Origin of the sequence: Sphingobium sp. LB126, from assembly GCF_002795205.1 — a bacterium.
Taxonomy (GTDB): Bacteria; Pseudomonadota; Alphaproteobacteria; order Sphingomonadales; family Sphingomonadaceae; genus Sphingobium; species Sphingobium chungbukense.
This window is the reverse complement of sequence record NZ_NETV01000005.1, coordinates 55,391-109,558: the sequence shown is the minus strand read 5'-3', so window position 1 is coordinate 109,558 and position 54,168 is coordinate 55,391. Positions and strand designations below refer to the sequence as shown.

Below are 54,168 nucleotides of genomic sequence, written 5' to 3'. Positions count from 1 at the left end.
TCTTCCCGGATTTCGTGGACGTCGAAAAGGCCTATTTCGCCAAAACCGGCATTTTCCCGATCATGCACGTCGTGGCGATCCGGCGCGACGTCTACGAAAAGAATCGGTGGATCGCCCAGGCATTGTACAAGGCGTTCACGGAGGCCCAGCGGTTGAGCTATGAGCATCTGCTGGTCTCGGCCTCGCTGAAAACCATGCTGCCCTGGCAGATCGCCGCCGTGGAAGATACGATCGCCACGATGGGCAAGGCATGGTGGCCCTATGGGATCGACAAGAACCGCCACGTTATCGAGACTTTCACGCGCTACCACCACGAGCAGGGGCTATCGCCCCGCCAACTTACGGTAGAAGAGATGTTTGCACCCGAGACTTTCGCTGAATTTCGGATCTAGGCCGCGGTTGGCGATGCGTCGCTGACGATTGCCCCCGGGAAACGGTCGCCGTCCCCGGGGGCAAAATATGAAAATATGAATGCGGAGTGTCGGTATCCGTGGCGGCAAGCGCAGTTTTGTGGTGCGTTGAAATGGCCCATGTGCGAGTGATGACGGATTGAACCCATCAGGAGTGAACGGATGTCGCAGCAAGCCCCCAAACTCGATCCGGAACAGAGTTTGGGATATCAGGTTCGACGCTGCCATCGGCGGTTTGATCGCCTGTTGAGCGCTTATTTGGCCAGGCACGATCTCAAGACCGGTTTTTGGTATTATCTCCGCGTCCTGTGGCTGAAGGACGGTGTTACCCAGAAATATCTGAGTGACATGACCAGCGTGACGGAGAATACGACGGTCGCGATGATCAGCAGCATGCTCAAGCACGGCCTGGTCCAACGGGCCAAGGACCAGGATGATCGTCGTAAGGTCCGGATCACGCTTACGGAACATGGCCGCGCACTCGAGAAGGGACTGATGTCGTACGCGATCGATATCAATCGGGTCGCGGTCGCCGGCATCGAACCGCGAGAGATCGAGATCTGCCGGTCCGTACTCGAACGCATATCGGCAAATCTCGCTGCCGAATTCGACAGCTTGCCGGACAAGCCGGCTATTGAACAGTAATCTGATCACTTACCGGCTGACGCCGGTAGGATCATGGCAAGGGGCTGAAGCCGTTTTTGTGGGTATGCCGGTCGAGATATCGCATGATGATTTCATCGGTGACGTTGCCGGATGTGGTTGTGGTCTTAGAGCCTGACTCGGAAGTTCACCAAACATAGCAATACCTTGCCGTTCTGCGGGTGAGCATGCGGATGGAGGCGATTGTTGCCCATGTGGTGGACGAGGCAATGGTTGTTTCCAGTCCTTAGCAAGACGGCGGCATCGGCCGAGCCATGCAAAGGTTCGCTCGACTACCCAGCGGCGCGGGAGGACCTTGAAGCCGTTGGCCTTATCCGACCGTTTGATGATTTCGATCGTCCATTGCCCCGATCCAGCGATGGCATCGCGGAGTTTGTCGCCCGCATAGCCGCCATCGGCAAAAACATGGCGCAACCAGGGGAAGCGCTGCCGCACAGCCTTGAGGACATCGGCCGCGCCATCGCGGTCCTGAATATCGGCGGTATGCACGAGAATGAAGATGAGGAAGCCGCAGGTGTCGGTCAGGATGTGCCGCTTGCGGCCTTTGATCTTCTTGCCCGCGTCGTAGCCGCAAGGGCCGCCGCTTTCGGTGGTTTTGACCGACTGGTTGTCGACCACACCGGCACTTGGGCTTGCCTCGCGTCCTTCAATCTCGCGCAGGTTCATGACCAGCACCGTGTTCATCGCCTCGAGCAGACCAGCGTTGCGCCAGGCGTAGAAATAGCGCTGGACCGTCGAGACTGGCGGGAAGCATTTGGGCAGAAGCCGCCAGGCACAACCGCTCGCCGCGATGTAGAGCAAGGCGTTCAGGACTTCGCGCATGTCCGTTGCCCGGCGCCGACCTCCCCGCTTGGCCCCAGGGATGAACGGCGCTGCCAACGTCCACTCCCGATCCGTCATATCGGCCCCGTGACCGCGAAGCTGTGCAAAATGGCCATTTGGCTTCGCGCGTCCGGTGATCCGGGTTAGCATGCCGCTGCGGCGTGGATCAGGGGGCGTGCATGAAGCGACTGTGGTCGGTGGACGAGTTGGGTGAACGCTGGACGCTGTCGCCCGACGATGTTGCGTTCATCGCTGGCAATGCTGATGCCGGTAAGCTGGGGCTCGCCTGTCAGCTGGCGTTCTGGCGGTCGCAGGGCCGTTTTCCAGATGAGGAAGCGGACCTCGCCCCGGCCGTGATCGCGCATCTCGCCGGCCAGATCGGCGTCGAGGCAGACGTCGAGAGCTACGCGTTCACCGGTCGCTCGGGACGCCGGCACCGCCAGCTTGTTCTCGATCATCTGGCGGTCGGCACCTTTGACCATGCGGCCGAGGCAGCGTTTCGGTCGTGGCTGCTGTCGGACATGCTCCCCCGCGAGCCGACACTGTCCGCGCTTGAGGACGAGATCACCGGATGGTTCGCCGCGCGGCGGGTTGTCAGGCCCGGATCGTACCGCCTCGACCGACTGGTCCGCTCGCTTCGCGCCGGCCACGATGATGCGATGCTCGCCGCCGTCGGTGATCGCCTTGACGATGGAGCCCGCTCGCGCCTGAACGCACTGCTCGCCGACGATGGTGAGGGCGCGGCCTATACGCGGCTGTCCGCTGATCCCGGAAAGCCCGGGCTCGACAGCCTGCTGGCCGAGATCGCCAAGCTCGAGTTGGTTCGTGGACTTGAACTATCGGCAGAGTTGCTCGGCGGCGTGCATCCCGACCTTGTGAAGCGATTCCGCAGGCGGGCCGCGGTCGAGAGCGCCTGGGAGCTTCGCCGCCACCCGGATCGTATCAGGCTGCCGCTGCTCGCCTTCTATTGCGTCCCGCGCGAGGCCGAGATCGTCGACGGGCTGGTCGACCTGCTCATCCAGATCACGCACCGCATCACGGTCAAGGCCGAGCGGCGCGTCGTGACCGAGCTCTTGGAGGAAGCAAGGGCGGTCAGGGGCAAGACCGGCATCTTGTTCAAGGTGGCTTCCGCCGTCACCGGCGCGCCCGACGGCTCCGTGCGCGAGGTGATCTTTCCCGTGGTCGACGAGCGCACTTTCCAGGCGTTGGTCAAGGAGGCGCTCGCCACCGGCTCGGCGCCGGCGCGCCGCGTCCACAAAGCGGTCCGCGCCTCCTACGGCGCCTATTACCGGCGCATGATGCCGAAGCTCCTCGCCGCGCTCGACTTCCGCTCGAACAACAGCGCACACAAGCCGCTCACCGACGCGCTGGCGAAGATCCGCGCGGCCGAGAATGACGGACGGCAGTATTTCAGCACGGCGGAGGTCGCGATCGAGGGCGTCGTGCGGCCCAAGTGGCGCGATATCGTGATCGAGGAAGCGCCGGACGGCTCGGAGCGGGTCAACAGGATCAACTACGAGATCTGCGTGCTCCAGACCCTGCGCGAGAAGCTTCGGTGCAAGGAGGTGTGGGTCACGGGCGCCGGCCGGTTCCGCAACCCCGACGACGATCTGCCTGCTGACTTCGCCGAACGACGGGCGGAGTGCTATGAGCGGCTCGGCCTTACCACCGACGCGCGCGCCTTCACCTGTGCCGTAAAGGCGGAGATGGAGCAGGCATTGGCGGTGCTCGATCCCGGTATGCCGAGCAACACCAAGGTCAAACTCAATCCGCGCCGGCGTCACCCGATCGTCGTGACCCCGCTCGATCCCCTTCCGGCACCCCCCACCCTCGAGGCGCTCGGCGGCGAACTCGGCCGCCGCTGGCCGATGACGGGTTTGCTCGACATCCTGAAGGAGGCGGACCTCCGCATAGGCTTCACCCAGGCATTCTCGACGGCGGCATCGCGCGAGGCGACGGACCCCGACGAGGTCCGGCGGCGTCTGCTGCTCTGCCTGTACGGCCTTGGCACCAACGCCGGGCTGAAGCGCCTCGTCGTCGGCGACCACGGCTTCACCTATAAGGAGCTGCTCCACACCCGCCGCCGCTATATCGACGCCGAGTCCTTGCGGGATGCGACCAGGCGCGTGGTGAACGCGACGCTCGCCGCGCGCGATCCGGCGGTCTGGGGCGAGGGCACGACCGCGTGCGCATCGGACAGCAAGCACTTCGCCGCCTTCGACCAGAACCTGATGACCGAGTGGCACGTGCGCTACGGCGGGCGGGGCGTGATGATCTACTGGCACGTCGAGCGCCAGTCGGTGTGCATCCATTCGCGCCTGAAGCGCTGCTCGTCGTCCGAGGTCGCCTCGATGATCGAGGGCGTTCTCGCGCATGACACCGAGATGGAGGTCGATCGCCAGTACGTCGACAGCCACGGGCAGAGCGAGGTGGCGTTCGCGTTCTGCAAGCTGCTTGGGTTCCAGCTGCTACCGCGCCTCAAGGCGATCGCGGGCCAGAAGCTCTATCTGCCCGGGACCGGCACGGCGGACGATTACCCCAACCTCGGCTGCATCCTGACGCGCCCGATCGACTGGGCGCTGATCGAGCGGCAGTATGACGAGATGGTCCGCTACGCGACCGCGATGGCCGAGCGCACCGCCGATCCGGAGGCGATCCTCCGGCGGTTCACGAGGAACAACGTCCAGCACCCGACCTACAAGGCGCTTGCCGAGCTCGGCAAGGCGATGAAGACCGCGTTTCTCTGCCGCTACCTGCACGACGAGGCCCTGCGTCGCGAGATCAACGAAGGGCTGAACGTCGTCGAGACCTGGAACTCAGCCAACGGTTTCATCTTCTTTGGCCGAGGCGGCGAGGTCGCATCAAATCGGCTCGACGACCAGCAGGCGTCGGTCGCGGCGCTGCACCTCCTCCAGTCCTGCCTCGTGTACGTCAACACGCTGATGCTCCAGCGCGTACTCGCCGAGGAACGCTGGCGAGGGCGCATGACCGCGGCGGACGAGCGTGGGCTGACTCCCCTCATCTGGGCGCATGTCAGCCCGTATGGCGCGTTCGACCTGAACATGGAGCGCCGGCTCGACATTGAGGCAAGAATAGCCGCGTAAACCTCGACCGGCCTATTCACTCTTTACAAAAGGCGTATTTCGTCAAGAGTAGCTCCGACAGTAAGGCGATGCGCCAAGGAGAACGCAGCATGGCTGAGAAGGTGATCAGCCGGCGAAATGTAAAGAGTGGCGCCGATGCGGCCGCTGATGCTCACGAACGCCGCAAGGATTTCCTCACCGCAGCCGAAATCGACCGCCTGCTCGATGCCGCCAAGGCTGGCCGTCATGGACCGCGCGACCACCTGCTCCTGCTCATGATGTATCGTCATGGGCTCCGTGTAAGTGAGGCGACCGCGCTGCGGCGCGACGAGGTCGACGTTGCCGTATCGCGCCTGTGGGTGCGTCGCCTCAAAAACGGTTTGTCAGTCGAACAGCCGATCGCAGGCGACGAACTGCGCGCGATCAGGCGTTACCTCAGCGGAGGGTTCTCGTGACGGCGGTGCAAAAAGTGCCGCTAAGCAAGTTATTGAATTATCTAAATAAAAGCCAATTATGAGTTGTAACCCATTGATATTTAAGGCGAGTGAGGTTTTTCGACCTTTCGTCTTCGGCGTGTAGGCTCGTCTTGGGAGGGTCGAGTCGTGGATGTGCCGCTTCGACAATATCTTGGTTGGGAACGCTTTCCGGCAAATTTGACCGAAGCTGAAGTCGCTTCCTTCTTCTCACTTTCCGGGGATCAACGGCGAGCCGTTTGCCGCCGCCGCCGCCCGTTGAACCGGTTGGGCCTGGCGCTGCAGATCGGCTTTCTTCGACTAACGGGGGCGTCGCTTAATTCCGTGGAGATGATCCCGCCGCAAGTCCTGGCTCATATCGGCGCGGAGCTCGGGATTGCACCACCCCGCCTTGCCTCAATCCGCGCGCTTTACCGCCGCCGCCGCACGTTGTTCGAGCACCACGACGCAGCGAAACAGGCGCTGGGTGTACGCGATCTCACCGAGCATGGGGAACGTGCGCTAAATGGCTTTCTGCGGCGTGAGGCCGGCGACAAATTTCTGGTCGACGAGTTGGAACAAGCCGCGCGCGCATGGCTCCATGATCACCACTATCTCCAATTGCCCGGGCGGCGGCTGCGGGGGTCGGCGGCAGCAGCCCGCCGCCAGCACGATGGCGGACTGTTGGTGAGCGCAGTGGCCGCTGTGGGGACAGAACAAGCGAAAGCCTGGCCGCTCATGCTGTCGGAGACGATGACGAACGGCAAGACGCGATTGGAATGGCTTCGAGACAGTCCTGCGTCCCGTAAAACCAAAGGGCTCGCCGACCACATCGCGAAGATCGATTTTCTGAAGAAGCTTGGAGCCGAGAAGCTCGACCTCGGCTTGGCGACCGGAATGCTAAAGGCCCAGGCGCGATCAATGCTCTACCGCAAGCCTGCGACACTCAAGCGGATGCGCGGCGAGCGCAAGATCCTCGAGATAGCCTGCTTTTTACGCCTGCAATTGCTGCGTCTCACAGACGATGGTCTGGGAATGATCGATTATCGGATCGCCGATCTCTGGCGCCAGGCCCGGACCCGCGCCGAGGCGGCGGTTGAGGTCGAACTGCACCAGCATCAGGCGTTGGTCATGGACTTGGCATGCCTTGTCGATGACGAGAACAGCTCCGATTCCACCGTGCGCGACCAGATGCGCAGAAGACTGGCGCCGTTCCTGCCGGCCGGCGCGCACGGTCCGTCCACGAAGGTTGACCGGGTCCGGCGGGAACTGGCGACAGCAGCCAGAGGTGCCAGTGAGTTGCTGGGCGCCGCTTCGTCGATCAGTCTGGATGTCCCATCGACGCACCCGCTTGCGCAGGCCCTCGCGACACTGGGCCGGCTGGAGGTTTCGGGAGGACGACAACTGCCGGAGGGCACAGACAATCCATTCGGCCGGACATGGTCGTTCCTCATCGATCAACCGGACCGCGAGGCCGCCCTTGGCGGCTATAGGGCGGCGACGCTCGTGCTGCTGAAACGCTCAGTGCGCAATGGCCAGGCCAGCGTCGTCCACAGCCTGGAACATCGTGCCCCTGAGGACCGTCTGATTCCAAAAGCGCAATGGCAAAAGGAACGAGCACGGTACGCGCGAAACCTCGCGGTGTCAGCCAAGCCGGAGGTGACCATCCGCTGGATCAAGGATGAACTCGCGACGGCCTTGAAAGCGATCGATGCTGCGGTGTCCAAGGGCGATATCCGGATCGAAAACGACCGCTTGGTCGTCCCAAAACTCAAGGCGGCGCCGGAAGATGAAAAGCTCAAGGCCATTCGGCGCGAGCTATTCGCCGGCGTCGGAAAGATCCAGCTACCGGACCTGCTGATATCCATTGATGCCACTACGCATTTTTCCTGGGTCCTGTTGGGCAGGGCGCCGCGAAGCGAGCATGAACTCATACTCCTTTACGCGGCCCTGATAGCCCTGGGCTCCGATCTGACCGCCGCCGACATGGCGCGCATGACGCTCAATATTGAGGCCGACGCTGTCGGTGAGATGATGCGCCGCATCGAGGCGAATGGTCGATTGCCGGCAGCCAACCGTGTGGTACTTGATCATTTCAGGACGCTCCCGGTCACGAGATTGTGGGGAGGCGGACTTCAGGCATCAGCCGACATGATGAGCCTTGATGCAACCCGTCGTCTTTGGACAGCCCGCTATGATCCGCGCCGCCGCACGCCGGCGGTCGGAACCTACACCCATGTGCTCGACCAATGGGTGATCCTACACGACCAGGCGGTCGTGCTGAACCGTCGGCAAGCGGGGGCCGCTATCGAAGGGGCTCTTCGCCACGAATCCGTCGACCTCCACCGTGTCGCGGTGGATACCCATGGCCACACACATTTCGGCATGGCGCTGGCCAATCTGGTGGGGTTTGATCTCGCCCCGAGGCTGGCCGGGATGAACAAACGCAAGCTGTATCTCCCACGTGGCCTGAATATACCTGCCACCCTTCGACCGATTGTGAGCGAGACCGTCTCACTCAGTGCCATCACCCAGGGCTGGGACCCGCTCCTGCGGATTGCGGCATCGACCAAGAGTGGCTGGTGTTCGGCGACCTACGTTCTGGACCGCTTTGGCAGCGCCGCACGAGGCGATGAAGCATTTCAGGCAGGAGATGCCTTCGGCAAGCTCTTGCTTACCCGCTTTCTGGGCGCTTATCTTGGCGATCCGGCGTTCAGAGGGATGAATGACGCCCTGCTTAGCCAAGGTGAGTCGGTCCACACCCTGCAGCGCGCGATCTATTCCGGCCCGATCGGCGCACGGCATGGCCGGACGCCAGAGCAGATGGCCGCGATATCGTCAGGCCTGACATTGCTTACCAACGTCATCATGACGTGGAACGCGACCCGGATCGGTGAGGTTCGAGCGCGAATGCCGGACATCTTTCCGGATCACCACATCAAGCACATCGCCCCCAACGCGCACGAGCATATCAACACCAAGGGCGTCATCACGATTGACGTCTCGCTACACCGGGACCGGCTCTTGGGCGCGGGACCGCCAGCGGCCGGGATTAGAAATGTAATATGAAAAACCTCCCCAGTGAGGAATATCAATCACTTACAAGAAACAATGCGTCGTTATTTAAGCAATTTCAACGGGTTGCTTAGCGGCACTTTTTGCATGGCCGTCACGAGAACCCCATCGGGCATTGCGGCGTATCACCGGACGCAGCAGGCGAAAGCCTCTGCGCACCCCGAACAGATGCGCCACCACCACCATGATCAGCGCCAGATGGCCGCAAGTTGCAAGAAAGCCCGCCACAATGCTCCAACTGGTGCCGAACACCGGCTCACCCGGCAAAATGCCCGCCAGGTATAGCAGCGCCACTCCAAAGATCATCGCTGACAGGCCAAGCGCCGCCATTCCCGGCACCGCAAACACCCAGGTTGGGCTCAGCATAAAAAGATAGCGCAGATGACGCCAGCCATCGCGCCATGGACGCAGGTGTGGGGCACGGTCGCGCAGATCGACCGAAAGCGTAGCGGGCACTTCGGTCATGCGCAGTTTGAGCAGCGCAGCCTTGACTACCATTTCACTGGCAAATTCCATGCCGCTGCTCGATAGGCCAAGCCGTTGAAACGCATCCTTGCGGATCGCGCGCAGCCCGCAATGCGCGTCGCGAATGCCGGTGCGGAAAAACAGGTTGAGCACGCCGGTCAGACCGGGGTTGCCGATATGGCGATTTTTCCACGGCATAGCCCCCGGAGCAATCCCGCCCCGGAAACGATTGCCCATGCACAGCTCATATCCCTCGTCGAGCTTGGCGACCATCGCCACGCCTTCGACGAAATTGTAGCTGCCATCGCAGTCGCCCATCACGATATAGCGACCCGCTGCCGCCCGGCAGCCACCGATCAGCGCCGCGCCATAGCCACGCTCTGCCACTGGCACGACCCGTGCGCCCAGTTCGGTGGCGAGCGCCTGGCTGCCATCGGTTGATCCATTGTCAGCAATCATAATCTCGCCGCTCATGCCCAGCTTGGTGCGTAGCAGCGCGAGCGCGTCCAGTGCATTGGCGATGCAATTTGGCAGGCTCTGGATTTCGTTGAGGCATGGCATGATGATGGTGACATCGGGTGTTGCCGCCTCGCCGTGCTCGCGCAGCCGGGCTACGCCTTCTACAAATGCGCTGTGATTTCTCCCGGCGGATTTCATGTACACCCCTGTGAAAGCTTGCCTATAATTCCTTTCACAAAAATGGTTAAAAAGTTCCTTGGGTTCTTTCACACCGCCCTGCGTCACGGCGGTCCGGTGCTGGATTTGCCGGATCGCTTGAAACCAATGGTCCAAACCTATCACTCGTAGGAAATTTGGTGAATTTGGGTAGCTACCAGGTATCTACCATGCAGCACAAGGAACACGCCAGCGCCCTTCCCTTCGGGCGCAGGTCATCATAAGTCAGCGTCAACCGTGCCACACCGCTAGTAGGATGGGATGGCGGTAGAAGGGGCGAAGATGTTAAAATTTACCAGCGCTCAGCACAACGACCAAGCATGATGGCTCGGGGTTCATAGAAGGTACCTGAACTGCAGATTCGTGCTTTCGAGTAGAAATTGCCAAAGCGGCATAATGGGCAAGGGAACGATCATAATGGGCACCCCTCAGGGCGAACTGTTCAAGCTCGACAGCCCTCTTGTTGGCGAGATCCGCGGCGAGCGGTCGCTGATGGCTTTCCCCTTCTTTGCGCTCAGCAAAAACGCCTGGATGAAGCCCCTCGCCTACGCGACCCCCACCGTGTCGATCGAGGTGCGGCCGAGCGCGCGCGGCGTGGCGACCATCTACGACAAGGAAATCGTCCTCTACATCGCCAGCCTCATGGCCTCGAAGATCGACGAAGGCATGGCGGTTTCGCAGGATTTCACCTTCACCGCCCATGACCTGTTCAGCGTCACCGGCTCCAATCACAGCGCCCGTTCCTACTCACGTTTGGCCGATGCTCTGGAGCGGCTGCAGGGCACGCAGATCAAGACGAATATCGAGGCTGGGGGTGAAGGCGAGGACGGTTTCTTCTCCTGGTTGTCTGAAGCGCGGCTGCAATATGCACGTTCGGGCAAGGGCGAAAAGCGGCTGAAAGCGGTCAAGGTTCGGCTGTGTGACTGGCTGTTCCGTGCCATCCTGCGCGACCGCCAAGTGCTTGATTATGCTTCGACTTATTTCCAGCTGGGCCCCATTGAGCGCCGCATTTACGAGGTGGCGCGCTCGACCTGTGTCGATGGTGAGCCGCTGGAAATGGACCTCCAGACACTGAAACTCCAGATCGGTTTTCAAAACCCCCTCTCCAACTTCCGCATTGCCATGCGGCAGATCGCGGCGGCGAATGCCATTCCTGACTATGACATCAGCCTGATCGAGGACGCTCCCGCAGAGGACGGCCCCCGCAAAGTAGGACGCAGGCCCGCCAAGGCGCGTGTCATCCTCTCCCGCAGGCCGCAGCCGGGTCCTGAACTGATGATCGAGGATCAGGTCAAAGAGGCCTGAAAGCCCCCTTTCCTACCGCCGACCTGCAAAGGGCTTTGCCAAGCCCTTCCTGATTCGCGCCTGCACGGTTTTGGTGGGCTAATTTCTACTCGAAAGCACGAATTGGCCCGGTCTAATTCTACTCGAAAGCACGAATCGAGGGGCAATTCCTACTCGAAAGCACGAATCAAACCGGACGAATTTTCGCTTTCCTACTCGAAAGCACGAACCGTAAAGCCTTCCACCGCGCGGATATTGCTGCGAATATGTTGCAGCTGGCCATGGGGGCTGAGCTGAGATGACTGAAGGGGTGGCTGTGACCACATAATAGAAAGCCCGGCACGAAGGCCGGGCATCCATTTGGGTAGTGGAGCGACGTCGCCAAACGTCGTCCGGGTCACAAACAGTCCCTTCTCCCTACGCCAGATCGAACACCGTTTCAAGGATGCGCGCTTCGCGCCACGGTATCTTTTTGTCTGGTGACGGCCTTCCGCATGGAGGGACGAATGGGAACGCTTGGCTTTGGCGAGGCGATGGTGTCCGCGCTTGGCGCTGTGAAGACGCCGCGCCAAACAGGGTACGCACGGGCGCGATCCGGTGCGCCGCACCCGACAGGCGCGCCGGTGCTGCGCGACAGTGTGGAAGCAGGGACCTTCGAACATGTCTTCTTCGTCGCCCCTGCCAAGGGCGAGACCGACCGTTTGCTGCGCGCCGCCCGCCGCATCCTGGACGCGGGCCGCCAGCTGCGCAGCGAAGCTCGACGCGACGGCCGTGAACTGACTCCGGCAGAACGGCTGCTGACGTCACTTACCGCCGCCAGCGTGCGGGTTTTCGAAGAGATCCTGACCCTTGCCCGCCTCAACAAGGGCCGTGTCTTCCCGAGCTATGATCATCTCACGCAGGCAACCAGCCTGGGCCGCGCCACCGTCGCGCGGGCCCTCCGAATTCTGGAGGGGATCGGCTTCCTCGTCCGCCAGCGCCGTTTCAAGCGCGTGGAGGGCGACGGCCCCGGCCCCCGCTATGAGCAGACCTCCAACGCCTATCGCGCATTCCTGCCTAAGATCGTCCAGGCCTATCTGCCCCGCTGGATGCGCCCGGCCCCTATCCCTGACGACGAGTTGCAGCGCGAAGCCGACCGGATCGAGGAACTCGAGCATATGCACGCCCGACTGCCAGCCCATGAGCAGGCCAAGGCCGGGCTTAAAGGGCCCCTAGCCAAGGTCCTTGCCCGGCTCGACGCCGCGCTAGAGCGCAAGGAGCGTGAGTCTCAAAAAGAACCTCAACCGCTACTAAATTCATTTATAAAAGAGATCAGCGGAGTTGGCCTTGCCGGCCAACAACGTAATTCCATATGAAAACCTAGCTTCACCCTCCTGCCATCTTCAAACAACAACCAAATCCGGCAAGGGCAGAACGCACCGCTACGCGGCGCGAATGCTCCCCAGCGGGAGCAAGCGGTTATGGTGTATGCAAAACCCACCGAGGTACTGGAGGACAGCTTTTGATGAGGAAGCGCAGATTCGATGGTCAGTAACCAGCGCTACCGATGGGCGCACCCGCGATCCGGAAAGCATGCGCGCCACCATATCCGGTCGAAACAGGGGACAGAATTCCTTCCTCGCGGGCGTAAGGCGAAATAGCTAGCCTTAGGCTTCCATCATGGTATCGGATAGCTATCTTATGGATAGCCTTGGCTTGGCATTCAACGCCTGCCCGTTTAAGCCGCTGTCTTTGCAAGATCGAAGCTGTCGGCCCGCGCCAGGCTCCAGCTTGACCGATAGAATTCATTGTCTTCTCCGCCCGAGATCAAATCTCCTGACAGCAGAAACTATGAAGCTGCGCAAAGAGGCGGACCTCGGTTGGACTGACGCGATGAACAAGATGATGGGGGCCGATCTCGCTTGGATGCTGGAGGCTGGGTCGCGGTGCCCATTCATCAGACGACCTCCTATCAGTTCCGCGATGCCGACAATGCAGCGTCGCTCTTCGCGTTGCAGGAAATGGGGACATCTATACCCGGATCATGAAGCCGACGGCCGATGTCTTGGAAAAGCGCATCGCTGCGCTGGAGGGCGGTGGCGTTGGGGCAGGCGGCCTCGGCCTATGCGATCCAGGATCTGGCGCGCGCTGGCGACCATATCGTCAGTTCGACGGCTCTTTACGGCGGCACCTACAATCTGTTCGCGAACACGCTCAAGGATCAGGGCATAGACGTGCGCTTCGTCGACCCGTCCGATCCTGAGAATTTTCGCCGCGCAACCGATGCGCGCACCCGCGCCTATTATGCGGAGACCCTGCCCAATCCCAAGTTGGAGGTGTTTCCGATCGCCGATGGCGGCGACATCGGGCAGGAACAGGGGATCCCGCTCATCATGGACAATACGGCAGCGCCGCTGCTGTGCCGCCCGCGGCCATGGCGCGGCGGTGGTGGTCTGTTCCGCGACCAAATATCTGGGCGGTCATGGCACGTCGATTGGCGGCCTGATTGTCGATGGGGGCAATTTTGACTGGCCGGCCTTCCCGGACCGGCAGCCGCTGCTCACCACGCCCAATCCCTCTTATCATGGCGCGATCTGGGCGGAGGCGGCAAAGCCGCTTGGCCCCATCGCCTATATTCTGCGGGCAAGGGTCATCCTGTTGCGGGACCTTGGCGCGGCGCTGTCGCCCTTCAACGCCTTCCAGCTGATCCCGGGCATCGAGACCGTTGCCCTGCGCATGGAGCGGCATTGCGCCAATGCGGTGAGCGTGGCCGAAAATCTGGCGCGGCATCCCGCTGTCGTTCGGGTGATCCATCCCTCACAGCAGGAAGGACGGGCGCGGGAGTGGGCGGACCGTTATCTGACAGGCGGGCAGGGCGGTCTTGCCGGCTTCGAACTGGCTGCTGGCCGACGCTTTATCGATGCCTTGCGGCTTTTCTATCATGTCGCGAATACCGGTGACGCGCGAAGCCTAGCGATCCATCCCGGCTCCACGACCCACTCCCAACTGAACGAGACCGAGCAGCTCGCCTTCGGGGTGTCACCGGGTTGTGTCCGTGTCTCCATAGGGATCGAGCATATCAGCGATATTCTGGCTGACATCGACCAAGCCCTGTCCGCCGCCGCATGAGCCTGGGAGGAGCAATGCCCTGATGGCGTCTCCTCCTGACTATGTGCAGTCCATCTGAATAGCTACCGGATATCCATCAGATATCCGGTAGCTATTCGATATTCACGTGCCGCCTTTCTGCTTCTCGGCCAAGGCCGCGAGAGCTTGCTCCAGCACCGCACCCAGCGGAAGACCCATGTCATCTGCAATGCTGTAAAGCGCCATGATCGTCTCCTCAGTCGCCTTGATGTTGATCTGGCGATTACGCCCAGTGGTGTGACGCCGGGGCTGACGCACTGGGGCAGGGGAGGGCGCACCCTGAGCCTTCCGGCTCGGAAACCCGCTCGCCTGCGCGAGCTGGTCGATCGCTTCCGCCGCGACAGGGCGGGAAGGGCTTTCGGCGGCGAAATCGTCGAGATCGCCAAAGGGATTGGCCCTGCTCATCATGCCATCTCCGTCTTGGTTGCAGTCGCGTTCCGGCCTTGTCGCAGCCGCTCGATTACCTCGACCGCGAACTGTTCGGCATTGACGATCGCCTTGTCGAGATTGGGCACATCCTTCTCATCCAGATCTTCCAGCGTCTTCTGGAAGGAGAAGATGGCGCGGAAGGCTTCTCGCTCGTGCAGCTGCGTGGCGAACACCGGCACGCCGGCATCGCTGAGGCCGGTCTGGATGTGCCCCATGGTCCGCGTGCGGATGATTGGGCTGGTGCGGGTGAGCAGGACGCCGAAGGGCACCGCGCGGCCCGTCATTTTCTCATGCTGCTTGAGCACCTTAATTGCGCGGCCCGCCTGCTCGGCATCCAGCTGCGATCCCTGCATAGGGATGACGACTAGATCGGCTTGGCTTACCGCAAGCAGCACGATCTTGGCGGCGGTGCCTTCCAGGTCGACAATGACAAAGGGCGTCTGCGCCGCGGCTTCCTCAATCTGTTCAAGGATATTGTCCTCATCGACATCAGCGACGATCGAGAGGTTTTCAGGGAGGCCGGCTCCCTGGCCCCAAGCATGGATCGGATGGTTAGGGTCTGCGTCAATGACCGTCACCTTTGTGCCCCGTGCGAGTTCCGACGCAAGGAGAAGTGCGCCCGTAGTTTTACCTACGCCTCCCTTGGGACTGATGAATGCGATCGTCGGCATGGCGTCTCCCTTCAGGATACCATTCTGCTATCTGGTAGCTATCAAGTCAATGGGTACTAAGATAGTATCGTTTGTTGTTTTAGACCTTCGATAAGCAGGCTTTTGCTTTGTTCCTTTCGCTCAATCCGCTATCGCCGCCGCCCATGCAATCGCGACGGGCAAATCCATATCCTAGAAAGACCGCCGGCTTATGGCTGCTTCTGGTCATTCATTTTGATGCTTTCCGCGCTAATCCCCGCGCTTATCTCACTGCATTCTGGTGGCGCTTACGTCGGAAGAGAGTTCGCTCACGTAGCCAATTCGCTCGGTTGCTCGTCCACTCTCCTAGAGCATATAACCTGTGGATATTGTGGGAAGAGAATGTGGCAGGAGGCGATGATCGCGAGTTTGCAGGACCGCCGATCTTAGCTCTGATAGACGTGAGGGGACAGCAGGGGGAGCTGGATGAAACGCTACGGAATTTGTCAGCTGAAGCGATATCGGCATTTCCGATCGGAACGCCGGGTACACCGACGCTGGCTGAAGCCGCCCACCAAATTGATTGGGATCGAAATCCTTGGCTGATGCCGATGGTCGCCGGGGACAAGGTCGCACAGGGAACGGCTAAGGCCTACCGCGAGGCGATAGCAGAGTCGCGGGCGCAAATTGTGTATGCGGATGACGATCTGCTGAGCAAACTGGGACGGCGCCAAACCCCGCATTTCAAGCCGGACTGGAACAGTGAACTGTTCCGACATTTTGATTATCTTTCGGGATCCTGCATCTTGCGCTCGTCAAAAGAAGAAATGGAGCGGCTTGCCCATGATGCAGATTGGGTGCAGCGGCTCACCACCAATAGGTTAGGAGAGGGAACTCCCTTACATGTTCGAAAAGTGCTACATCACCGTCGTACGCGCTTTCGACCACATCCGCCTGTAGATCGCTTCGGTTCGTCAGCCGAATTGCCGCCTCTTACAGTCATTGTTCCGACTCGTAACCGCGTAGATCTTTTACGAACCTGCTTGTCCGGCCTCGCCGCCACAGACTATCCCAATCTTGAGGTGATAGTCGTCGACAACGATAGCGATGATCCACAAACTCTAGATTTTCTCGCCAGTTTAGACGGGCCTGGCTATTGTGTGGTGCGGCATCAAGGGGCGTTCAACTACTCTGCGATCAACAACCGAGCAGTGCAAATGGCGCAAGGGCGTTTATTATGCTTGCTTAACAATGACATTGAAGTGATCGAACCGCATTGGCTTGCCACAATGGCTGTCCAGGCGTTGCGCGACGATGTCGGTGCAGTGGGAGCTCAATTACTGTATCCCGATGGACGTATTCAGCACGCAGGGGTTGTTATCGGTGTGGGGAACGCCGCAGGGCATGCACATCGATTTCTCCAACCCAAAGAAGAGGGGTACTTTCGCCGCCATTCACTGCCGCAGTTCACTTCCGCCGTCACAGCTGCTTGCTTAGTTGTAATGCGGCAACGTTTCGAAGCTGTTGGTGGTTTTGATGAGACCAACTTCGCTGTGGCTTTCAATGATGTCGACCTGTGTATGCGGTTGAACCAAAAGGGGTGGCAATCACTTTACGAGCCGCGCGCTACGCTAATCCACCATGAATCCGTTTCGCGAGGGTTTGATCGAGATCCCATTGGCGCAGAAAGATTAGCCAGTGAAATAGCGGCTCTCAAACGCTTGTGGTATACAGATAAGGTGGTTGATCCTTTTCATCACCCTGCACTTAGTCGCGCGAGTGAGCGCTTTGTGATTGGCTTGTAGGACAGCATATGGCCACCCCACCCGGAAAAGAAGCTTTGAATAGAATATTTCTGCCGCAAGTGACGCTCTGCGCAGCAACATCGGTGAATATCAAAGCCACACTGCGTGCATTACAGGCTAGCATGGAAAAAATAGTTTTTTCTAGCTGCAAACTTTTCACCGATGTAGATATCACCTTAGATCATCCTGATATTTCGATATTACCTATTAGAAAAATTGGTTCTTCAGAAGAATACTCTAAGTTCATGCTCTCGGATATGGCTAATTATGTTGAAACATCCCATTGTCTTGTCGTCCAGTGGGATGGGCACGTACTAAACGCGGAAAGGTGGCGTTCCGATTTTCTATCCTACGATTATATCGGAGCGACGTGGCCACAGTTTAAGGACGGGTATGACGTTGGAAACGGAGGCTTCTCGTTACGTAGCCGGCGGCTCATGGAAGCCTGCAGAGATGCAGAGTTCCAATTATCACATCCAGAAGACGTAGCAATAGGGAGAGAAAATCGTAAATGGTTGGAAAGAATTGGAATGCACTTTGCACCATCAGCGATTGCGGATCTGTTTGCAACTGAACGGACTGGTGACCTGAAAACAAGCTTTGGATATCATGGGGTATGGAATATGCCCAAGGCTATTGGGATCGAGAGTTTCTGGCAAGTTTACCAAGAGCTTGATGACCTCGGTACGGTGCGACATGATTTCACTAGAATTCTAAAAGATGTTGGTGATGGACCTGCCGGCTATTCACGTATGATGCGGATGATATTGGACTATACAAAACATCACCTAGGCGCTCGTAAATGAAACCCCTATGGCATTCCTCAAAAACGCCGGGCGGAAAAGCTGGTGAATGTGATCAAGCCTTTTCGCCGCTACACCGCTGATCGGGTTACGTTCACGACGGAAGTCTTAGATCATTGCAATATTTGGCAAAGATAACTGAAGGAATTGTATGTATGGATATCCAAAAATTCATCAATATAGATGAGTTGATCAAGGGACTTCAGAGGTACGGAAGTGAAGGGCCGATTGACCATACTGTAATCGATAACTTCTTTACAGCGGAGATCGCTGAAAAATTAGAGCAAGAATTTCCGAGCTTTGATAGCCACGTATGGCATAAGTACGAAAATGCGTTGGAACTGAAAAAAACATGTAATAACTGGAACGCATTCCCCGCGCTCACATATTCTGTATTTAGCTATCTCAACTCCCGTGATTTTCTTTCGCAACTAGAGGGGGTTATTAAGGTTGATGGTGGCCTATACTCGGACAACGGTTTAAATGGTGGTGGCTGGCACATACACTGTCAGGGTGGGAAACTGAATACGCATTTAGATTACTCCATTCATCCTAAGTTGATGCTTCAAAGGAAGCTAAATATCATTATATATCTTAATTCTAGTTGGCGGGATGATTGGGGTGGAGCCTTAGGTATTTGGGGAAATGAGAGCAGTGAATATCCAGGAGAGCTGAAAAAAGAAATCGCGCCATGTTTTAATCGTGCAGTCTTGTTTGACACTACGCAAAATAGTTGGCACGGCTTGCCAAAGCCGCTCACGTGTCCTGAAGATCAATTTCGTAAAAGTTTAGCTGCTTATTTTCTTTGCAAGCCACCTGTGCAGGTTGATCAACGAGGAAAGGCACTATTTGCTCCCACTGAAGACCAGCGCGATCAGGATGAGGTTCTAGAGCTCATTAAACGACGAGCAAGTGTAGACACGGCGGTCGAGGTGTACCGATCTTAGTTATCGTTGAGTTTGATGATCTGTGGAGGTTTCAGTAAAAGAGCTTCCACTGACATCTGCGTGGTCCTGCAATAAAGGGCGTTGTGATCCACGATTTGCAACAGTTGCGACTTAGGTCCGGTATCTTTGTTGCGCGTGAGTGCGCTTATATATTTCAGCGGATAATCCCGCCGACGTCTAAGACAAGGGCTGAGTGCGAGCGTGGTCCCTGCTCAGGATAGCGACCCATTGAGCGGTTCATATCGAACGCAGCTGTTGAAGCTCTCGAATAGCCATTCTGCATCGACTCTGCATGTGCTTCAGTTCGGCCCAGCTCTGCGCTACGTCAATCCGCTAGCCGCTGCCTCACTCGAGGCCAGCACCCTGATCAAGCAACGGTACGAGATCGATGGGATTGCTCCTGACGCTCTGGTCGCGAACTGTGACCATCAGTTTTTGGACATGATCTTGTGATTGGGCGGGCCAGCGCTCAGACGATCGGATGGAGGCCTCTGATCTGCGCCGTTTGAGCCGTCGTCCCTAGAGCATAATCCGACCTAACTGAATCTGGACGATTCCTTTTCGTTGGGAAATCTGATTCAAGATGTCAGCTGGACAAGGAGGTCAGCCTGGCATGACGAAGTCTATCTCAGAGGATTTACGTTCGCGGGTGATTGCGGCGGTTGACGGGGGCCTGTCACGGCGCGCAGCAGCTGAGCGTTTTGGAGTTGCGGCGGCGAGCGCGATCCGTTGGGTTCGCGAATGGCGGGAGACTGGATCGACGCGGGCGAAGCGGCAAGGCGGCGACATGCGGTCGCGCCGGATTGAAGCCCATCGCGACATTATTCTCGGTGCGGTCGAGGAGCAGGTGGACATCACGCTTGTTGAACTTGCCGAGATGCTTCGAGCGCAGCATGGGGCCGTATCTGCGCCGAGCACGATCTGGCGTTTTCTTGATCGTCACTCAATGACCGTGAAAAAAAACAGCGCACGCCAGCGAGCAGGAGCGGCCCGACGTTCTCGCGCGGCGACGCGCATGGTTTAAGGCCCAACCTGATCTCGACCCGGAACGGTTAGTGTTCATCGATGAGACCGGCGCATCGACGAAAATGGCGCGTCTGCGTGGACGGGCCCAGCGCGGCATGCGCTGTCGCTCCCCAATTCCGCACGGTCATTGGAAAACCACCACCTTCACCGGCGCGCTGCGCCTAACGGGCATGACCGCACCCATGGTCCTGGACGGTCCCATGACTGGCGAATGGTTCGCTGCCTATGCAGCGCAGGTTCTGGCGCCAACGCTGCGTCCCGGCGACATCGTCATCCTCGACAATCTGCCAGCTCATAAAACGATGGCGGCCCGTGAAGCCATCGAAGCAGTCGGGGCGCGAATGCTGTTCCTGCCGCCATACAGCCCCGACTTCAATCCAATCGAGAACGCCTTCTCGAAGCTCAAGGCAATCCTGCGAAAAGCCGCCGCCCGAACCGTCCCCGACCTATGGGATGCAATTCGCGAGGCACTGCCCCGCTTCACTCCCGAAGAATGCGCAAATTACTTTACTGCCACCGGGTATGAGCCAGAGTGATCGGATTCTGCTCTAGCCTCTCAAGTTCGGAGGACCCGCCCACGCCACTGCGATCCAAGGGTGTTGCATAGGGCCCGCGGCGTGCCTGCTTCATCGAAACGGTAACAAGGTACCGCCGATCGTCCATTGGGCGGACAACAGATAGACGGAGCCCCTTCTTGTGCAGCCGGTGACCCCCGAGCCATCAGCATGTCGACTTATCGGCGGCGAAACGACGATCTTGATGATCACCGAATCCTGTGTGTGCTATTGCCGAGAGCGCATCCGCTAGCGACGGGAGGCACTGGACCAGAACTCATCAGCGACGATCACCCTCCGTGCAAGAAATCTGCCACATCATACCCGCGACGCTCGCCACAAGCCGTTGCCGCTGACGATCATGCTAGGCTTGCTCCGCTCCAAAGGGCCAATCATCCGTGGCAGAAATACATGCTGGAAACGGTATATCCGACACCGGCCCCCACCTTCCCGGTGCGTCAAACTGCCGAGTTTCCATTGCATTCAGCAGTACGTTGCCATAGGCACGCCGCAAACTGAATTTTGAGAATAACTCCTATGCAGCCTCCGGTGCCGATTACATTAGTAACGCCATGCTATAAAACTCCAATGTATTTTCTTGAGAGACTTATGATAGGAATCTCTCGAGCAAAGCACGATGTCGAATGGATTTTAGTGGATGACTCCCCAAATTCCGACGAGGTTAAAGAGTTTTCTCGCCGCGCGGGCCAAGTCTTACCTAATTTTCAGCTTATTTCCCATGCAGAAAATAGCGGAATACGGGAATCCTACATAAGCGGATTTAAGAACGCGCGAGGTACTTTTGTAGGAATTCTCGATCATGATGACGAGATCGAGGCTGAGAAACTCATAAGTATTATAAAGCTCACCAATTATAACGAATACGATATTTTATATACAAACGAAGCTAAATTTAACCACTTAATCAAAGAAGAATATATTAAGCCTTCTTTTGATATATTGAGCGCGCTTTACTATTTTTATCCGCATCATATCACATTTTTTAAGTCTGATTTGACAAGGGATATAATTCGCTCCTCAAGTTTATTAAGGAAATCGTCCACAGCTTTTGACATCGCTCTTTGGTACGAATATCTCGGGGCTATTGTTAAGAATGGTGCGCGGTCGTTACATCTGCCCTACACAACCTATGGGTGGCGTGTTCATGAAGATAGTACAGCGAGTTCAATTGATCAGAAGCCGACCAATCTAATTGAACGACGCGCCCTCGCTGAAGAATTCTTGAATAGATATGAAGACAACACGTTAGCTATTTTCAATAGAACTGACGTTCCATTCGTAATATCTGGCCAATTTGGACTGGATTATGAAAACGTATATGAATATGCGGACCAGTATTTTGATGTGCAATGGTGCACCGTTAAGAATAACTGTGTCACAATCACGAAGGTTTCTGAAGTATATTCGTCATTGAGATCCATCGTTCGTCAAATTCCTTTGGGATATCTCTCAAACACTGATCTCGCGGATGAAATTTATATTTCTGGGCACAGCCATGTTGGTTATGAAAGCGGCCATATCTGTAATGTTCCATTCTTACGCTCGGTTAAGACATTGCCTGATGGTCCATATCTTCGGTTTCGATCTAAAAGGATGACATCGTTGCCCTCGGGTGGGGTGCGGCGTTTCGAAATCCTAGTAGCCGGAGAGCGCTAATGATGACGAAGGGTAAGGTCTCAGTTATTCTCCCGGTCTATAATGGAGAGAGCTATCTACTCGAAACGCTTGAAAGCATTCGAGCGCAAACATATCGTCCGATTGAACTAATCATCGTTAATGATGGCTCAGTGGATAGTAGCCGCGATATTTGTCTAGAATGGATTAACAAAGTAGCGCTAGAAATCGAAGTAAGATTTTTTGACAATTTTCTAAATCTTGGCGTGTGCAATGCACTAAGAAAGTCATGCGAGGCTGCGACTGGCGAGTTTATTGCTCAAATCGGCCATGATGATGTCTGGAAACCCAATCATCTGTTGGATTTGGTTGATTCACTGAATTCCTCGCCGAACGCCGTGGCTTCATTTAGTAATGTCGAGTATATAAATGGACATGGAGAAGAAATAAAGATCAAAATATTTGATCACAAACTTATAAACTCTTTAACTCAGTATAAACTATTTGCAAGATTGCTATCTGGAAACGTTCTTTGTGCTCCCGGCTCGTTATTTCGAGCAAGAAATTATCGATCAGAATTTTGGGGGCTGCAGAATGAAAGGCTTCAGGATCATCGATTGTGGATGCATCTTCTGCTCGAAGGAGAGTTCATTCTGAGTGACACAGTATCTGTGTCATATAGGGTCCATCAGAATAATCTGAGTTCGGCCCATGTGATGCAGCTTCAAGGTCAATTGGAATTCTTTGAATTGCATCAAAAAATAATGTTTTCTGACAAACTGTTCCAGATATTTGATGATCTTTATATAGACTATATAATGTTCGAGGAATTTATTACGGCGATATACGATAGTGTTTTACAAGTAGAGGAATACTTTCCGCCGCTCCGTTATAATTTGATGGTTTGGTTGGAAAAAGTGCAAGAGCGCTATCCTCTCTCTTCCTGCGTGACTAGGTTGAGATCCAGCCTTCTGTGCTCTCTAGGAGCAATTCGGAAAAGCTTGCTGATTTCGAAGTCTGATGTGTCAATTGCGGCTTGTGCGAAGCGCAATTCTCCCTTTTTGGTTCCAGTTGATTCAAAACTCGATCACAAGCTTTTTCAGTTTCTCGTAGAGACGGGATGGTTCCGAGATGGTCGCGGCATCGATCCAGTCGGTAGCTCTAGAGACGACTTCTTTGTGATCGCCTCAAAAGAAGAGTTTGACGGTCTGCGCAAGGATGAAAACATCAGTACTCTTGCTAGTCGAAGACGCATGATATTGGCTTCGGATCGGGACGATGTTTTGGTGGGGGACCAATGCATAATTCCTATCAAGAAGGAGAAAATTGGCCACAATCAACTCGATCAAATCTTTCGATTCATCGAAGGCGCTAGGATGGTATATTAGTCATGGGTAAGCTTCGCGTCTTGGTCACATCGGCCGGAACCTCTACTGCCATCGGGTTTATCAAGTCGCTGCATCAATCCGGCTACATCGAGATTTTTACAGCTGATATAAACGATTTCACCATGTTGCCGCTAGGTGCGTTTGAGATAGCGCAACATTGCATCGTTCCTCTTGCAACTGATGTCGATAATTATATCGCTGCGATAAGGGCGGCAGTAGATCTTTACAGTATAGACTTTATATTTCCCATTCATGACGAAGAGATTAGGGTCATATCTCAGGCCAAATTCAATGGAAGCCTCGTTGTTGGCGCTCCGAACCTGTCGAGTGAGATGGTCTTAGCGTGTACAGATAAGTTGAATATGGGGCGTCGCTGCCTAGAGAATGGTATTGAATCTCCGAGTACATTGAATTCGCGGGAGTTCTTTGCGGCGCCATTCTACCCGGTGTTCGTGAAGCCACGTTATGGGGTCGGTAGTCAGGGTGCGAGAGTGGTTGAGCATAAGGAGCAGGTGGCACAGTTGGATAGCGGAATTGATCTCGTGTTTCAGGAAGTTTGTGAGAAACCCGAGGTAACTGTTGATGTCCTATCGACGAAATATGGTCATATAGCCGTATCACGCGAGCGTTTGGAGGTTAAAGCTGGTGTGTCAACTAAAGCGCGTGTTTGGTACAGCCCTGAGTTAGCCGAAATTGCTGGAAAAATTGCTAACGGGTTTCGCCTTGATGGTCTTTTTTGCTTTCAGGCAATGAAGAGAGATGGTCGATGGTTTGTCACGGACATCAATCCGCGCAGCGGTGGAGCGACAGCGATGACAGTTGCTGCAGGGATCAATTTGTACGACGCATATTTCTCTCTGGTTTCCGGGCGGAGGGATCTAGCGTGGTTCTTAGCGCTTCGCACAAAGGCGCTTAATATGCCTGCTACGCTTGTTACGCGCTATTTTGAAGAACATGCGTCCGTGGTTGAGTCATGATTGTCGGCATCGATTTTGATGGCACTATCGTTTCATGTAGAGATAAGCAGATCGCTTGTCTGCGAGACGGCGTGGGCGCTCTTAGGTCTAATATAAATTGGTCGGCCGTATGGCGTCGTAAGCGAAATGGGCTGAATAATCCATCTGCATTGTCGACCTACAAATTTAATGAATCTGAGATCAGTCAAATAAATGATTATTGGCGTCGTAATATCGAAAGTAGGGCTTATGCAAGGTACGACAAATTGCTACCGAACGTTCGTTCCGTTCTTGAATCTATTCGGATAAATAATAAGATATTTCTAATATCTGCGCGCAAAAACTCCCATATTCTTCACTGGCAGCTTAAAGAGCTATCGCTGCTTCAGCATTTTAGCGATGTGGTCGTTGTGGAGCCCGCCCGCGCATCGGAAGCTAAAGCGCAAGCTTTTGTCCGTCTGGGTCTTGACTGCTATGTTGGTGATACAGAGACGGATTTTGCTGCCTCATTGGCCGCAGGTATACCAGGCTATATTGTTAGCACCGGGCAGCGCTCTGAGGGTTTTTTAAAGCGGTCGGGTGTACGAAATATTTTTGGTGGGATCTCTGCTATCCAGAAGGTGCTGAATGCATAATAGCGTAAATGATTGTCGCTTCGTAGATCTTCCTATGTTTCCCGATCATCGCGGTAAGCTGTCTTTCATCCAGAACGATCAAAGCTTGGTCGATTTCGATTTCGCTCGCCTATACTTCCTCTATGACGTTCCCTTTGGCGGACAGCGTGCAGGGCATGCACATCGGGCGCTAAGGCAATTATTCTTTGCATTCAGCGGTGCGTACGACCTGCACTTAGATGATGGATTTGAGAAGCGGACAGTCCGCATCGAGCAACCCAATCGCCCTTTTATGGTGCGTCCAAATATTTGGCGTATCGTCGATGGATTTACCTCTGGAGCGGTATGCGCCGTACTGGCAAGCGATTTGTATGACGAGGAAGACTACATAAGGGATTATGAGACGTTTTTTGAATATGCACGGGGGCTGAAGTGAAACAGCTAGAATTTCTCGACTTGCGTCGTTTAAACGAACCATATCTGTCAGATTTCGAAAATGCTACCTGTACTAACTTTAGATCTGGTCACTATATAGGTGGCCCTTCTGTTGCTAAATTTGAGCAAGAATTTGCGCGGTATTGTGGCGTCAGACAATGCGTTTCTGTTGGGAATGGGCTTGATGCGCTAGTGATCGCCTTGCGAGCTTTGGGTGTCGGTGTCGGCGACGAGGTGATCGTTCCCGGCCAGACATTCGTTGCCACTTGGTTGGCCGTCTCCGCTGTAGGAGCCAAAATTGTCCCCGTGGATGTTAGCAGCTCCACTGCAAACATCGATACTGTGCTGATCGAGGGGGCTATAACCCCTCACACTAAAGCGATTATCCCCGTGCATCTCTATGGTGCTTGCGCAGATATGGCGCGGATCATGGAAATCGCTAGAAGCCATTCATTGTTTGTCATCGAGGACGCGGCGCAGGCTCACGGTGCCATCTGTGGAGGTAAGCGGGCCGGAGCCCATGGCCATGTGGGCTGCTTCAGCTTTTATCCAAGCAAGAACTTAGGTGCGCTCGGTGACGCCGGCGGGCTTGTGACGAATGATGATGTGGTGGCAGAACGTGCGCGTTTGCTAGGTAACTATGGGTCTATTCAGAAATATGTTCATTCTGAAATCGGAATGAACTCCCGGTTAGACCCGATCCAAGCTTCTCTTCTATCCGTCAAGCTCAACAATATTGATAATATAATAGAGAAACGGAAGAAATGCGCTGCCGCTTATTCTGAAGCTATATCATCTAGAAGCTCCACTAAATTGTCGCGCCTTCTTAAAGATGATATTGATTGCGTTTGGCATAACTTCGTTGTCTTGGCCGACGATCGTCAGCAATTTATCGATCACATGAAAAGCCATGGGGTTCATACTGCAATTCATTATCCTATTATACCGTCACGGCAGGAATGTTATCTTGAAGAGTTTGGGTCGATAAATCTTCCCATATCTGAAAGACTCGCTGCTCACTCTGTAAGCTTGCCCATAGGTGAATATCTTAACGAATGTGAGATCAATCAAGTAGTGCAAGCTATTTCCACATATTTATAAGTTCAACGGTGAATGCTGAAAGTGGGTTATGACATTTCACAAATCTTCGAATTCTAAAGAGGGATGTGACCGCCTTATAGAAGAGCTGAGTAGTCGGGCGAATTCTTTATTGCGGGCTCTTCAGCGTGCAGAAGAGAACATTAACTCTTTAAAGAAGCAAGTTAATTCCAGGCACCATCTGCTCACAAGAATGAGCGGTATAGATGATGATCACCTTCGGAACATCATTAACACGGCTGCTCGTGCAGCACGGGCTGCGTATCTGAGCCAATTTGAGAATAAGCAAAAAAAGACGTTGATACGTCACTTACGTTCAAAATTTGGAAGGAAAAAGGATCTAAATAAAAGAGACGAGAAGATAATTCTCGAATCCGGTCTTTTTGACGAGTTATGGTATGCACAGGCACACCCGGATGTAGCCGAGTCGAATACAAGTGCAATATCTCACTATGTTAAACATGGATTTGCTGAAGGGCGGTGGCCTAACTCATTATTTGATACCCAGTTTTACCTGACTAATAATATGGATGTATTATATTCTGGGACGAATCCATTTGTACATTATTTGTCTACTGGTTGGAAAGAAGGAAGGAATCCAAATCCTTTTTTTGATGTCGAGTTTTACTTATCGACTAATTCTGATGTGGCAAAAGCGGGCGTCGAGCCTCTCAGTCATTACTTAAAATTTGGCTTTGCTGAAGGGCGCGAAACGTCTCCTTATCTTTCTGTTAAAGAGTACATGTCTTCTTATAAGCATTTAAGTTCTGCGGGCGAAAATGCTTTGGCACATTTCCTACATACGTAAATTAGAGTGTACTCGGCCAGTGTTGCGGTTCCTGATTGGTGGCGGCCATGCGTTACGGATGTCGGCTGATATGACCGCCGGATTTCCTCCAAGCTGGAGACCCGCAAAAACCAGTGGCGTTTCGGCGGCGGTGGTGATTCATTGATCGGGAGCGATCATGGAGAACCGTTGTGGATCCCAAGTCCCTGTTCAGTTTGAGCGATCATCTCGATGCCCTGAGCAAGGACGGAGATCCGCTCGAGATTTTGCAACAGACGGTAGACTTCGAGTATTTCCGCGATTGGCTGGTCGAGGGGCTGGGCTACGGCGACGGCGGCAAGGGCGGACGGCCGCCATTCGACCCGGTGATGATGTTCAAGGCGCTGATCCTGCAGGCGCAGCACAACCTCTCGGATGCACGGATGGAATTCATGATCCGGGATCGCCTGAGTTGGCTACGCTTCCTTGGGCTGTCGCTCGGAGACCGCACTCCGGACGAGAACACGATCCGGCATTTCCGCAACCGGCTAACCGAGACCGGAACGCTTAAGCGGGTGATGAAGGCCTTCGACTGGCAACTCCAGAAGAAGGGATACATCCCGATGTCCGGGCAGATTGTCGATGCCTCGCTGGTGTCCGCGCCGAAGCAACGCAATACCGAGGGCGAACGCGAGGCGATCAAGTCGGGCAAGAGCGCGAAGGAGATTTGGCCAGACGAGCCGAACAAGGCCGCGCAGAAGGACACAGATGCGCGCTGGACGCTCAAGATCGGCGGCAAGGTGCGTCATCGCGAGGACGGCACGCCGTTGCCCATGATTGCCCTGCCAGTCTTCGGCTACAAATCGCATATCAGCATCGACCGGCGTTATGGCTTCATCCGGGAGATGGTGGTCACTTCTGCATCGGCCGCGGATGGGCGTTTCCTTCGCCACGTCGTGAGCACCGATAACACCAGCTCCGAGGTCTGGGCTGATAGCGCCTATCGCTCGAAGCGTAACGAGAGGTGGTTGTCTGATCGGATGCTCACATCCCGAATTCACCGGCAAACCCAAGGGCAAGCCCATGCCGAGAGCGATCGCCAGGGCCAACGCCGCAAAGTCGTCGATCCGGGCCCATGTCGAACATGTCTTCGCGCATCAGAAGAACCGGTTCGGGCTGTTCATCCGCACCATCGGTTTGGCCCGTGCCGAAGCGAAGCTCACCCTTTGCAACCTGGCCTATAACTTCAACCGGCTGATCTTCCACGAACGCCGCGAAAGCATGGGATGACTCTGCCTGAAACCCGGAGGATCCAGGGCAAACCGCTCAAAATGACGCCGGAAAAGACGTAGGCATCCGGTGAAGACCGCAGACTACCGGTGATCGCGTCTATGCTCGCCGAGCAGGTCGCGGAGGCACTCTATACCATCTTCGGACAAGGCCAGCACGGCATGCTCTTGGGTGCCGTAAACCCAGATAACTCCGTCTTCGGTGTCCATCTGCTCAGTGAGCTCGTGGAGCAGGTCCTCGCTTTCGTCCCATTCTTGGGCGACTTTCGCGAGGGTTGTCACTGCGTAGACCTTGTTCCGCTGCATTAGGCAGCCAACTCCTCTACCGGAGCCGTTTGGTGATTGGCTTTCCAGTGCCAGGGGAGGAGGCCGTGGAGCTGGTTCTGGGGGATGTCGGCGATCCGCGCGAGAACGTCGGCAAGCCAGGCCTGCGGATCGATGTCGTTGAGCTTCGCCGTGCCGATGAGGCTCAGCATGAAGGCGGTGCGCTGACCCCCGCGGTCTGAACCAGCGAAGAGCCACGATTTTCTGCCCAGGGCTATACCTCTCAATGCCCGTTCCGCCGCGTTGTTCGAGAGGCAGATACGACCGTCATCGAGGAAGGCGGTAAAGGCCGGCCATGCCTTGAGCATGTAATCCATGGCCTCGGCCACATCGCTGTTCTTCGATAGCTTCGCCCGGTTGTCGCGCATCCATTCTTCCAGATCGGCGACCAGCGGTGCGCTGAGCTCCTGCCGAAGGGCGAGGCGCTCCTGTGCCGGTCTGCCGTTGATGGCGCGCTCGATATCGAAGATCGCGTCAATACGACGGACCGCCTCGACTGCCAGCGGAGAGATGACGGCCTTTTTGCGGCGCTTCTTGAGCTGCGCGGCGACATCAGCCAGCTCGAAAAAATAGCGGCGTGCGTGGCTCCAGCATAGGGCGCGGGTCAGCGGCGCCGGCAGTCTGTCGGCGTGGAACAACGCATTATACCCGGCATAGGCATCGGCCTGGAGAATGCCTCTCCAGTCGCGCAGATGGCCCAAAGGATGTTCGCCCCGGCGGTCACGGGAATAACGGAAGATCGCTGCCGGCGGCGCGGGCCCGCCGAATGGTCGATCGTCCCGGACATAGGCCCAGATCCTGCCCGTATCGGTCTTGGTCTTGGCCAGCACCGGCACTGTCGTGTCGTCGCCATGTAGTCGCTCGGCTGCAAGGACATGCGCCTCGATCAGCAGGTAGAGCGGCATCAGCGCGGCGGTGCAGGCGCCAACCTGGTCGGCCAGGGTGGAAAGGCTCAAGTCCACCCCTTCCCGGGCATAGCGATCACGCTGGCGGTTGAGGGGCTGATGCGCGCCGAACTTCTCGAACAGCAGCATGGCGAGGAAACTGGGGCCAAAGAGTCCGCGGGGCGTGACATGAAATGGTGCTGGCGGCGGGACTGTCAGGAATTTCGTGTGCGGCGAGGCATAATGGGCAACAAGGAGACCCAATATGTCACGACGGAAAGAACCCTCGATACCGAACGACATTCTCGACCAGCTGCTGGCCGGCACTGACGCGGCGGCGGCGCTCGGCCAGGGCGGCCTGCTCGATACCCTGAAGAAGGCATTCGCCGAACGGGCACTCAACGCGGAGATGGATCACCATCTTGGCCAGGAGGAGCAAGGGAACAACAGCCGGAACGGCTATGGCCGCAAGACGGTGACGACCGACGGGGGACGGATCGAGATCGAGGTGCCGCGCGATCGAGCGGGTAGTTTTGATCCGCAGCTGATCGCCAAGTACCAGCGTCGCTTCCCCGGCTTCGATGACAAGATCATCTCAATGTATGCGCGCGGCATGAGCACGCGGGAGATCACCGGGCATCTGCGCGACCTGTATGGGATCGACGCCTCGCCCGATCTGATCAGCACGATCACGGACGCGGTGCTGGAGGAAGTCGCAGCCTGGCAGCAACGTCCCTTGGACCCAGCTTATCCGATGGTTTTCTTCGATGCGATCCGGGTCAAGATCCGCGACGAGGGGATGGTCCGCAACAAGGCGATCCATATTGCCCTGGGCGTCATGGCCGACGGCACCAAGGTCGTCCTTGGGTTATGGCTGGAACAGAATGAAGGGGCCAAATTCTGGCTGCGCGTCATGAACGAACTGCGCAACCGCGGCGTCGAGGATATCATGCTGGCCGTCGTCGATGGACTGAAGGGCTTCCCAGACGCCATCACCGCCGTCTTCCCCGAAGCGATGGTCCAAACCTGTATTGTCCATCTGCTGCGCAACTCGATGGATTTCGTGGCGTGGAAAGATCGCAAGGCGCTCGGAACGGCCTTGAAGGCCATCTATCGGGCCGTTGATGCTGCGGCCGCCGAAGAAGCCCTGACAGCGTTCGAAGCCAGCTTCTGGGGACAGCGTTATCCCGCCATCGGCCAGAGCTGGCGCCGGGCATGGCCCGAGGTCATCCCATTTTTCGCCTTTCCCGACGAGGTCAGACGGATCGTCTATACGACAAATTCGATAGAGGCCCTCAATTCCAAGCTCCGCCGCGCTGTTCGTGCCCGGGGGCATTTCCCCAATGATGAGGCCGCCACCAAGCTCCTCTATCTGATCTTGAACCGATCGGAAAAAGAGTGGAAAATGCCGCCGCGTGAGTGGAACATGGCGAAGGCGCAATTTGCCGTGCTCTTCGGCGAACGTTTCATCAGGGCCATGACGGCCTGATGGTCAACCGCCTCGCCGCACACGAAATTCCTGACAGTCCCCTGGCGGCTGCGTGATCTTCTCGCAGGCTCGGCAGGAAAACTTCTCCCGCACGGTCTGGATCACCTTCCACTGGCGCGGCACGACCTCGAGCGTCTCGGTGATATCCTCGCCCAGCTTGCACAGCCGATCCGAGCCGCAGCAGGGGCATGCCTCGGGCACCGCGATGACGACGCGTTCGCGCGGCAGATGCTCGGGCAAGGGCTTGCGGGCGGGCCGCTTGCGTTCGAAGGGCGCGACGTTGGTCTTCGCCGCTGCCAGGGCAGCCAAAAGCTCATCTTCGCTGGCAGCCGCCTCGCACTCCTCGAAGGCCAGCTCCATCTGGTCAAGCAGGTGGCGCGTGCGTTCCGATCGCTGGCCATAAAGGGTGCGACGCATCTTCTCGTTCTGGAGTTCGAGAAGGGCGTTGCGGGCTTCCAGGTCGGCGTTGATCGCTTTGATGCGGGCGACTTCAGCGGCAACAGCCTCAGCAGCGGCAAGCCGCTCGCGAAGGCTGTCGATCTGTGCTTGCGCGTCGTCCCCCATGCCCGACCGTATAGCAGAAAAGCGCCGGAATCCCTAGCTTTTTAGGTTGTCGCCCACCTTTATCCGGCCAATGTCGGGCGCCATGTGGCCTGCGGATTACGCCAGTCGATCGCCTCCAACATGCAAGCCATCTGCGAGGGAGAAATGGCAATCACGCCGTCCACCGCGGAGGGCCAGATATACTTCCCGCGCTCGAGACGCTTGGCATAAAGCGACATGCCTACGCCATCGTGCCAGATGATCTTGCAGAGGTCGCCGCGACGCCCCCGGAAAATATAGAGGTCGCCGACGAAGGGATCGCGTCCGAAACTCTGCTGCACTTGAAGGGCCAGGCTGCGCATGCCACGCCGCATGTCCGTGTGCCCCGTCGCGATCCATATCCGAACGCCGGAGGGGACTGGGATCACGGCTTGACCGACCGCAGCACTGCCGACACCAGCCCAGGCGATGCGCCAGCGGGAATGCGCACGATCGCCCGCTCAAACTCAACGGTGATCGCCGATCGGATCACAGGCACCGGATCAGCTTGCACCTGCACCTCGGCAAAGCCCTGCGCCGCCTGCCCCATCTGTCGCCGCCAACGATAGATCTGGTTCGGCCGAACATCCGCGCGGCGGGCAATCTCCGCCACGTTCGCCCCAGGAGCCGCAATCGCCGCTACCAACTGCCGCTTCTGTTCGTCGGTCCATACCCGCCGCCGCTCAGGCCCCGAGATTACTGTGATCTGGCTCATCGCACCGTCCCTTGTATCGGTGCAAACACCGGCGCTTGCACCGGTGCTATGTCAAAATATCAGACGATCGCCACAAGGCGGCCCTCACCGGAGCGATACGATGATGTTGCCGATTTTTAAATAGCTTCGCAGCCCGTTTGGCTCAAATCACCCGATCGCTCCCAAAGGGAACGCCGGTAGAACTATGGTGGGCAGACGAAGCACGGGTCGGGCAGCAGACCAAGCTCACCCGTCGCTGGGCCAGGCGGGGCACCCGTCCTTCAGCGCCCAAGGATCAGCGCCGGTCTTCGGCATGGATTTTTGGGGCGATCTGTCCAGCCCAAGGCAAGGCCGCCGGTATCGTCATGCCCAAGTGCAACAGCGAAGCGATGAGCATGCACCTCGAGGAGATCGCCTTCCACGTCGCCCCGGGCGCCCACGCGGTGCTGCTACTTGATCAAGCCGGATGGCACGGCTCGGCCGAACTGGTCATTCCGCCCAACATCACTTTGATGCCGCTACCCCCCAGATGTCCCGAGCTCAATCCTGTCGAAAACCTGTGGCAGTTCATGCGCGACAACTGGCTGTCGAACCGCATCTTCAAATCTTATGACGATATCGTCGATCACTGTTGCCACGCCTGGAACAAGCTGGCCGATCAGCCTTGGCGCATCATGTCCATTGGACTGCGAAAATGGGCCCATGGGTTCTGATCAATGCGCCTTGGTATAACAACCGTTCGTATGAGCATTCAGACTGCTCACCCGCTCCGTCGTATCTCTCGTATCAATCAGCTTTTATATTCGAGCGCCAATCAGCTTGCATTCTGTCGCTTCGGGAGGTGGCATCAGCATCACAGTTACGGAGCGTATAATTCAACGAAAATGCTCCTAGTCCAGAATTTAGATTCGGAGCTCGCCTTTGAGGCAGCGTGCTCGTCGCCTATTAGCGGAGGACACGACATGGCGGATAAAAAGTTATCTTCAAAGATATCACAACGATAGGTACTTATCTATTGCCAAATGAACATCGTCAAATATGTCAGCTTTCCCCTGGTTTATTATAACCGCTTTACTACAGTAATCTCTCACTACCTCCATGCTATGAGAAGCTAAAATCATAGCCCTATCCTTGCGCTTTTCGAAAAGCTCATAATGGCATTTTCTATGGAAGTTTTGATCACCCACCAAAATTATTTCATCTATGAGATAACAGTCAAACTCTATAGCAAGAGATAAAGCAAAAGCGAGTCGCGCGCGCATGCCAGAAGAGTAGGTTTTTACGGGCATTTTCAATTGTGAGCCCAGTTCCGTAAAGTCTTCAACAAAGGCTCGGAGGTCGGTGTAATCACGCTGATAAATTCGAGCAATAAAACGGGCGTTGTCATAACCCGTCAAGCTGCCTTGGAAGCCACCTGCAAAACCAAGCGGCCATGAAACGGACATCTCACGCGTTATCGCTCCCGATGTCGGCATTTCCACGCCGCCGATCAATTTGATTAACGTACTCTTGCCGGCACCATTGCGTCCTAGCAAGGCGATCCGTTCGCCTCGGGATACAACTAGGTTCACATTGTCCAGAACCTTTTTATGACGGTTGCCGTGAGTATAATTTTTATAGATGTTTTTGCAGATAATCATTCGACAGCAAGCGTCCTGCGTACACGTCGGCATAGTGCGAGGCCGACGAGTGTCAGCACTATTGAACTCCCTATAGGATTCCAAATGTTATAATATGCTGTCAACTGGTCGCCCCATATCCCTTTTCGCATCATCTCCATTCCAGTTACAAATGGTGATAAAAGCAGAAATTCTCTTACTGGTGGCGTAGCCCATGAGACCATATAAAGAAGGCCAGAGAAAGGAATCATTATATAAGTCACTACGGGAACGAATTTCTCAAGGACCTCTGACATCTCCGAAAGTGGTGCTATAATTAAGCAAAGGGAGAGGCAAAAAAAGGCATATAGCGTCCACCCGGCAATAAATAGCCCAATGTCTGAAGGTACAGGGAATTCACCAAGAAAAATTAATACGGTGGCGGCAAATGTATAGGCCATCATACCGCCAAAAAATTCTATTATAAACCTTGCTAAAATAAAATCTACGACTTGAATTTGCCTATGATATAGCAAGCTGCTGTTAACGGTAAACGCGGCTACACTACGGTTTATACCGTGTCGGAATAGTGTAATCGGGATATAACCTGAGACTATAAAGGCTACTACGCTAACGCCATGTTCTGCGGGACCCTTTGAAAGCCGCCAGATTATCGCCACTAGACCTGCGAATAAAAGTGGCTCAACCATGATCCACAGGAAGCCGATATTTTCTCGCCCGAACCTTGTAGTCAGTTCGCGGATCATAAGGGCATGAATCACCCGGATCTGGGTCTCCCATCCTCTGCGAAAATCACGCAAATTGGCTTGAGACATGGCTATTCTTTCGAAGCATGTTCAAGGACGCCGACCATAAACATCCAGGCAATGAAATAGAGGCAAAGGGCGGCAGCGAACACGACTAGGACATTGAGGAAACGCTTGGGAAGCAACGGGGTGTCGGGCGTGTTGGGATCAACCACTCGCTCCAGATAAAATTGCTGACGTTGCGCTTCGGCACGGGCCTGGACGAGGGCAGCGTTGGCGGCGGTTAGGCTTTCGGTCGCGAACTCTTGCTCTACTAAGAGGTTCTCGTAACCGCCGAGCTTTGATGCGATACCGCTGCCGTTGCCCACGACACGGCTATCTTGCGATGCGATCTGCACAGAAATCGCGTTAATACGGTTACGGAGCGCTGGGATAGAGGGGTTACTAGGCGTGAGGCGCTGCATTAGGTCTAATTGTGCCTGGAGCGCGGCCCGTTCCGCGATCATGGTGTTGGCGATTTCCAGCACGCCGCCGGCCTGCTTGGTCGGATCAATCAGCGCTTGGGCATTGCGATACTGCGTCAGTGCGACACGTGCATTTCTGGCCCGCTGAGTTGCGAGTTCGACCTGCTTCTGCGCTTCGACAATACCCTTGTTTTGCGCGCGGCTGTTGAGTCGATTGACTAGTTCTTCACTGAGATCGAGTAGCTGGCGGTTTATGATATAGGCGTCCGGTGCGGTAAAAGCTTCGACCTTGATGATCGCGGTACCTGCCTCGGTGTCCAAACGCGCATCGACGCGCTTACCATAATACTTAAATAGGTTTTCAAAGCTGCTGTCGGAAAATGGCTGGGGAAAGCGGCTTAGGAAATCGGCCTGGGAGGTGGAGAATTTGTCGCGAATGTCGACGGCCTTCTCCAGCGCTTTTAGCGCATCGCGGGAGCGGACGTAGGTCAGCACCTCGTTTGTCTGTTCTTGCCCGCTCGACAGCCCGGTCGTCTGCACTAAATTTGCCAGCGTCGACATCTGCGATCGTTTCTGGTCCGGACTCTTGATGACGAAGCGTGATTCCGAGACATAGATATCCGACGCGATCAAGCCATAATAAAGCGCTGCCAGAAGCGTAGGAGCGACGACGAAAATGAGGAACCAGCGCCGCTTCTTTACCCACTCTATGGGCGCGGATCGGCGGACTGACGTTTCAGTCTCGATAGGGAACGATGGATTAACATTCATAAATATTCTTCGCAGTGCCTCAAGGGTACCTGAGCTGCCTTGCGCTAGGCCAACAAAGGGCGGCACGCAAGGCTAAGCACGTCCTGCTGACGCAATTGCGAGAGGAACTATTGTCCATTCTTAAATCCCGATGCTAAGGCGTGCAGCCATCGATCCGCAAGCCTCCGAGATCACTAGCGATGCAAGTCAAGAATGTCGTTTATCTAGCTCTGCTCGCCGGACTTTCGGGGTGCGCTACGCTGCCCTCCAGCGGCCCTACGGGAGGGCAGATCGAAAAATCGGCTACCGCTCCCAAGGATGGGGCGGCGCCGATTCAAATCGTTCCGATACATACGATTGCGGATGTACCGGGAGCGAGTGCGGTAGCAACGGTTTTGCTGCCTGATCTGGCTCCGCCGCCGACCGACATGATCGGCCCGGGCGACGTGCTAGACATCAATATATACGAAGCGGGGGTTACCCTGTTTTCTGGCGCGGGCGGCGCGGGAATGAGCCAGATTATGGCGAACCCTGGGGTGCAGGTGCAGAAGCTGCCGCCGACGCGGGTCGATGATCTGGGTGACATCACCATCCCTTATGCCGGTACGCTCCATGTGGCGGGTATCACAACCGGCGAAGTTGAGGCGATGATCCGCAATTCGCTGGCGCGGCTGTCGCAGAATCCGCAGGTGATCGTCACGCTGAACCAGGCCATCACCAATTCGATTATCGTTGGGGGCGAGGTGGCTAGGCCGGGTCGGCTCGTGTTGCAAACCAACAGGGAAACCCTATCCGACGTAATTGCACTTGCTGGCGGCTATCGCGGCAATGCCAAGGATCTGCTGCTGCGGATCGTACGAGGCGGGCAGAGTGTTGACGTTCGCATCAACGATCTTGTCGAAAATCCTAAGCTGGACGTGAGGGCTTATCCCGGTGACCGGGTGATGCTGATCAACAATCCCCGCACTTATTCCGTTCTGGGTGCTCCAGGACGGGTTGAGGAGGTTCCGTTCAGCCGTTCGTCGGTTTCGCTGGCGGAGGCGATTGCTAATGCTGGCGGTGTCAATCCTGGCATTGGCAATCCTGCCGCGATCTTCGTGTTCCGCTATGTCCGCGATGAGCAGGGGAATGAGGTGCCGCGGGTCTATCATCTCAACATGATGAAAACGGGGTCTTATTTCCTCGCACAGCGCTTCGCCATGCGGGACAAGGACGTGCTTTACTTCGGCAATGCGGCGGCAAACCAGCCCAGCAAACTCGTTCAGCTGATCAGCCAACTATTTTCTCCGATCTTAACGGTCACTGCAGCGGTGCAAACAGTCAAAAACAGCAATTGAGACTCCTGACGGGCGAGCTTTGGTATCGCCCGCTCTCTCTGCTCGAAAGTGGGACGATGGAGATAAAATCCTTTGATATTACTGGCATCAAGCTGCTCACTCCCCGCCATATTGGGGACGAGCGGGGCTATTTTGCGGAAACCTTCCGAGCGGATTTCTTCGCCGAGCATTGCGGAAACTGGATGTTCGTCCAGGACAATGAATCGTTCAGTGTCCGCCCAGGTACGATCCGTGGCCTGCATTTCCAGAGCGAGCCACACCCCCAAGGTAAGTTCGTCCGCTGCACCGCAGGGGCACTGTTCGATGTTGCGGTAGATATCCGCCAGGGCTCTCCCACCTATGGTCAATGGATTGGTGAGACGCTCACTCCCGACAATGGCAGACAGTTTTGGATTCCCCCAGGCTTCGCCCACGGCTTCTGTACGCTCGAGCCCAATACGGTCATCTGTTACAAGGTGACCGGCTATTATAGCCGCGAGTGCGACAAGGGGCTGCGCTGGGATGACCCGGCGATTGGCATCGGTTGGCCTCAGATCGCTGATGCCGATACGCTTTCACCGAAGGACCGGCAGCAACCGCTCCTCGCCGAGCTTCCGATTTATTTTACCTGGGGGGAATGACCACATGCGCGTGATCGTCACCGGCGGCGCCGGCTTTATTGGTTCGGCCCTTGTTCGCTATTTGGTGTTGGAAAAGGGTTATGAGGTCCTGACTGTTGATGCCCTGACTTATGCAGGGTGCGAAGCTTCGCTAAAGGCGGTGGAAGGCAAAGCTAACCATCGCTTCCTCAAGGCCAATGTCCGCGATGTATCGGCAATGGACGAGGTGATCGCCGGTTTCCGGCCCGACCGCATCATGCATCTGGCTGCGGAAAGCCATGTTGATCGCTCAATCACAGGGGCGGCGGACTTCATTCAGACCAACGTCGTTGGCACCTTCACTTTGTTGGAAGCTGCGCGTGGATACTGGAACGGACTTACCGGTGTGGCGAAGGCGGATTTCCGTTTCCTCCACGTCTCAACCGATGAGGTCTATGGCTCGCTGGGTAATGAAGGGCTGTTCGAGGAAAGCACGCCCTACGATCCCAGTTCGCCCTATTCCGCTTCCAAAGCCGCATCCGACCATCTCGCCAAAGCTTGGCAGCGCACCTATGGGCTGCCGGTGGTGGTGTCGAACTGCTCAAATAATTATGGGCCCTATCACTTCCCGGAAAAGCTGATCCCGCTCACCATCTTGAATGCGCTCGCGGGCCGTGCGCTCCCGGTCTACGGCAAGGGCGAGAATGTGCGCGACTGGCTCTATGTCGACGACCATGCCCGCGCGCTCGACCTCATCATTGAGAAGGGTGTGCCTGGCGAGACCTATAACGTCGGGGGCCGTAACGAACGGCGCAATATCGACGTGGTGCGCCGGATTTGCGCCGTGCTGGACGAACTCGTTCCCGCCGACGCGCCGCGTGAAGAGCTGATCGAGTTCGTCACCGATCGCCCTGGTCATGACGCGCGCTATGCGATCGATGCGACCAGGTTGGAGACGGAACTGGGCTGGCGTGCGCAGGAAAATTTCGACAGCGGCATCGAGAAGACAGTGCGCTGGTACCTTCACAACGAATGGTGGTGGCGTCCGCTTCGCGATCGTTATGATGGCCAGAGGTTGGGGCTGAGTGCCACGCCTGCCGGAGTGGCTGCGTGAGGATTGCCGTTACTGGTAAGGCGGGCCAGGTCGTGACCAGCCTAATCGAGCGAGGCCCTGTCGCTGGGCAAGAGGTGGTCGCGCTGGGCCGGCCCGAACTGGACCTCGCCGATCCGGCATCGGTCGCGCGTGCGCTAGAGGCGGCAGCACCTGATGTCATCGTTTCCGCCGCTGCCTATACCGCGGTCGACAAGGCCGAGAGCGACATTGACGTCGCGTACGCGGTGAACGGCGCCGGCGCCGGTGCGGTCGCGGAGACGGCCAAGGCGCTGGGCGTACCGCTGGTTCATGTTTCAACCGATTATGTATTCAACGGCACGCTTGATCGCCCCTATGTCGAGAATGATCGGACGGAACCGACGGGCGTTTATGGCGCGTCCAAGCTGGCGGGTGAGCAGGCTGTGTTGGCCGCCCATGGAGAGAATAGCGCGGTCCTACGCGTGGCTTGGGTTTACAGCCCCTTCGGTGCTAATTTTGTGAAAACCATGCTCCGCCTCGCCTGGGATCGTGAGGAAGTTTCCGTGGTTGCCGACCAAATGGGCAATCCCACCAGCGCGTTAGATATAGCCGACGCTATTCTTTTGGTAGCTACCAATTTGGTATCGTATAGCAATCCGGCTTTGCGCGGTGTCTTTCACATGACTGCTAAGGGGGAAGGTTCCTGGGCGGATTTTGCTGAAGCTATCTTCGCCGCTTCTGCCGCACGGGGCGGGCCGACAGCGCGCGTGAAGCGGATCACCACCGCCGATTATCCGACCCTGGCCAAGCGACCAGCCAATTCGCGGCTCCACTGTGGGCTGATCGCGAAAGCCCATGGTGTGGCTCTGCCGGACTGGCGCCAATCGCTGGACAGAGTAATTGCCCGACTGCATTCTGCAGCGGCCTGAACTGACCACCTAAAGGGAACTAAGACACATGAAAGGTATCATCCTCGCTGGTGGCAGCGGCACCCGCCTTTATCCGATGACGCTGGCGACCTCCAAGCAGCTGATGCCGGTATATGACAAACCGATGATCTACTATCCGCTAAGCACGCTTATGCTGGCGGGTATTCGGGAGGTCCTGATTATCTCGACTCCGCGGGATCTTCCTTCCTTCCAGGCGCTTCTGGGTGACGGATCAAAATGGGGAATGAGCATCGAATTTGCTGAGCAGCCTAGCCCTGATGGGCTTGCACAAGCTTATATCATCGGTGCTAATTTCGTTGCGGGCCAGCAGTCGGCTCTAATTCTGGGCGACAATATTTTTTATGGCCATGGCCTCCCTGAACTGCTTGCTACAGCTTCCTCGCGCAAGGAAGGAGCGAGTGTTTTTGCCTATCATGTCAACGACCCAGAGCGTTATGGCGTTGTCAGTTTTGATTCATCAATGAAAGCCCTGTCGATTGAGGAGAAGCCAATGCAACCCCAGTCTCACTGGGCTGTTACCGGACTCTATATCTACGACGAGCAGGTGGTAGATATCGCTGCCAACTTGGAGCCATCCTCACGGGGTGAACTAGAGATTACCGATGTTAATCGCATTTATCTCGAGCAGGGAAAGCTCAACGTAGAGATAATGGGGCGCGGCTATGCTTGGCTGGATACCGGGACACCCGATAGCTTACTTGATGCCGCAGAGTTTGTCCGAGTTCTCGAAAAACGACAGGGCTTCAAGATGGCCAGTCCTGAGGAGATTGCCTTTCGACAAGGATTTATCAGTGGTACGGAACTAGAGAAAGCGATCGAGAAACTTGGCAAATCAGATTACGCCCGTTATCTGCGAGGATTGCTTCTTGATGGTTGATAGACCACACACAAAGCCGAGTGCTCGCCTTAAAAATTTGAGTAAAAGCATCTAACATAGAACTTAAATGATCCGGTTTTCGGAAATCCCGTGAGCAAGATAGTGATTAAGTGGGTCAACTCGTGCCGTTGATACATCTTGGTACCTGTTGAGGTATGAATCTTTGTCGAATAGGCCCTTCTTTAACAATTCTTTGTACTCATATTTTTTTTGAACCTTGTTAGGCATGAACTTCCACCACCATGGAAATCCAGTAATTTCTAAAATTACTTGGCGAAGCCAATCTGCTTTCTTTTCCATAAGCTGGACACCTCGAAAAACCGGGTGATTTTGGTCTGATGGCGTAGGAAGGGGCACGCGGCGCTGATGAAAGGCACCGCTTCGGCGGCATTGGCGGGGTGATCGCCGTGTCGGCGGAGTTCTGGGCGCCAATTCCATGTCATGCAGGCGCAGCTCTGCCCTCGATCCAGGCGAGACGCTGGAAATTATAGACCAGGTTGGCCATGCCGATCTTGATCCTGGCGCGAGCGATGCCGATGGTGCGGACGACGAGGCCCATGCGGTGTTTCTGCCCGGCAAAGACATGCTCCACGGCGGCGCGGACCTTTGAGCGCCTTGCATTGGCCCTGGCTATCCGTTCGGGCAGCGGCCGCTTGGGCAGGCGCTTCTGGTGGATATTGCTGGTGAACATGCCCCTGGCGAGAAACGCCTCGTTCTTCTTGGATCGATAGGCGGTATCGGCCCAAACGCCTGAGGCGGTGTTCTCCTTGCTGATCAGATCGGGCAGTCGCGCGCCATCATGGGCATTGGCGGCGCTCGCATCCCAGGTGCGGATCAGTCCGTGGACCCGATCGATGCCGATATGGTTTTTATAGCCGAACATCGGGATGGCCAGATCGACCGGCTTTGTCGCCTTAGGATCGTCGCCTTCCCTGACCTTGGCTTTGGTATATTTGATCGACCAGCGCGCATCGCGGTCTTTCTGTCGGGTCTTGGCGGGGTTCCAGTCCTGAGGGATCCGGCCTTCCTTGATCGCCGCCTTCTCCTCCTGAGTATTGCGTTGCTTGGGCGCGGGCACGACGGTAGCGTCGATGATCTGCCCGCCCATGGCCAGATAGCCCCGATCCTTGAGAGCGGTATCGAAGCGCACGAACAGCCGGTCGATTGCTTTGGCCTTCACAAGCCGTTCGCGGAACAGCCAGACCGTGGTGGCATCGGGCACGGTGCCTTCCAGGCCAACGCCCAGGAAGCGCTGAAACGAAAGCCGGTCCTTGATCTGGAACTCGGTCGCCTCGTCGGACAGCGAATACAATGCCTGTAGAACCAGGATTTTGAACATCAGCACCGGATCGAACGGCGGTCGTCCGCCCTTGTTACGAGGGCCGCGTCGCAGCGCGGCCACCAGCGGTCCCCGGAATAGCTCGAAGTCCACCACGGCGGACAACCGTTCCAGGGGATCGCCCGCCGCGCTCAGCGCCTCGTATCGGTCCGAAAGATCAAAGAAACCCGGCTGTACTGCCATCTCTGCCTCCGCTGTCGCGTACGCGCAGTGAATCACCTCAAGCCGTCAGACGCCACCGGTTTTTCGAGGTGTCCAGCTCTAATTTGTGTATATAGTCCTTTACTGAGGAAGATAAGATCAATATTTCTTTGTCTCTATCTGAGCGTAGTTGATCAATTTGTTTTTGGGTTTCTATAACAATATCATTTAAGATTTCTATCTTAGATAGATTTTCTACTTCGGTGGAACTTATTTTATTTTGAAGACACGCTATACTTTCGATGTTTTGATTCACCGTGCTTTCGGATGCAGATAGCTTTTCTTTAAGCTCGTTAACTTCTGCGATATATTCTCTTTCGTTTCCTTGACTGATATGTAATTTATGGTTCAGATCAGCTTCCTGATTAACATAAGTTGCGATAGTTTCTTCCAGCTCACATATGCGAGCTCCCTTATGATGAAGATTGTGCTCTATTTCACGAGAATGCTGTGATTCATGCATTAATGCTTGTGCAATACCAATAAAAGCAGGGCATGCCGCGTTAAACTCATACCTGATGGTATCAAGTGCATCATAGTCGACAGGGGCCTCTCCATCAGCAGCCCACCGAAGCATGATAGCATAAGTATCTTTAAACCAGTTTGAAATTGTCAAATCGGCGAGCAGGTCTTCCAGGGATTGGGTGCTGTGCCGATCGTCAGGATTTAGGAAATCGCTGATTTTTCTACCCGTAGAAGCTGACAAACTCGGCCAATAAATTCCTAGCTTGTCCTGTAAGCGTCTCGCTAATGCCCCCCAATTATGCAGTAATTCGTCGTAAGTTGTAAAAGCACGATTTTTACCACGGGTATCGAACTCCGCATCTAGAACATGGCGGAGCCACAGTAAGCATCCATAATCTCGGTGAAATCCGTTTCTCTTTGTTAGTGAACTAGCCACCTCTAAAACATTTCGGACAGGAATTATTATGAGAGGAGATAACCCTTCTTGATCAAATACATCTAGCCAAAATGGCGCGATTCGCGCACATCGTGGATCCTTCATGACAAAAAGTGAGGATGATCCATACTCATCTCTTAAGGCAGCCTGGCCCTTTTTCAGAAAGGTCCTATAAACAGGAGAATTTCGCCAATCTGGATTGAAGGGCAACCAATCAATCCACTCACTGCCACCTGAATGGAGAATGGCATCGTTAATCTCCATTATTGCCTCAGATTCCCAATACCCATGAGGGTTGGCTTGCGTTCCGGGCATCAGAGTCTTCGGTAAGTCACACCCGAGTAGGTTCAGCATTCTGGACAATGCACTTGTTCCAGAACGGTGCATGCCTAAAACAAAAACAACAGACCTATCTTTATTGTTTCCGTAAAGTTCATTTTTTGTCATCAAACCAGCCATTCAATTACATTCTGCAGATATATTTATATTTTTATTCATTTTCTTATATAAAAACTTCGGAGGGACGCGGCCACTTCGGCTATGATAATTGGTTTGTAGGATGTGAAACGTTTGTAGCCTGTCCCTAACCTTAATGCGTAACTGCGCACGGCCAAGAGCCTTGTGCATGCCCCGCCACATAGCTTTCATTCGCCACCCCTCCAGGCCTGATTTCCCCTCCGAGTGTCTCTCGACCGAGACTGGAAATTCTTCAGGATTTTATCTCTGTAATCCTTCTGCTTACAAATGAATTTCTGATCGTGCTACACCCTGCTTGACCGGATTGTTGGCTGCTGCAAACTTCGCTCCATGACTCCGATAGAACGTGCTGCCCGCGCCTTGTGCAAACTTGATGGCCTACCAGAGGACGGAGAGCGCGACGGCAAGCCCTTGTGGCGGAGCTATTTGCCGCAGGTTCGCGCCGTACTGGGGGCGGTTCATGAGCCGAGCCTACGTATGACGGAAGCCGGTGCCGCAGTCATAAGGTATGTTAGCCCGGAAGAATCGCCGTCCGGCTACGAAGGTGATGCAGCCACTGCTTGGCGCTTTATGGTCGATGCTATGCGTGAGGACCTAACCCAAGTTGAACACCCCTCCGGATAATTATCAATTTCGATTTAATCCCTGCGCGGAGGGCGTGTTATCACTACATTTTACAAGAGAGAAGCGCGGGCTGATCCCACCCCCGAAAAGACGGTGCAGCGTTGCTACAAACGCCGCGCGCCAAACTTCTTGGGCAGATAGTTGGCAATGTTGTGCCCACTTACCAATAGTTTAGGAGCGGTTGATCCGTCGGTGACTCTTCGTAGAAACCGCTGGCATCGCTGCTCAGCGGTAGTGCCTGTGCGGCAGGATGGGCGTCGACGGTGACCGCCTGCCACAGCCTTTGCCACCATATGGGCACGGTTCCGCGCCTGTATTTCAGCCGCATGGTGTCGATAAGTCCCTCCACCGTGCGAGGCGCGATATTGATAGCCTGAGCAACTTCCTTGGCCGAAAATCCCTGAGCGATTAGTTCTGTCTGGAATATTCGCGCACTGACCGCAACCGCTTCGTCTTCCGCGTTATCGAAGTGCCGCAGTCGGTGCTGGTCGGCGTGTTCGACATAAACGAAAGCCGGCAGGACGTGTTGACGGCAGCGATGAGCGGCCGCTTTGGCCTCACTAACCGAGTGGAAATCGGCGCCCGAGAGCCCCTCGTCTATCACGATGACAAGGCGGTGCTGGTGCCCCTGGCGCAAAACCCGCCGCAATCAGGGGTGGGAACGGTCAATACCTCGACCAATGGTGCGGGCATCGGGGACCTTGAACTGTCCGCCCGCCACCAGTTTACCAATGGTTCAGGCGGTTGGCCGTTCTGATCGCTGGCATCCAGGGTATCATTCCGACTGGCCGAGACTCGTTTGACGCGTCGCGTGACGCCATCGGCAATGCGACCAGATCGGCCACTGGCGCGGGCTTCTGGGCAGTCGCACCCAATCTGACGGTGCTAATGCTCAGTGATCCCGCGACATTTTTCGCATCGGTAGGTTACACCTTCAATTTCGGTAAAGACGTAAATCGCCGCATTAACGCGCGCTGATTGAGCGGGTCACGCCGGCGGTGCCCCCAACGCGACCATGGGTGTCGGTAGCGCGTTAAACCCCGCCCTCTCGTCAGCTTCGCCTATGCCCACCCCTGGCTGTTCGCTACGAAGAGCCGCATCCGTCCCATCTCAATTTCCAACGGCGTCGAAACCATCGGCGATCCGATAACCAGCAAGACGCGCGACCTGCAGGTCGACCGTTTCCTCTTTGGCCTTGGTTATCGCATCAACCAGCGTACGACCATCAACTGGACCGTGGTAATGGTGCGACCGACGATGCCAACACATTCGCACGACGCTGCGCATCCCTTTAACGCTGAACTGAGAACTTGCTCTTAGCAATTTCCAAGAGCGTGACGGCAAGCCCTTGCGGCGAAGCGGTTCGACCCATCGGACGTGCTGGAATCGCTTCATGAGCAGGTGCGCATGACGAGCGCGTCACCACCATCAGAAGAGAACCATCCTCTGATTAGCGGTTCTTTTGGATCGATCATTCCCGTTCTTCCTCCGCTTCCGCATCGAATGCGCGGCGGCCGCGGCGTTTCCAGAACGCTAAAATGTTACTATCCTTTCGCGCTGTACCAGCCAAATCGAGGAGCGCGCCATAGAGCGTAGCGCGATCGTCATCGGCCAGATCAACAAGCCCGGCTTTCTGAACGAGCCCACCCAATTCGATAAGGCGACGGGTGCGCTCCCTGCGTTGCATCACCCACCCCCGCGCATCGGTGCGGCGCTGAGCAGCTTCGGCTCGACGCAAAGCATGATGTGTTCGCACCATTGTCTTGCCGGTTGCCGCAATCTCATGCGCGAGCTTTCTTCCGCCGCTGTTGAAAGAAAGCTTCGCCCCTCGCGCGCCACGCCTCCCTTGTTTCCGCATCGGGGGCTTCTACCGCCGCGATGAGGGCGCCGGCGAGCACATCAAGATCAAGCATATCGGCCCCGGTTACAGTCACAAGCTGGCCAAGCTGCTCGACCTTTTTCGCCTTCAAGGAGCGGGCCTTGTCATTCAGCGCCTTTAGCTCCGCATCATAGTCGCGCACCTTGCGCATTGCTCTTCCCCTAACCAATTGAAAGCATGAGACTAACAGCACATTGAATGGAAGGAATCGACGAAACCTGAAAATGCGATGAAGTCACTCAAGCGAACGGCAGAGAGTGTGAGTGCGCGCTTATACGTCGTTGCCGACCTGCTGCTAAGCTGCGAGGATCATTGAGTAATGGCGATCTACCATTTCTCAGCCAAGGTGATCAGCCGCGCCAATGGGTCGAGCGCGGTGGCTTCGGCCGCCTATCGTTCAGCATCTGAATTGCAGGATGAACGACTTGGGCGTGCCCATGATTTCTCGAACAAAGCCGGGGTGGTTCATTCCGAAGTGCTGCTGCCCCAAGGGGCACCCGAGCGCCTGACTGATCGCGCAACCTTGTGGAACGAAGTTGAGGCAGGGGAGAAGCGTAAGGACGCGCAGCTGGCGCGCGAAGTGGAGTTCGCCATCCCGCGCGAAATGAACCAGGCGCAGGGCGTTCGGCTTTCCCGTGATTTCGTCGAAAAGGAGTTTGTGAAACGCGGCATGGTCGCGGACCTCAATGTACATTGGGACATCGGCAAGGACGGGGAGCCTAAGCCCCATGCCCATGTGATGCTGACGATGCGCGAATTGGAGCCTGACGGCTTCGGCAAGAAGGTGCGCGAGTGGAATGGCACGGAGCTGCTGAAGGAGTGGCGCGAGGCGTGGGAGGCCCATGTGAACGAGCGCCTTGCCGAACTGGATATCGATGCGCGGATCGATCATCGGACGTTGGCGGCACAGGGGATCGACCTTGAGCCGCAGCACAAGATCGGCCCTGCCGGATCGCGACGGCTTGATCGTGGCGAGGGGGCCGAACGGGCCGAAGATCATGTCCGGATCGCGCGGGAGAATGGCGAGAAAATCATCGCCAATCCCGCCATCGCCCTGGACGCGATCACGCGGCAACAGGCAACCTTCACGACCCGCGATCTCGCCATGTTCGTGCACCGGCACAGCGACGGTAAGGCGCAGTTCGATGAGGCTCTAAGTGCGGTGCGGTCCAGCCCCGAACTGGTGGCGTTGGGGATCGATGGGAAGGGGAATGACCGCTTCACGTCCCGTGACATGATGGCGGCTGAGCAGCGGTTGGAATCGGCGGCCGATCGGCTCGGAGGCCAAGCGCAACATGGCCTCGCCGATCGGCATCGCGACGACGCGTTGGCGACGGCTGAAGCGCGGGGGCTTGTCCTCTCCACGGAACAGCGCGGGGCGCTGGAGCATATCACTGGCAGGGAGGGGCTGGCCTCCGTCGTCGGCTATGCCGGGACTGGCAAATCGGCGATGCTGGGCGTGGCGCGCGAGGCTTGGGAGAGTGCGGGCTATCAGGTCCATGGCGTTGCGCTGTCGGGCATCGCGGCGGAGAATCTGGAGAGCGGATCGGGCATCGCTTCCCGCACAATCGCGAGCATGGAATATCAGTGGGAGCAGGGGCGGGAGCAGCTTTCCCCGCGCAACGTGCTGGTGATCGATGAGGCGGGAATGATCGGCACGCGCCAGATGGAGCGGGTGCTGTCCCATGCCGCCGATGCCGGGGCCAAGGTGGTGCTGGTCGGCGACCCTGAGCAGTTGCAGGCGATCGAAGCGGGCGCAGCCTTCCGCAGCCTGGCAGAGCGCCATGGCTGGGCCGAGATCGGCGAGATACGCCGGCAGCGCGCGGAGTGGCAGCGGGATGCAACGAAGGCGTTGGCGACGGGCCGAACGGGCGAGGCGGTCCATGCCTATGAGCAGGGCGGCATGGTCCATGCGGCGGAGACGCGTGAGCGGGCGCGGAGCGAACTGATCGACCGCTGGGATGCGCAGCGCCAGGCCGATCCGACGCAGAGCCGGATCATCCTCACCCACACCAATGCCGAGGTGCGCGACCTCAATCTCGCCGCGCGCGGGCGGCTGCGCGACGCCGGCGAACTGGGCGCGGATGTGGGTGTCGCGGCGGAGCGCGGTGCGCGCGACTTTGCCAGCGGCGACCGCATCATGTTCCTCAAGAATGAGCGCGGGCTGGGCGTGAAGAATGGCACGCTGGGCCGGATCGAAACCGTGTCGCCGGAGCGCATGGCGGTGCGGCTCGATGACGGGCGCAGGCTAGCCTTCGACTTCAAGGATTACGCCCATGTCGACCATGGCTATGCCGCCACCATCCACAAATCGCAGGGGGTGACGGTCGATCGTACCCATGTGCTCGCGACCCCCGGCATGGACCGCCATTCGGCCTATGTGGCGCTGTCGCGGCATCGCGACGGGGTACAGCTTCATTATGGCCGCGACGATTTTGCCGACCAGCGCCAGCTTGTGCGCACGCTTGGCCGTGAGCGGGCCAAGGATATGGCGTCGGATTATGCCCGTGATGCCGACGGGCCGCGCCGCGCCTTTGCCGGTCTGCGCGGGCTGTCGGGCGAGATCCGTTTGCCGGATGCGCCCGCCAAGCGGCGACGGATGTTCGACGGTCTGCGGCTGTCGCCTGCTTCTTCACCAACGACGGAGCCAGCTGCCGCTGACCGGACGCTGGCGCGAGCGGTGGAGCGTGTGGCCCGAGCAACAGGGGCCATATCCCAGGCGCAGGAGAAAGGCGCACCCGTTCTGGAGCATCAGAAAGTCGCGCTGGAACAGGCGCGCAATGCGCTCGATCAGGTCCAGCCCCATGCGTCACGCGATATGAGCGCGGCGATCGAGCGCAATCCTGGCTTGGCCCGCGAGGCAGCATCGGGGCGCAGCGGCCCCGTGCTCGCCGCCATGGCGCAGGAAGCGCGTTTGCGGGTGGATCCGCATCTGCGCGCCGAGAGATTTGTGGAGCGCTGGCAGGGTCTTCAGGCAGAGCGTGACCGGCATTATCGCGCTGGCGACAGGGCAGGCCGCGAGAAGGCCGGCGAGGCGATGGCCGGCATGGCAAAAAGCCTGGAGCGCGACCCGCAAATGGAGGCGGTGCTGCGCGGGCGCGCGCGCGAGCTGGGGCTCGAAATGGGCATGGACCGTGGGCGTGATCTCGGCCGCCAGCTGACCCAAGGATTGGGGCTGGGCCGGGACCGCGGCCTCGAACGATAGGAGGAAGAATGGACCAGTATCGCGAGGTCGATCAGGACGATCCGGTCGCGGCGTTCGAGCAGCTGCGCGGCGAGGTGGCGTTGCTGCGTCGCGCCGTGGAAGGGCTGACGGCCGCGCGCGAGTCCATCGACATTCCCGACTATGAACCGACCCTCGCCCGCACCGAGAAGCTGCTGGGCATACTGGTGACGCAGGTCGATGCTATGCGCAAAAGCCCCGCCATGACGCTGACGCCGGAGACGATCGGGAGCCGACTGAACGCCTCCGTCAAGGAAGCGGTGAACGCGGTGCAGGGTCAGGCGCAGGCGTCGAAAGCGGCGCTGGATGGCGCAGTCGGCGATCTGCGCAGGCTGGCAGGCTCGGTGCGTCAGGCGAAAGAGCAGATGCGTTGGCTACTCATTTCCGGTGTCGTTGGACTGGCATTGGGCCTGTTGCTCTATGCTGCGCTGGCGGGGCCGATTGCGCGAATGATGCCCGCAAGCTGGCACTGGCCCGAGCGCATGGCCGCGCGGATGCTAGGCAAAGACACAATCTGGAATGCAGGACAGCATCTCATGGCCAGTGTCTCGCAACCGAGTTGGGATGCCATCGCCGAGGCCGCCAATCTCGTCCGTGACAATCACGAAACGATCGAGAGGTGCCGCAAAGCCGCCGTCAAGGCGGAGAAGGCCGTGCGCTGCACAATCGAGGTGAAGGGCGAGTAGGTCCCTCTTACTGATCATGCCCAAGAGCATGTGCGGCCGTCGACAGCGACATCACCTCGATGCCATTTCCCAGCGGGAAAGTCTCGGATCCGGGATAAATCAGGATACGGCGGTCGGGACTCAGATCTTCGCCGGCCGAATGGAAGCCGCGTTCGACCTTGGGCGAGAGGCTGCGCTTGACTTCGAACACCCATAGGCGGCCATCGGGGTGCCGAAGGAGCAGGTCGATCTCCGCGCCGGCGGATGTGCGGTAAAAATAGGCTTCCGTCCCCTCCGGCGCCGCGGCCACCAGGCTTTCAATTACAAAGCCTTCCCAACTCGCGCCTGCAACGGGGTGGCCAAGGACCGCTTCCCGATCCGTCAGGCCGAGCAAAGTATGAACAAGCCCGCTGTCCCGGACATAGACACGGGGCGACTTCACTAGGCGCTTGGCGCCGTTGCTGTACCAGGGGGCAAGTCGGCGGACGAGCAATAGATCGACAAGCAGGTCGAGATAATTGGCGACCGTCTGGGATGTGACCCCGAGGCTGCGGGCGAATTCCGAAGCATTGAGCAGGCCGGATTGATGATGAGCCAGCATTGTCCAGAAGCGGCGCAATGTTTCTGCCGGGATTCGCGGACCTATCGCCGGGATGTCCCGTTCGAGATAGGTTCGTATGAAATCCTGCCGCCAGCGTTGGCTCGATCGGTCCGATCCTGCCAGATAGCTGTCGGGAAACCCGCCTCTGATCCAGAGCCGTTCGACATCCGACCCCGCTATTTCCAGCGCATCCAGCGGCCCCATTTCCAGATAGCTGATCCGTCCGGCCAAACTTTCACTCGACTGAGCAAGAAGGTCCATGGATGCCGACCCCAGGAGCAGAAATCGCCCCGCTCGGAATCCCTTGCGTCGCCCGCGGTCGATAAGGCCGCGCAAAAGCCCGAAAAGTTCGGGCACCCTATGCACCTCATCAAGAATGACGAGCTTGTCCTCATGGGCGGAAAGGTAGAGTTCGGGTTCGGTCAATTTTGCCCTGTCAGCCTCAGACTCCAGGTCGAGATAGAGCGATGACCGGGCTTCGCCGACCTCTTGCGCCAGCGTTGTCTTGCCGACCTGCCTTGGGCCGAGCAGCGCCACTGCAGGGCTATGGGCAAGGCGATCAACCAACTGTGTTTTGATATGACGCTCAATCATCCTTGCAATATTCAATCTTTAATTGAAATTTGCAAGGATGATGCGAAGCTCCGTTCGCGGCGCTTTGGGGCTCTTAAAGGCAAGATCGCCATCGATAAAAGTTTCGACGAGACGTTCCTCAATGAGGAACTTGGTGGTTGGGATCTGGCTTGAGGTTCCCAAATGCATTTGTGCTGATCACGAGATGATAGCGGGCATAACGACGCTCACCAGTCCGCTGTAGCGCACCCAGTTCGACGAGTTCAGCCAGATCGCGCGTGGCGGTTGCCGATGTGGCGTCGGTGATCGTGCGATAATTATGTGCACTCAAGCCGCCAATGAAGCCGTCAGGCCCTTCGGCCATCATGCGGATGAGCGCCTTTTCCTGTCGCGCATTGATCTTGCCGCGCAGTCGATCAAGCAGGCGGGTCTTCTCGATCAGGAAACGGATGCTCGCGACGGTCCGGGCCTGCGCTTCCAGAACGATGCTGGCAAACCAACATAGCCAGTCATCAATCTGGTTGCTCTGACTGGCTCGTTGCAGTTCGGCATAATAGGCCTTCCGGTGCCGATTGATGGTGGCAGAGAGCGCCGTCAGCGTGGGCGCTTCCAAGCTTTGAGCTAGAGCCTTCTCGGCAATGGCGCGGCCCAGGCGACCGTTACCGTCCTCGAACGGATGGATCGTCTCGAACCAGAGATGCGCAATGCCCGCGCGCATGATCGCTGGGAGGGGAGCAGAGCCTTGCGGGGAACTATCGTTGAACCAAGCGATAAACTGCGCCATCTCCCCTGACACCCGATCCGATGGCGGGGCTTCGAAATGGAAGCGCGGTGCGTGGAGCGCGCCCGACACGATCTGCATTGCGTCGGCATGGGTGCGATAAGCGCCGATCAGACCGCGACGGCCGTTCATCAGCATGCTATGCCATTCAAACAGAAGCTGATCGCCTAACGGCTCAGCATAGCGCCGATAGAGGTCCACCATAAGCTCTGCTGCCCCGGCTTCCGCGGGATTTGACCGGCGCTTGGCCGAAGCAAAGCCAAAGCTGTCGCGCGATGGAGGACTGGACGCTTGCGCGGTCCAACACTTCTCCCTCGACAGCAGAGCTATCGACTATTTCCTCGGAAATCAGCTCGATCGCTATGCCTTGGCGCGCCTCGCCGTCGAGATGGTGCAGCGATCCAACGATAACGCCAGTCCCTTTGATGAAACGCTCTTCTGCGGCACGCAGGGACGCCTGCTCGAAGCTGAACTGGGGCCAGTCGGACAGTTGCCAATTCCAAAGCATGATCGATGAAACACCTTTCTATCGATCATAATATCGCAGAAAATGATTGATAGAAAGCAACCCTGTTGATCGAAGTCTGATCGTATCGCCTCTCATTAAATCCGCACCCGCTCGACCTCGGCAAGGCTGATCTCATCCCTTCGCCGGTCGTAGATCTGCGTGGTGCGGGTCGAACTGTGATTGGCCATGGCGGCGGCGTTTTCCAGCGTTCCGCCATTCTTCAGATAAGTGGTGATCCCGGTTGCGCGGAAGCTGTGATTGCCGATGCGGGTTGCGATGCCCGCGGCCTTGGCGCGGCGGCGGACCATGGCATGGGCGTCGGGCTGGGAGAGCGTGGTTTCGCTCAGCCGCTTCGTCTCGCGACTGATGGTGCGAAAAAGGGGCGCCTTGGGTTCGACCAACTCGCAGGTTTCGATATAGGCGAGGAGATATTCCTCCAGTTGATGGTGGCAGGGCATTTCGTGCCGCTTGCCGCCCTTTTCATGCAGGCGCAGCCAGTGGCGGCGGCCTTGCACGAACACATCCTCCCGCTTCATGGCGAGCGCCGCGCCGACGCGCGCAAAGCTGTAGACCATGAGGCCGATCAGCGCCCGATCACGCAAGCCTGCTTGTGTCGAAATGTCGATCGCGTCGAGCAGGGCGCGAGCCTCCTCGGCCTCTAATACAGGCGTGCGTCCGGTGCGCGCGCTATGGGCGGGGCCGCGCACGTTGGACGCCGGGTTGAAAGGGATGACTTGGCCGACGACTAGCCAGTCGAACAGGTTGCGCACCGCCGCGAGGCGCAGCTTGACCGTGGGCGTAGATAGCGACTTGCCCAGTTCCTCGATCCAGCCCGCGACATGAAGCGGCGCAACCTCGGCCAGATCGCGTACGCCATGGCCGAAGCACCAGTTGAGGAAGTCGCTTGCAGCTCGCGCATAAGCGCGCCGCGTGTTTGGGTTGCGGATGTTCGCCGCGAAAAATTCGAGGAAGCGGAGGCGAGCTTTGTCGTCGGCCGACGCGATCAGTGCCGGCAGCGCCAGATCTGACGAGGCGAGAAGGGTGAGCCGCGTCATCGCGCGATTTTTTCCCAACGCGCCGGCTCAGGGCGGGGCTTGGTGATCTCTCGATGCAATTCGTCCATGACTTCGTCCAGATCGCGGACGCGGCCAGCTTTTACATCTTCCAGGGACGCATCCAATTGCCGGCGCAGCAGCTCATCGCGCAGATCGCGATGCGGCTCCAAGTCGATATAGTTACTGACGATAGCGAACACCGCTTCGGAAGGATCGGCGAACCACCCGCCTTCGACCCGTTCCAGCAGCCAGTCGGCCATGCTGCCGGGAAGATAGGCCTCAAACCGTAGTCCGCCAGAGCGCGCCCGCTCGCGTAGCGCCTTGGCCTGTTCGCGCTCAGCCTGATTGTCGGCAAAAGCGTCATTTTTTTCCTCAGTCATGCGGCAGCCTCGATATCGGTGAGGGCGAAGTCATTGCCCTTGAACAAAAGCGGCTCGCCGGTCGCTTTCGCCAGCGCATAGGCGAAGCAATCGCCGAAGTTCAGCCCCGCCTTGTGGCGACCCTTTCCGAAATCGAGAAAGGCTTGCCGCGCCAGCTCGCCATGCT

The 54,168-nt window shown here is 56.9% G+C and carries 46 protein-coding genes and 7 pseudogenes (1 of these 53 running past the window's edge); 31 read left to right on the top strand and 22 right to left on the bottom strand.

The features are described 5' to 3' along the window. Both CAF53_RS25665 and CAF53_RS25660 read left to right on the top strand, forming a co-directional pair. Positions 1 to 392, top strand: a pseudogene (locus CAF53_RS25665) (ABC transporter substrate-binding protein); the annotation flags it as partial. A 180-nt stretch (positions 393 to 572) separates the two neighbouring features. Then, complete coding sequence (locus tag CAF53_RS25660; protein WP_100240024.1) at positions 573 to 1,055, top strand: MarR family winged helix-turn-helix transcriptional regulator; 483 nt, start codon at positions 573 to 575, stop codon at positions 1,053 to 1,055. A gap of 145 nt (positions 1,056 to 1,200) precedes the next feature. Here the strand turns inward: CAF53_RS25660 and CAF53_RS25650 are convergent. Then, a protein-coding gene (locus CAF53_RS25650) for an IS5 family transposase (RefSeq protein WP_100240023.1) occupies positions 1,201 to 2,045 on the bottom strand; the annotation gives its coding sequence in 2 pieces (ribosomal slippage) (positions 1,201 to 1,295 and positions 1,295 to 2,045; 846 coding nt in all). Positions 2,046 to 2,074: 29 nt separating this feature from the next. Between CAF53_RS25650 and CAF53_RS25645 the strand changes: the two genes are divergently transcribed. The 3 genes from CAF53_RS25645 (at position 2,075) to CAF53_RS25635 (ending at position 8,499) form a co-directional block, all read left to right on the top strand. After that, entirely contained in the window at positions 2,075 to 4,999 is a 2,925-nt protein-coding gene (locus CAF53_RS25645; protein WP_100240022.1) for a Tn3 family transposase, read from the top strand. Positions 5,000 to 5,088: 89 nt separating this feature from the next. Next, positions 5,089 to 5,433, top strand: a complete 345-nt coding sequence (locus tag CAF53_RS25640) for a tyrosine-type recombinase/integrase (protein WP_157801384.1) — start codon at positions 5,089 to 5,091, stop codon at positions 5,431 to 5,433. A 147-nt stretch (positions 5,434 to 5,580) separates the two neighbouring features. Further along, complete coding sequence (locus CAF53_RS25635; RefSeq protein ID WP_100239704.1) at positions 5,581 to 8,499, top strand: Tn3 family transposase; 2,919 nt, start codon at positions 5,581 to 5,583, stop codon at positions 8,497 to 8,499. A 54-nt stretch (positions 8,500 to 8,553) separates the two neighbouring features. Here the strand turns inward: CAF53_RS25635 and CAF53_RS25630 are convergent, their stop codons facing one another. After that, positions 8,554 to 9,762, bottom strand: coding sequence for a glycosyltransferase family 2 protein (locus CAF53_RS25630; RefSeq protein WP_242443660.1), 1,209 nt, complete (start codon positions 9,760 to 9,762; stop codon positions 8,554 to 8,556). Between the two features lie 300 nt (positions 9,763 to 10,062). On the opposite strand from CAF53_RS25630, the gene CAF53_RS25625 reads away from it, so the two are divergent. From CAF53_RS25625 to CAF53_RS25610, 3 genes and pseudogenes are all read left to right on the top strand, one after another. Next, positions 10,063 to 10,950 (top strand): replication initiator protein A, encoded by an 888-nt coding sequence (locus CAF53_RS25625; protein ID WP_100240032.1) that lies wholly within the window; start codon positions 10,063 to 10,065, stop codon positions 10,948 to 10,950. A 485-nt stretch (positions 10,951 to 11,435) separates the two neighbouring features. Then, positions 11,436 to 12,284: a helix-turn-helix domain-containing protein gene (locus CAF53_RS25620; protein ID WP_100240019.1), complete on the top strand. Its 849-nt coding sequence runs from the start codon at positions 11,436 to 11,438 to the stop codon at positions 12,282 to 12,284. 546 nt (positions 12,285 to 12,830) lie between these two features. Next, positions 12,831 to 14,037 (top strand): annotated as a pseudogene (locus CAF53_RS25610) (O-acetylhomoserine aminocarboxypropyltransferase/cysteine synthase family protein). 102 nt (positions 14,038 to 14,139) lie between these two features. Here the strand turns inward: CAF53_RS25610 and CAF53_RS25605 are convergent. Both CAF53_RS25605 and CAF53_RS25600 read right to left on the bottom strand, forming a co-directional pair. Next, positions 14,140 to 14,463 (bottom strand): hypothetical protein, encoded by a 324-nt coding sequence (locus tag CAF53_RS25605; protein ID WP_242443659.1) that lies wholly within the window; start codon positions 14,461 to 14,463, stop codon positions 14,140 to 14,142. Beyond that, entirely contained in the window at positions 14,460 to 15,155 is a 696-nt protein-coding gene (locus CAF53_RS25600; RefSeq protein ID WP_100240017.1) for a ParA family protein, read from the bottom strand. The genes CAF53_RS25605 and CAF53_RS25600 overlap by 4 nt, the downstream gene beginning before the upstream one ends. Positions 15,156 to 15,517: 362 nt before the next feature. Here CAF53_RS25600 and CAF53_RS25595 point away from each other — a divergent pair, with 362 nt between their 5' ends. The 12 genes and pseudogenes from CAF53_RS25595 to CAF53_RS25540 all read left to right on the top strand — a co-directional run bounded on the left by CAF53_RS25595 (position 15,518) and on the right by CAF53_RS25540 (position 28,430). Next, positions 15,518 to 16,918: a glycosyltransferase family 2 protein gene (locus tag CAF53_RS25595; RefSeq protein ID WP_347337874.1), complete on the top strand. Its 1,401-nt coding sequence runs from the start codon at positions 15,518 to 15,520 to the stop codon at positions 16,916 to 16,918. An 8-nt stretch (positions 16,919 to 16,926) separates the two neighbouring features. After that, positions 16,927 to 17,724, top strand: a complete 798-nt coding sequence (locus CAF53_RS25590) for a DUF5672 family protein (protein WP_100240016.1) — start codon at positions 16,927 to 16,929, stop codon at positions 17,722 to 17,724. Positions 17,725 to 17,876: 152 nt separating this feature from the next. Next, positions 17,877 to 18,668, top strand: coding sequence for a 2OG-Fe(II) oxygenase (locus tag CAF53_RS25585; protein WP_100240015.1), 792 nt, complete (start codon positions 17,877 to 17,879; stop codon positions 18,666 to 18,668). A 613-nt stretch (positions 18,669 to 19,281) separates the two neighbouring features. After that, positions 19,282 to 20,230 (top strand): IS630 family transposase gene (locus CAF53_RS25575; RefSeq protein WP_242443658.1). Its coding sequence is split into 2 segments (ribosomal slippage): positions 19,282 to 19,625 and positions 19,624 to 20,230, totalling 951 coding nucleotides; the frame shifts between segments, so codons are not numbered across the junction. Positions 20,231 to 20,785: 555 nt separating this feature from the next. Further along, positions 20,786 to 21,925, top strand: coding sequence for a glycosyltransferase (locus CAF53_RS25570; RefSeq protein WP_100240013.1), 1,140 nt, complete (start codon positions 20,786 to 20,788; stop codon positions 21,923 to 21,925). Then, on the top strand, positions 21,925 to 23,271 hold the full coding sequence (locus CAF53_RS25565) for a glycosyltransferase (RefSeq protein ID WP_100240012.1): 1,347 nt from the start codon (positions 21,925 to 21,927) through the stop codon (positions 23,269 to 23,271). Before CAF53_RS25570 ends, CAF53_RS25565 begins: the two co-directional genes overlap by 1 nt. A gap of 2 nt (positions 23,272 to 23,273) precedes the next feature. Further along, positions 23,274 to 24,248 (top strand): ATP-grasp domain-containing protein, encoded by a 975-nt coding sequence (locus tag CAF53_RS25560; RefSeq protein WP_100240011.1) that lies wholly within the window; start codon positions 23,274 to 23,276, stop codon positions 24,246 to 24,248. Continuing rightward, positions 24,245 to 24,862: an HAD hydrolase-like protein gene (locus tag CAF53_RS25555; RefSeq protein ID WP_100240010.1), complete on the top strand. Its 618-nt coding sequence runs from the start codon at positions 24,245 to 24,247 to the stop codon at positions 24,860 to 24,862. Before CAF53_RS25560 ends, CAF53_RS25555 begins: the two co-directional genes overlap by 4 nt. After that, complete coding sequence (locus CAF53_RS25550) at positions 24,855 to 25,277, top strand: FdtA/QdtA family cupin domain-containing protein (RefSeq protein ID WP_100240009.1); 423 nt, start codon at positions 24,855 to 24,857, stop codon at positions 25,275 to 25,277. Before CAF53_RS25555 ends, CAF53_RS25550 begins: the two co-directional genes overlap by 8 nt. Continuing rightward, on the top strand, positions 25,274 to 26,377 hold the full coding sequence (locus CAF53_RS25545) for a DegT/DnrJ/EryC1/StrS family aminotransferase (RefSeq protein WP_157801383.1): 1,104 nt from the start codon (positions 25,274 to 25,276) through the stop codon (positions 26,375 to 26,377). The genes CAF53_RS25550 and CAF53_RS25545 overlap by 4 nt, the downstream gene beginning before the upstream one ends. A 28-nt stretch (positions 26,378 to 26,405) precedes the next feature. Beyond that, a complete protein-coding gene (locus tag CAF53_RS27335) occupies positions 26,406 to 27,182 on the top strand; it encodes a hypothetical protein (RefSeq protein WP_157801382.1) in 777 nt (258 codons plus the stop codon). A gap of 170 nt (positions 27,183 to 27,352) precedes the next feature. Continuing rightward, positions 27,353 to 28,430, top strand: a pseudogene (locus tag CAF53_RS25540) (IS5 family transposase). Positions 28,431 to 28,513: 83 nt separating this feature from the next. Here the strand turns inward: CAF53_RS25540 and CAF53_RS25535 are convergent. Together CAF53_RS25535 and CAF53_RS25530 are read right to left on the bottom strand one after the other, a co-directional pair. Beyond that, positions 28,514 to 28,735 (bottom strand): hypothetical protein, encoded by a 222-nt coding sequence (locus tag CAF53_RS25535; RefSeq protein ID WP_100240007.1) that lies wholly within the window; start codon positions 28,733 to 28,735, stop codon positions 28,514 to 28,516. Beyond that, a pseudogene (locus tag CAF53_RS25530) lies at positions 28,735 to 29,844 on the bottom strand (IS66 family transposase); the annotation flags it as partial. The pseudogene CAF53_RS25530 and the gene CAF53_RS25535, both read right to left, overlap by 1 nt. Positions 29,845 to 29,902: 58 nt before the next feature. Here CAF53_RS25530 and CAF53_RS25525 point away from each other — a divergent pair. Next, on the top strand, positions 29,903 to 31,126 hold the full coding sequence (locus CAF53_RS25525) for an IS256 family transposase (protein ID WP_100240006.1): 1,224 nt from the start codon (positions 29,903 to 29,905) through the stop codon (positions 31,124 to 31,126). A 42-nt stretch (positions 31,127 to 31,168) separates the two neighbouring features. Here CAF53_RS25525 and CAF53_RS25520 read toward each other — a convergent pair. The 3 genes and pseudogenes from CAF53_RS25520 to CAF53_RS25510 form a co-directional block, all read right to left on the bottom strand. Continuing rightward, positions 31,169 to 31,690 (bottom strand): annotated as a pseudogene (locus tag CAF53_RS25520) (IS66 family transposase zinc-finger binding domain-containing protein); the annotation flags it as partial. 59 nt (positions 31,691 to 31,749) lie between these two features. Then, the gene (gene tnpB / locus CAF53_RS25515) at positions 31,750 to 32,097 is read right to left on the bottom strand and encodes an IS66 family insertion sequence element accessory protein TnpB (RefSeq protein WP_100240004.1); all 348 of its coding nucleotides are present in this window, start codon (positions 32,095 to 32,097) and stop codon (positions 31,750 to 31,752) included. Further along, complete coding sequence (locus tag CAF53_RS25510) at positions 32,094 to 32,423, bottom strand: transposase (protein WP_100240003.1); 330 nt, start codon at positions 32,421 to 32,423, stop codon at positions 32,094 to 32,096. The genes tnpB and CAF53_RS25510 overlap by 4 nt, the downstream gene beginning before the upstream one ends. 122 nt (positions 32,424 to 32,545) lie before the next feature. Here CAF53_RS25510 and CAF53_RS25505 point away from each other — a divergent pair. Continuing rightward, positions 32,546 to 33,115, top strand: a pseudogene (locus tag CAF53_RS25505) (IS630 family transposase); the annotation flags it as partial. A 279-nt stretch (positions 33,116 to 33,394) separates the two neighbouring features. On the opposite strand, the gene CAF53_RS25500 reads toward CAF53_RS25505, so the two are convergent. From CAF53_RS25500 to CAF53_RS25490, 3 genes are read right to left on the bottom strand one after another with little or no spacing between them, the layout of a single operon-like run. Then, complete coding sequence (locus CAF53_RS25500) at positions 33,395 to 34,042, bottom strand: ABC transporter ATP-binding protein (protein ID WP_100240002.1); 648 nt, start codon at positions 34,040 to 34,042, stop codon at positions 33,395 to 33,397. Next, positions 34,039 to 34,836, bottom strand: a complete 798-nt coding sequence (locus tag CAF53_RS25495; protein ID WP_100240001.1) for an ABC transporter permease — start codon at positions 34,834 to 34,836, stop codon at positions 34,039 to 34,041. Before CAF53_RS25495 ends, CAF53_RS25500 begins: the two co-directional genes overlap by 4 nt. Positions 34,837 to 34,838: 2 nt before the next feature. Further along, positions 34,839 to 36,002 (bottom strand): capsule biosynthesis protein, encoded by a 1,164-nt coding sequence (locus CAF53_RS25490; protein WP_100240000.1) that lies wholly within the window; start codon positions 36,000 to 36,002, stop codon positions 34,839 to 34,841. A gap of 179 nt (positions 36,003 to 36,181) precedes the next feature. Between CAF53_RS25490 and CAF53_RS25485 the strand changes: the two genes are divergently transcribed. Genes CAF53_RS25485 through rfbA form a run of 5 tightly spaced genes read left to right on the top strand, consistent with a single transcriptional unit; the run spans position 36,182 to position 40,795 of the window. Next, positions 36,182 to 37,318, top strand: coding sequence for a polysaccharide biosynthesis/export family protein (locus tag CAF53_RS25485; RefSeq protein ID WP_100239999.1), 1,137 nt, complete (start codon positions 36,182 to 36,184; stop codon positions 37,316 to 37,318). A 56-nt stretch (positions 37,319 to 37,374) separates the two neighbouring features. Then, a complete protein-coding gene (gene rfbC, locus CAF53_RS25480) occupies positions 37,375 to 37,938 on the top strand; it encodes a dTDP-4-dehydrorhamnose 3,5-epimerase (protein ID WP_100239998.1) in 564 nt (187 codons plus the stop codon). A 4-nt stretch (positions 37,939 to 37,942) separates the two neighbouring features. Continuing rightward, the gene (gene rfbB, locus CAF53_RS25475; RefSeq protein ID WP_100239997.1) at positions 37,943 to 39,010 is read left to right on the top strand and encodes a dTDP-glucose 4,6-dehydratase; all 1,068 of its coding nucleotides are present in this window, start codon (positions 37,943 to 37,945) and stop codon (positions 39,008 to 39,010) included. Then, complete coding sequence (gene rfbD / locus CAF53_RS25470) at positions 39,007 to 39,897, top strand: dTDP-4-dehydrorhamnose reductase (protein ID WP_100239996.1); 891 nt, start codon at positions 39,007 to 39,009, stop codon at positions 39,895 to 39,897. The genes rfbB and rfbD overlap by 4 nt, the downstream gene beginning before the upstream one ends. Positions 39,898 to 39,925: 28 nt before the next feature. After that, a complete protein-coding gene (rfbA, locus tag CAF53_RS25465; RefSeq protein WP_100239995.1) occupies positions 39,926 to 40,795 on the top strand; it encodes a glucose-1-phosphate thymidylyltransferase RfbA in 870 nt (289 codons plus the stop codon). A 439-nt stretch (positions 40,796 to 41,234) separates the two neighbouring features. Here rfbA and CAF53_RS25460 read toward each other — a convergent pair whose 3' ends face one another. Beyond that, positions 41,235 to 42,317 (bottom strand): IS5-like element ISSsp126 family transposase, encoded by a 1,083-nt coding sequence (locus CAF53_RS25460; protein ID WP_100238210.1) that lies wholly within the window; start codon positions 42,315 to 42,317, stop codon positions 41,235 to 41,237. A 37-nt stretch (positions 42,318 to 42,354) separates the two neighbouring features. Then, the gene (locus CAF53_RS27330) at positions 42,355 to 43,695 is read right to left on the bottom strand and encodes a sulfotransferase family protein (RefSeq protein WP_157801381.1); all 1,341 of its coding nucleotides are present in this window, start codon (positions 43,693 to 43,695) and stop codon (positions 42,355 to 42,357) included. 1,123 nt (positions 43,696 to 44,818) lie between these two features. Between CAF53_RS27330 and CAF53_RS27325 the strand changes: the two genes are divergently transcribed. Further along, entirely contained in the window at positions 44,819 to 45,094 is a 276-nt protein-coding gene (locus tag CAF53_RS27325) for a hypothetical protein (RefSeq protein WP_157801380.1), read from the top strand. A 353-nt stretch (positions 45,095 to 45,447) separates the two neighbouring features. On the opposite strand, the gene CAF53_RS27320 is transcribed toward CAF53_RS27325, so the two are convergent. The 3 genes from CAF53_RS27320 to CAF53_RS25440 all read right to left on the bottom strand — a co-directional run bounded on the left by CAF53_RS27320 (position 45,448) and on the right by CAF53_RS25440 (position 46,367). Continuing rightward, a complete protein-coding gene (locus CAF53_RS27320) occupies positions 45,448 to 45,732 on the bottom strand; it encodes a hypothetical protein (protein WP_157801379.1) in 285 nt (94 codons plus the stop codon). 76 nt (positions 45,733 to 45,808) lie between these two features. After that, positions 45,809 to 46,024 (bottom strand): conjugal transfer protein TraD, encoded by a 216-nt coding sequence (locus CAF53_RS25445; protein ID WP_100240029.1) that lies wholly within the window; start codon positions 46,022 to 46,024, stop codon positions 45,809 to 45,811. A gap of 94 nt (positions 46,025 to 46,118) precedes the next feature. Continuing rightward, positions 46,119 to 46,367, bottom strand: a complete 249-nt coding sequence (locus CAF53_RS25440) for a conjugal transfer protein TraD (RefSeq protein WP_100239993.1) — start codon at positions 46,365 to 46,367, stop codon at positions 46,119 to 46,121. Positions 46,368 to 46,535: 168 nt separating this feature from the next. Between CAF53_RS25440 and traA the strand changes: the two genes are divergently transcribed. Both traA and CAF53_RS25430 read left to right on the top strand, forming a co-directional pair. Further along, positions 46,536 to 49,421 (top strand): Ti-type conjugative transfer relaxase TraA, encoded by a 2,886-nt coding sequence (gene traA, locus CAF53_RS25435; RefSeq protein ID WP_100239992.1) that lies wholly within the window; start codon positions 46,536 to 46,538, stop codon positions 49,419 to 49,421. Between the two features lie 8 nt (positions 49,422 to 49,429). After that, positions 49,430 to 50,125 (top strand): DUF6118 family protein, encoded by a 696-nt coding sequence (locus tag CAF53_RS25430; protein WP_100239991.1) that lies wholly within the window; start codon positions 49,430 to 49,432, stop codon positions 50,123 to 50,125. Between the two features lie 7 nt (positions 50,126 to 50,132). Here CAF53_RS25430 and CAF53_RS25425 read toward each other — a convergent pair whose 3' ends face one another. Continuing rightward, positions 50,133 to 51,299 (bottom strand): ATP-binding protein, encoded by a 1,167-nt coding sequence (locus tag CAF53_RS25425; protein WP_100239990.1) that lies wholly within the window; start codon positions 51,297 to 51,299, stop codon positions 50,133 to 50,135. On the opposite strand from CAF53_RS25425, the gene CAF53_RS27790 reads away from it, so the two are divergent. Continuing rightward, positions 51,252 to 51,452: a hypothetical protein gene (locus CAF53_RS27790; protein ID WP_206780929.1), complete on the top strand. Its 201-nt coding sequence runs from the start codon at positions 51,252 to 51,254 to the stop codon at positions 51,450 to 51,452. The genes CAF53_RS25425 and CAF53_RS27790 overlap by 48 nt on opposite strands. Here CAF53_RS27790 and CAF53_RS25420 read toward each other — a convergent pair. From CAF53_RS25420 to CAF53_RS25405, 4 genes and pseudogenes are all read right to left on the bottom strand, one after another. Further along, a pseudogene (locus CAF53_RS25420) lies at positions 51,418 to 52,567 on the bottom strand (Fic family protein). The gene CAF53_RS27790 and the pseudogene CAF53_RS25420 overlap by 35 nt on opposite strands. A 95-nt stretch (positions 52,568 to 52,662) precedes the next feature. Beyond that, the gene (locus CAF53_RS25415) at positions 52,663 to 53,622 is read right to left on the bottom strand and encodes a tyrosine-type recombinase/integrase (protein ID WP_100239989.1); all 960 of its coding nucleotides are present in this window, start codon (positions 53,620 to 53,622) and stop codon (positions 52,663 to 52,665) included. After that, positions 53,619 to 54,002: a CopG family transcriptional regulator gene (locus CAF53_RS25410; protein WP_100239988.1), complete on the bottom strand. Its 384-nt coding sequence runs from the start codon at positions 54,000 to 54,002 to the stop codon at positions 53,619 to 53,621. Before CAF53_RS25410 ends, CAF53_RS25415 begins: the two co-directional genes overlap by 4 nt. Further along, positions 53,999 to 54,168, bottom strand: the 3' portion of a protein-coding gene (locus CAF53_RS25405) for a type II toxin-antitoxin system VapC family toxin (protein ID WP_100239987.1). It continues 220 nt past the right edge of the window; 170 of the gene's 390 nt are visible here — the last part of the coding sequence; the start codon falls outside the window, past its right edge; its stop codon occupies positions 53,999 to 54,001. Before CAF53_RS25405 ends, CAF53_RS25410 begins: the two co-directional genes overlap by 4 nt.

What these genes read in the sequence shown, in the direction of transcription:
- CAF53_RS25430 (WP_100239991.1), top strand. Translation starts at nt 49,430, where the DNA reads ATGGACCAGTATCGCGAGGTCGATCAGGACGATCCGGTCGCGGCGTTC.
- CAF53_RS25550 (WP_100240009.1), top strand. Translation starts at nt 24,855, where the DNA reads ATGCATAATAGCGTAAATGATTGTCGCTTCGTAGATCTTCCTATGTTT.
- CAF53_RS25445 (WP_100240029.1), bottom strand. Translation starts at nt 46,024, where the DNA reads ATGCAACGCAGGGAGCGCACCCGTCGCCTTATCGAATTGGGTGGGCTC.
- rfbA (WP_100239995.1), top strand. Translation starts at nt 39,926, where the DNA reads ATGAAAGGTATCATCCTCGCTGGTGGCAGCGGCACCCGCCTTTATCCG.
- CAF53_RS25525 (WP_100240006.1), top strand. Translation starts at nt 29,903, where the DNA reads ATGTCACGACGGAAAGAACCCTCGATACCGAACGACATTCTCGACCAG.
- CAF53_RS25490 (WP_100240000.1), bottom strand. Translation starts at nt 36,002, where the DNA reads ATGAATGTTAATCCATCGTTCCCTATCGAGACTGAAACGTCAGTCCGC.
- CAF53_RS25645 (WP_100240022.1), top strand. Translation starts at nt 2,075, where the DNA reads ATGAAGCGACTGTGGTCGGTGGACGAGTTGGGTGAACGCTGGACGCTG.
- CAF53_RS25660 (WP_100240024.1), top strand. Translation starts at nt 573, where the DNA reads ATGTCGCAGCAAGCCCCCAAACTCGATCCGGAACAGAGTTTGGGATAT.
- CAF53_RS25555 (WP_100240010.1), top strand. Translation starts at nt 24,245, where the DNA reads ATGATTGTCGGCATCGATTTTGATGGCACTATCGTTTCATGTAGAGAT.
- CAF53_RS25425 (WP_100239990.1), bottom strand. Translation starts at nt 51,299, where the DNA reads ATGATTGAGCGTCATATCAAAACACAGTTGGTTGATCGCCTTGCCCAT.
- CAF53_RS25625 (WP_100240032.1), top strand. Translation starts at nt 10,063, where the DNA reads ATGGGCACCCCTCAGGGCGAACTGTTCAAGCTCGACAGCCCTCTTGTT.
- CAF53_RS25640 (WP_157801384.1), top strand. Translation starts at nt 5,089, where the DNA reads ATGGCTGAGAAGGTGATCAGCCGGCGAAATGTAAAGAGTGGCGCCGAT.
- CAF53_RS25440 (WP_100239993.1), bottom strand. Translation starts at nt 46,367, where the DNA reads ATGCGCAAGGTGCGCGACTATGATGCGGAGCTAAAGGCGCTGAATGAC.
- CAF53_RS27335 (WP_157801382.1), top strand. Translation starts at nt 26,406, where the DNA reads ATGACATTTCACAAATCTTCGAATTCTAAAGAGGGATGTGACCGCCTT.
- CAF53_RS27320 (WP_157801379.1), bottom strand. Translation starts at nt 45,732, where the DNA reads ATGAAGCGATTCCAGCACGTCCGATGGGTCGAACCGCTTCGCCGCAAG.
- CAF53_RS25570 (WP_100240013.1), top strand. Translation starts at nt 20,786, where the DNA reads ATGCAGCCTCCGGTGCCGATTACATTAGTAACGCCATGCTATAAAACT.
- CAF53_RS25620 (WP_100240019.1), top strand. Translation starts at nt 11,436, where the DNA reads ATGGGAACGCTTGGCTTTGGCGAGGCGATGGTGTCCGCGCTTGGCGCT.
- CAF53_RS25410 (WP_100239988.1), bottom strand. Translation starts at nt 54,002, where the DNA reads ATGACTGAGGAAAAAAATGACGCTTTTGCCGACAATCAGGCTGAGCGC.
- CAF53_RS25560 (WP_100240011.1), top strand. Translation starts at nt 23,274, where the DNA reads ATGGGTAAGCTTCGCGTCTTGGTCACATCGGCCGGAACCTCTACTGCC.
- CAF53_RS25565 (WP_100240012.1), top strand. Translation starts at nt 21,925, where the DNA reads ATGATGACGAAGGGTAAGGTCTCAGTTATTCTCCCGGTCTATAATGGA.
- rfbB (WP_100239997.1), top strand. Translation starts at nt 37,943, where the DNA reads ATGCGCGTGATCGTCACCGGCGGCGCCGGCTTTATTGGTTCGGCCCTT.
- CAF53_RS25600 (WP_100240017.1), bottom strand. Translation starts at nt 15,155, where the DNA reads ATGCCGACGATCGCATTCATCAGTCCCAAGGGAGGCGTAGGTAAAACT.
- CAF53_RS25535 (WP_100240007.1), bottom strand. Translation starts at nt 28,735, where the DNA reads ATGCAGCGGAACAAGGTCTACGCAGTGACAACCCTCGCGAAAGTCGCC.
- CAF53_RS25485 (WP_100239999.1), top strand. Translation starts at nt 36,182, where the DNA reads ATGCAAGTCAAGAATGTCGTTTATCTAGCTCTGCTCGCCGGACTTTCG.
- traA (WP_100239992.1), top strand. Translation starts at nt 46,536, where the DNA reads ATGGCGATCTACCATTTCTCAGCCAAGGTGATCAGCCGCGCCAATGGG.
- CAF53_RS27790 (WP_206780929.1), top strand. Translation starts at nt 51,252, where the DNA reads ATGGGCAAGGCGATCAACCAACTGTGTTTTGATATGACGCTCAATCAT.
- CAF53_RS25495 (WP_100240001.1), bottom strand. Translation starts at nt 34,836, where the DNA reads ATGTCTCAAGCCAATTTGCGTGATTTTCGCAGAGGATGGGAGACCCAG.
- CAF53_RS25590 (WP_100240016.1), top strand. Translation starts at nt 16,927, where the DNA reads ATGGCCACCCCACCCGGAAAAGAAGCTTTGAATAGAATATTTCTGCCG.
- CAF53_RS25510 (WP_100240003.1), bottom strand. Translation starts at nt 32,423, where the DNA reads ATGAGCCAGATCACAGTAATCTCGGGGCCTGAGCGGCGGCGGGTATGG.
- CAF53_RS25415 (WP_100239989.1), bottom strand. Translation starts at nt 53,622, where the DNA reads ATGACGCGGCTCACCCTTCTCGCCTCGTCAGATCTGGCGCTGCCGGCA.
- CAF53_RS27330 (WP_157801381.1), bottom strand. Translation starts at nt 43,695, where the DNA reads ATGGCTGGTTTGATGACAAAAAATGAACTTTACGGAAACAATAAAGAT.
- CAF53_RS25500 (WP_100240002.1), bottom strand. Translation starts at nt 34,042, where the DNA reads ATGATTATCTGCAAAAACATCTATAAAAATTATACTCACGGCAACCGT.
- CAF53_RS25605 (WP_242443659.1), bottom strand. Translation starts at nt 14,463, where the DNA reads ATGATGAGCAGGGCCAATCCCTTTGGCGATCTCGACGATTTCGCCGCC.
- CAF53_RS25460 (WP_100238210.1), bottom strand. Translation starts at nt 42,317, where the DNA reads ATGGCAGTACAGCCGGGTTTCTTTGATCTTTCGGACCGATACGAGGCG.
- rfbC (WP_100239998.1), top strand. Translation starts at nt 37,375, where the DNA reads ATGGAGATAAAATCCTTTGATATTACTGGCATCAAGCTGCTCACTCCC.
- CAF53_RS25585 (WP_100240015.1), top strand. Translation starts at nt 17,877, where the DNA reads ATGGATATCCAAAAATTCATCAATATAGATGAGTTGATCAAGGGACTT.